The sequence below is a fragment of the Rhodococcus sp. NPDC003322 genome (assembly GCF_053589555.1).
Genome location: NZ_JBSFSC010000008.1, coordinates 115343 through 173013, shown reverse-complemented (window position 1 = coordinate 173013; position 57671 = coordinate 115343). Strand labels below are relative to the sequence as shown.

Annotated in this window: 53 protein-coding genes and 1 pseudogene (2 of these 54 running past the window's edge); 30 read left to right on the top strand and 24 right to left on the bottom strand. The window is 70.1% G+C overall.

Going from position 1 to position 57671, the window contains the following annotated elements; translation table 11 throughout:
* Positions 1–395, top strand: partial view of an acyl-CoA dehydrogenase family protein gene (locus ACWDUM_RS26620; RefSeq protein ID WP_450136316.1) — the 3' end only. 619 nt of this gene lie to the left of the window's left edge; 395 of the gene's 1014 nt are visible here — the last part of the coding sequence; its start codon lies off the left edge, out of view; the stop codon is at positions 393–395.
* Here the strand turns inward: ACWDUM_RS26620 and ACWDUM_RS26615 are convergent.
* Entirely contained in the window at positions 392–1219 is an 828-nt protein-coding gene (locus tag ACWDUM_RS26615; RefSeq protein WP_450136315.1) for an alpha/beta fold hydrolase, read from the bottom strand. The two genes, ACWDUM_RS26620 and ACWDUM_RS26615, sit on opposite strands and share 4 nt — an antisense overlap.
* A gap of 84 nt (positions 1220–1303) precedes the next feature.
* Here ACWDUM_RS26615 and ACWDUM_RS26610 point away from each other — a divergent pair, with 84 nt between their 5' ends.
* Positions 1304–5890: an ATP-dependent helicase gene (locus ACWDUM_RS26610; protein WP_450136314.1), complete on the top strand. Its 4587-nt coding sequence runs from the start codon at positions 1304–1306 to the stop codon at positions 5888–5890.
* A 29-nt stretch (positions 5891–5919) separates the two neighbouring features.
* Positions 5920–6723, top strand: coding sequence for a DNA-formamidopyrimidine glycosylase family protein (locus ACWDUM_RS26605; protein ID WP_450116143.1), 804 nt, complete (start codon positions 5920–5922; stop codon positions 6721–6723).
* 99 nt (positions 6724–6822) lie between these two features.
* Here the strand turns inward: ACWDUM_RS26605 and ACWDUM_RS26600 are convergent, their stop codons facing one another.
* The 3 genes from ACWDUM_RS26600 to ACWDUM_RS26590 form a co-directional block, all read right to left on the bottom strand.
* Positions 6823–7281 (bottom strand): hypothetical protein, encoded by a 459-nt coding sequence (locus tag ACWDUM_RS26600; RefSeq protein ID WP_450136313.1) that lies wholly within the window; start codon positions 7279–7281, stop codon positions 6823–6825.
* 38 nt (positions 7282–7319) lie between these two features.
* On the bottom strand, positions 7320–7907 hold the full coding sequence (locus ACWDUM_RS26595) for a TetR/AcrR family transcriptional regulator (RefSeq protein ID WP_450136312.1): 588 nt from the start codon (positions 7905–7907) through the stop codon (positions 7320–7322).
* Positions 7908–8004: 97 nt separating this feature from the next.
* The gene (locus tag ACWDUM_RS26590; RefSeq protein ID WP_450136311.1) at positions 8005–8772 is read right to left on the bottom strand and encodes an SDR family NAD(P)-dependent oxidoreductase; all 768 of its coding nucleotides are present in this window, start codon (positions 8770–8772) and stop codon (positions 8005–8007) included.
* 70 nt (positions 8773–8842) lie between these two features.
* On the opposite strand from ACWDUM_RS26590, the gene ACWDUM_RS26585 reads away from it, so the two are divergent.
* Positions 8843–9553, top strand: coding sequence for a TetR/AcrR family transcriptional regulator (locus ACWDUM_RS26585; protein ID WP_450136310.1), 711 nt, complete (start codon positions 8843–8845; stop codon positions 9551–9553).
* A gap of 279 nt (positions 9554–9832) precedes the next feature.
* The gene (locus ACWDUM_RS26580) at positions 9833–10330 is read left to right on the top strand and encodes a hypothetical protein (protein ID WP_450116149.1); all 498 of its coding nucleotides are present in this window, start codon (positions 9833–9835) and stop codon (positions 10328–10330) included.
* A gap of 46 nt (positions 10331–10376) precedes the next feature.
* Here the strand turns inward: ACWDUM_RS26580 and ACWDUM_RS26575 are convergent, their stop codons facing one another.
* Positions 10377–12110, bottom strand: a complete 1734-nt coding sequence (locus ACWDUM_RS26575) for a glycerol-3-phosphate dehydrogenase/oxidase (protein ID WP_450136309.1) — start codon at positions 12108–12110, stop codon at positions 10377–10379.
* 207 nt (positions 12111–12317) lie between these two features.
* Between ACWDUM_RS26575 and ACWDUM_RS26570 the strand changes: the two genes are divergently transcribed.
* Positions 12318–14261, top strand: a complete 1944-nt coding sequence (locus tag ACWDUM_RS26570) for a zinc ribbon domain-containing protein (RefSeq protein ID WP_450136326.1) — start codon at positions 12318–12320, stop codon at positions 14259–14261.
* On the top strand, positions 14258–15760 hold the full coding sequence (gene glpK / locus ACWDUM_RS26565; protein WP_450116151.1) for a glycerol kinase GlpK: 1503 nt from the start codon (positions 14258–14260) through the stop codon (positions 15758–15760). Before ACWDUM_RS26570 ends, glpK begins: the two co-directional genes overlap by 4 nt.
* Positions 15761–15826: 66 nt before the next feature.
* Here glpK and ACWDUM_RS26560 read toward each other — a convergent pair whose 3' ends face one another.
* Together ACWDUM_RS26560 and ACWDUM_RS26555 are read right to left on the bottom strand one after the other, a co-directional pair.
* Positions 15827–17002, bottom strand: a complete 1176-nt coding sequence (locus tag ACWDUM_RS26560; protein ID WP_450136308.1) for an aminotransferase-like domain-containing protein — start codon at positions 17000–17002, stop codon at positions 15827–15829.
* Positions 17003–17321: 319 nt separating this feature from the next.
* On the bottom strand, positions 17322–18725 hold the full coding sequence (locus ACWDUM_RS26555) for an NAD(P)H-quinone dehydrogenase (protein WP_450136307.1): 1404 nt from the start codon (positions 18723–18725) through the stop codon (positions 17322–17324).
* Between the two features lie 176 nt (positions 18726–18901).
* On the opposite strand from ACWDUM_RS26555, the gene ACWDUM_RS26550 reads away from it, so the two are divergent.
* Positions 18902–19378 carry a gamma-glutamylcyclotransferase gene (locus tag ACWDUM_RS26550; RefSeq protein ID WP_450116154.1) on the top strand — a complete coding sequence of 159 codons (477 nt, stop codon included), beginning with the start codon at positions 18902–18904 and terminating at the stop codon, positions 19376–19378.
* A 109-nt stretch (positions 19379–19487) separates the two neighbouring features.
* On the opposite strand, the gene ACWDUM_RS26545 is transcribed toward ACWDUM_RS26550, so the two are convergent.
* The 3 genes from ACWDUM_RS26545 to ACWDUM_RS26535 form a co-directional block, all read right to left on the bottom strand.
* Positions 19488–20657 carry a M20 family metallopeptidase gene (locus ACWDUM_RS26545; protein WP_450116155.1) on the bottom strand — a complete coding sequence of 390 codons (1170 nt, stop codon included), beginning with the start codon at positions 20655–20657 and terminating at the stop codon, positions 19488–19490.
* Positions 20654–21862 carry a M20 family metallopeptidase gene (locus ACWDUM_RS26540; RefSeq protein WP_450116156.1) on the bottom strand — a complete coding sequence of 403 codons (1209 nt, stop codon included), beginning with the start codon at positions 21860–21862 and terminating at the stop codon, positions 20654–20656. Before ACWDUM_RS26540 ends, ACWDUM_RS26545 begins: the two co-directional genes overlap by 4 nt.
* A 111-nt stretch (positions 21863–21973) precedes the next feature.
* Positions 21974–22678, bottom strand: coding sequence for an enoyl-CoA hydratase/isomerase family protein (locus ACWDUM_RS26535; RefSeq protein WP_450136306.1), 705 nt, complete (start codon positions 22676–22678; stop codon positions 21974–21976).
* A gap of 53 nt (positions 22679–22731) precedes the next feature.
* Between ACWDUM_RS26535 and ACWDUM_RS26530 the strand changes: the two genes are divergently transcribed.
* On the top strand, positions 22732–23517 hold the full coding sequence (locus tag ACWDUM_RS26530) for a purine-nucleoside phosphorylase (RefSeq protein ID WP_450136305.1): 786 nt from the start codon (positions 22732–22734) through the stop codon (positions 23515–23517).
* On the top strand, positions 23514–25127 hold the full coding sequence (locus ACWDUM_RS26525; RefSeq protein ID WP_450136304.1) for a phospho-sugar mutase: 1614 nt from the start codon (positions 23514–23516) through the stop codon (positions 25125–25127). The genes ACWDUM_RS26530 and ACWDUM_RS26525 overlap by 4 nt, the downstream gene beginning before the upstream one ends.
* Positions 25128–25202: 75 nt before the next feature.
* Here the strand turns inward: ACWDUM_RS26525 and upp are convergent, their stop codons facing one another.
* Positions 25203–25832: a uracil phosphoribosyltransferase gene (upp, locus tag ACWDUM_RS26520; RefSeq protein WP_450116160.1), complete on the bottom strand. Its 630-nt coding sequence runs from the start codon at positions 25830–25832 to the stop codon at positions 25203–25205.
* Between the two features lie 138 nt (positions 25833–25970).
* On the opposite strand from upp, the gene ACWDUM_RS26515 reads away from it, so the two are divergent.
* From ACWDUM_RS26515 to ACWDUM_RS26495, 5 genes are all read left to right on the top strand, one after another.
* Complete coding sequence (locus tag ACWDUM_RS26515; protein ID WP_450116161.1) at positions 25971–26294, top strand: type VII secretion target; 324 nt, start codon at positions 25971–25973, stop codon at positions 26292–26294.
* A 2-nt stretch (positions 26295–26296) separates the two neighbouring features.
* Complete coding sequence (locus tag ACWDUM_RS26510) at positions 26297–27478, top strand: C40 family peptidase (protein WP_450136303.1); 1182 nt, start codon at positions 26297–26299, stop codon at positions 27476–27478.
* A complete protein-coding gene (locus ACWDUM_RS26505; protein ID WP_450136302.1) occupies positions 27475–27930 on the top strand; it encodes a hypothetical protein in 456 nt (151 codons plus the stop codon). The genes ACWDUM_RS26510 and ACWDUM_RS26505 overlap by 4 nt, the downstream gene beginning before the upstream one ends.
* A gap of 76 nt (positions 27931–28006) precedes the next feature.
* Positions 28007–28306: a YbaB/EbfC family DNA-binding protein gene (locus ACWDUM_RS26500; RefSeq protein ID WP_450136301.1), complete on the top strand. Its 300-nt coding sequence runs from the start codon at positions 28007–28009 to the stop codon at positions 28304–28306.
* 10 nt (positions 28307–28316) lie between these two features.
* Complete coding sequence (locus tag ACWDUM_RS26495; protein WP_450136300.1) at positions 28317–29573, top strand: primosomal protein; 1257 nt, start codon at positions 28317–28319, stop codon at positions 29571–29573.
* Between the two features lie 24 nt (positions 29574–29597).
* Here the strand turns inward: ACWDUM_RS26495 and ACWDUM_RS26490 are convergent, their stop codons facing one another.
* From ACWDUM_RS26490 to ACWDUM_RS26480, 3 genes and pseudogenes are all read right to left on the bottom strand, one after another.
* Positions 29598–30731, bottom strand: a complete 1134-nt coding sequence (locus ACWDUM_RS26490) for an adenosine deaminase (RefSeq protein ID WP_450136299.1) — start codon at positions 30729–30731, stop codon at positions 29598–29600.
* Positions 30732–30740: 9 nt separating this feature from the next.
* Positions 30741–32024, bottom strand: a pseudogene (locus tag ACWDUM_RS26485) (thymidine phosphorylase); the annotation flags it as partial.
* A gap of 91 nt (positions 32025–32115) precedes the next feature.
* Entirely contained in the window at positions 32116–32535 is a 420-nt protein-coding gene (locus ACWDUM_RS26480) for a cytidine deaminase (protein WP_450136298.1), read from the bottom strand.
* Positions 32536–32803: 268 nt separating this feature from the next.
* Between ACWDUM_RS26480 and sdhC the strand changes: the two genes are divergently transcribed.
* The 9 genes from sdhC (at position 32804) to ACWDUM_RS26435 (ending at position 41214) form a co-directional block, all read left to right on the top strand.
* A complete protein-coding gene (sdhC, locus tag ACWDUM_RS26475) occupies positions 32804–33208 on the top strand; it encodes a succinate dehydrogenase, cytochrome b556 subunit (protein WP_450116169.1) in 405 nt (134 codons plus the stop codon).
* Position 33209: 1 nt separating this feature from the next.
* Positions 33210–33653, top strand: coding sequence for a succinate dehydrogenase hydrophobic membrane anchor subunit (locus ACWDUM_RS26470; protein WP_450116170.1), 444 nt, complete (start codon positions 33210–33212; stop codon positions 33651–33653).
* A 5-nt stretch (positions 33654–33658) separates the two neighbouring features.
* Positions 33659–35410 (top strand): succinate dehydrogenase flavoprotein subunit, encoded by a 1752-nt coding sequence (gene sdhA, locus ACWDUM_RS26465; protein ID WP_450116171.1) that lies wholly within the window; start codon positions 33659–33661, stop codon positions 35408–35410.
* Positions 35410–36183: a succinate dehydrogenase iron-sulfur subunit gene (locus ACWDUM_RS26460; RefSeq protein ID WP_450136297.1), complete on the top strand. Its 774-nt coding sequence runs from the start codon at positions 35410–35412 to the stop codon at positions 36181–36183. The genes sdhA and ACWDUM_RS26460 overlap by 1 nt, the downstream gene beginning before the upstream one ends.
* A 202-nt stretch (positions 36184–36385) precedes the next feature.
* On the top strand, positions 36386–36805 hold the full coding sequence (locus ACWDUM_RS26455; RefSeq protein WP_450116173.1) for a helix-turn-helix domain-containing protein: 420 nt from the start codon (positions 36386–36388) through the stop codon (positions 36803–36805).
* A gap of 4 nt (positions 36806–36809) precedes the next feature.
* Positions 36810–38378, top strand: a complete 1569-nt coding sequence (locus ACWDUM_RS26450; protein ID WP_450136296.1) for a hypothetical protein — start codon at positions 36810–36812, stop codon at positions 38376–38378.
* Between the two features lie 77 nt (positions 38379–38455).
* The gene (locus ACWDUM_RS26445) at positions 38456–38893 is read left to right on the top strand and encodes an ImmA/IrrE family metallo-endopeptidase (protein ID WP_450116187.1); all 438 of its coding nucleotides are present in this window, start codon (positions 38456–38458) and stop codon (positions 38891–38893) included.
* Positions 38894–38928: 35 nt separating this feature from the next.
* On the top strand, positions 38929–39876 hold the full coding sequence (locus ACWDUM_RS26440) for a hypothetical protein (RefSeq protein ID WP_450136295.1): 948 nt from the start codon (positions 38929–38931) through the stop codon (positions 39874–39876).
* Positions 39877–39909: 33 nt separating this feature from the next.
* Positions 39910–41214 (top strand): serine hydrolase, encoded by a 1305-nt coding sequence (locus ACWDUM_RS26435; protein ID WP_450136294.1) that lies wholly within the window; start codon positions 39910–39912, stop codon positions 41212–41214.
* Positions 41215–41355: 141 nt separating this feature from the next.
* On the opposite strand, the gene yhjD is transcribed toward ACWDUM_RS26435, so the two are convergent.
* The 7 genes from yhjD to ACWDUM_RS26400 form a co-directional block, all read right to left on the bottom strand.
* Positions 41356–42381, bottom strand: a complete 1026-nt coding sequence (gene yhjD, locus ACWDUM_RS26430; protein WP_450136293.1) for an inner membrane protein YhjD — start codon at positions 42379–42381, stop codon at positions 41356–41358.
* A gap of 37 nt (positions 42382–42418) precedes the next feature.
* A complete protein-coding gene (gene trpS / locus ACWDUM_RS26425) occupies positions 42419–43459 on the bottom strand; it encodes a tryptophan--tRNA ligase (protein WP_450136292.1) in 1041 nt (346 codons plus the stop codon).
* Positions 43460–43566: 107 nt separating this feature from the next.
* Positions 43567–44019, bottom strand: a complete 453-nt coding sequence (locus ACWDUM_RS26420; protein ID WP_450136291.1) for a barstar family protein — start codon at positions 44017–44019, stop codon at positions 43567–43569.
* Positions 44019–44606: a ribonuclease domain-containing protein gene (locus ACWDUM_RS26415; RefSeq protein ID WP_450136290.1), complete on the bottom strand. Its 588-nt coding sequence runs from the start codon at positions 44604–44606 to the stop codon at positions 44019–44021. Before ACWDUM_RS26415 ends, ACWDUM_RS26420 begins: the two co-directional genes overlap by 1 nt.
* Complete coding sequence (locus ACWDUM_RS26410) at positions 44603–45406, bottom strand: exodeoxyribonuclease III (protein WP_450136289.1); 804 nt, start codon at positions 45404–45406, stop codon at positions 44603–44605. The genes ACWDUM_RS26415 and ACWDUM_RS26410 overlap by 4 nt, the downstream gene beginning before the upstream one ends.
* A gap of 180 nt (positions 45407–45586) precedes the next feature.
* The gene (locus tag ACWDUM_RS26405) at positions 45587–46729 is read right to left on the bottom strand and encodes an MFS transporter (RefSeq protein WP_450136325.1); all 1143 of its coding nucleotides are present in this window, start codon (positions 46727–46729) and stop codon (positions 45587–45589) included.
* A 209-nt stretch (positions 46730–46938) separates the two neighbouring features.
* Positions 46939–48162: an NADP-dependent isocitrate dehydrogenase gene (locus ACWDUM_RS26400; RefSeq protein ID WP_450116182.1), complete on the bottom strand. Its 1224-nt coding sequence runs from the start codon at positions 48160–48162 to the stop codon at positions 46939–46941.
* A 374-nt stretch (positions 48163–48536) separates the two neighbouring features.
* Here ACWDUM_RS26400 and ACWDUM_RS26395 point away from each other — a divergent pair, with 374 nt between their 5' ends.
* Entirely contained in the window at positions 48537–49367 is an 831-nt protein-coding gene (locus ACWDUM_RS26395; RefSeq protein ID WP_450136288.1) for a shikimate 5-dehydrogenase, read from the top strand.
* A gap of 102 nt (positions 49368–49469) precedes the next feature.
* Positions 49470–49724, top strand: coding sequence for a GlsB/YeaQ/YmgE family stress response membrane protein (locus tag ACWDUM_RS26390; protein ID WP_450136287.1), 255 nt, complete (start codon positions 49470–49472; stop codon positions 49722–49724).
* A 113-nt stretch (positions 49725–49837) separates the two neighbouring features.
* Here ACWDUM_RS26390 and ACWDUM_RS26385 read toward each other — a convergent pair whose 3' ends face one another.
* Positions 49838–51118, bottom strand: coding sequence for a serine hydrolase domain-containing protein (locus ACWDUM_RS26385; protein WP_450136286.1), 1281 nt, complete (start codon positions 51116–51118; stop codon positions 49838–49840).
* A 168-nt stretch (positions 51119–51286) separates the two neighbouring features.
* On the opposite strand from ACWDUM_RS26385, the gene ACWDUM_RS26380 reads away from it, so the two are divergent.
* A complete protein-coding gene (locus ACWDUM_RS26380; protein WP_450136285.1) occupies positions 51287–52507 on the top strand; it encodes a benzoate/H(+) symporter BenE family transporter in 1221 nt (406 codons plus the stop codon).
* Between the two features lie 584 nt (positions 52508–53091).
* Here the strand turns inward: ACWDUM_RS26380 and ACWDUM_RS26375 are convergent.
* Both ACWDUM_RS26375 and ACWDUM_RS26370 read right to left on the bottom strand, forming a co-directional pair.
* Complete coding sequence (locus ACWDUM_RS26375; RefSeq protein ID WP_450136284.1) at positions 53092–54123, bottom strand: phosphotransferase family protein; 1032 nt, start codon at positions 54121–54123, stop codon at positions 53092–53094.
* A 176-nt stretch (positions 54124–54299) separates the two neighbouring features.
* Entirely contained in the window at positions 54300–54707 is a 408-nt protein-coding gene (locus ACWDUM_RS26370) for a hypothetical protein (protein WP_450136283.1), read from the bottom strand.
* Positions 54708–54910: 203 nt separating this feature from the next.
* Between ACWDUM_RS26370 and ACWDUM_RS26365 the strand changes: the two genes are divergently transcribed.
* The 3 genes from ACWDUM_RS26365 to ACWDUM_RS26355 form a co-directional block, all read left to right on the top strand.
* Positions 54911–56296: a cytochrome P450 gene (locus ACWDUM_RS26365; protein WP_450136282.1), complete on the top strand. Its 1386-nt coding sequence runs from the start codon at positions 54911–54913 to the stop codon at positions 56294–56296.
* A gap of 103 nt (positions 56297–56399) precedes the next feature.
* Positions 56400–57485 carry a pyruvate dehydrogenase (acetyl-transferring) E1 component subunit alpha gene (pdhA, locus tag ACWDUM_RS26360; RefSeq protein ID WP_450136281.1) on the top strand — a complete coding sequence of 362 codons (1086 nt, stop codon included), beginning with the start codon at positions 56400–56402 and terminating at the stop codon, positions 57483–57485.
* Positions 57485–57671, top strand: the 5' end (the start) of a protein-coding gene (locus ACWDUM_RS26355; RefSeq protein ID WP_450136280.1) for an alpha-ketoacid dehydrogenase subunit beta. 791 nt of this gene lie beyond the right edge of the window; only the first 187 of its 978 coding nucleotides appear in the window; its start codon is at positions 57485–57487; its stop codon lies beyond the right edge, outside the window. The genes pdhA and ACWDUM_RS26355 overlap by 1 nt, the downstream gene beginning before the upstream one ends.

Genomic DNA, 57671 nt, shown 5'->3' with positions numbered 1-57671 from the left:
GGGTCGCGAATGTCACCTCGCCCGAGGTGTTCGCGGCCGGTCAGGTGTTCGGGTCGTGGTTGAACGGCTGCATGGCAACCGGCGTGGCACGGCGCTGCCGGACCGAGCTCGCGGAGCGGGGAGTCGACGTCGATCCGTTCGAGTCGGCCGCCGACACGGTCCGCGAGCGTCTGGACAAGGCGCTGACCGGGGCCGGCGACTTGTACGACGCCCGCGCCGCCGCATCGGAACTGGCCATCGTGACCGCGGCCGCGCTGGTGACCGCCACGGGAAGTGCGGCGTCGATCGGCGGCAGCACCGCCGAACGGCTGATGCGGGAGGCGACGTTGACCCTGGTCGCCGCGTCGCGGCCGCAGATCCGCTCGGCGCTGTTGGACCGACTCGGCAGCGGCTAACGCGCGATCGGACGTTCGACGGCGGCCGTCACGTGCCCGCGGATCGTCTCGGCGACCAGCGTCGGATTCTCCAGCATCGGGATGTGCCCGACCCCGGGCAGAACCACCCGGCCTGCGGTGGCGGGCAGCTCGTCGAGGAATCGCCGGCCGTACGTCTCGATCGGCAGCAGCGTGTCATGCTCGCACAGCACCAGCAGTGTCGAGACCCGAACCCGGCCGATGCCGCGGATTCCGCCGTCCCGCAAGCCCATCCATTCGGTCGGCAGGAACGCGCCGCAGTGCGTCGCGGCCTTGATGACCAGCCGGAGGTCGTCGGCGGGCACCGCGGCGTCGTCGTGGGAGAGCAGCCACAGCACCAGTCGCCGCACCAGTGGCATCCTCCACGCCTGGTCACCGATCAGGCGCCCGATCCCGATGAACGGCGCCAGCGCCAGGAAGATCGCCCCGAGTCGCAGTTCGGACGGCGAGAGGTCCGACCAGCCGCCGGCCGGGGCGATCGCCGTCAGGGAACGTGCGCGGCCGCGCCGCTCGAGTTCGAAGCCGACCCAGCCGCCGAGGGAGTTGCCGACGATGTGGCAGGTGTCCCAGCCGAGCTCGTCGACGATCCGCTCCACACCGTCGGCGTAGTTGTCGATGCTGACGTCGAAGGGCCGGACGCGTTCCCCGGCCCAGTGTCCAGGCATCGAGACCGCCAGCACGTCGTGGTCGGCGGCCAGCAGGTCGGCGGTTCGTCGCCACACGTGATGAGACAGCGCGAACGGGTGAATCAGCAAGACCGGTTCGCCGGCGCCCACCCGCCGGAACCGAGCTTCCGCAGTGGTCATCCGGGCAGGCTACGACACCTGTCGAGGAACCGCGCCGTTTCGACACCCACTCGTGATGTCGGGGGCGCGAGGCAGGATGGACCCATGGATGCCGTGCAGGATGGGCGCAGCGACGCCGTGCGGGATGGGCGCAGGGACGCCGTGCTCGACAGGTTCTCGGCTCCCACCCGCGAGTGGTTCGCGGGTGCCTTCCCTGCGCCGACGTCCGCACAGCTCGGTGCGTGGGAGGCGATCGCGGACGGTTCTCACGCCCTCGTCGTCGCGCCGACCGGCTCCGGAAAGACCCTCTCGGCGTTCCTGTGGGCCCTCGACCAGCTGGCCACCCGCCCGCACCGGCCCGCCGACACGACGGAGGAGCAGCCCACCGGGACGACGGTCGTCTACGTCTCGCCGCTCAAGGCACTGGCGGTGGACGTCGAACGCAACCTGCGCGCCCCACTCGTCGGGATCACCCAGACCGCGAAGCGACTCGGCCTGACGCCGCCGGAGATCACCGTCGGCGTCCGGTCGGGCGACACCGCCCCGGCCACGCGGCGCGCGATGCTGCGCACGCCGCCGGACATCCTGATCACCACCCCCGAGTCGCTGTTCCTGATGCTCACCTCCGCGGCCCGCGAGACCCTGGCGACGGTGCGGACGGTGATCGTCGACGAGGTGCACGCCGTCGCCGCCACCAAACGCGGCGCGCACCTGGCCCTCTCGCTCGAGCGGCTGGACATGCTGCTTGACCGGCCGGCGCAGCGGATCGGGCTCTCCGCCACCGTCCGCCCGCACGAGGAGGTGGCCCGGTTCCTGGCCGGCTCGGCGCCGGTGCACGTCGTCGCACCGCCCGCACCGAAGACGTTCGACCTGACGGTCCGGGTCCCGGTCGAGGACATGACCGAGCTCGGTGTCACCGACCCGGACCCGACCTCGGAATCACCGGCGCCGCAGCAGGGTTCGATCTGGCCGCACGTCGAGGAACAGATCGTCGACCTGGTGCTCGAGCACTCCTCGTCGATCGTGTTCGCCAATTCGCGCCGCCTCGCCGAACGCCTGACCGCACGACTGAACGAGGTGTACGCGGCGCGACTCGGCGACCCGGTCGCCACCCTGCACGCACCGCCTGCGCAGATCGGCGCGCCGACCGAGGTGAACCACGGCGCCGAGCCGCTGCTGGCGCGCGCCCACCACGGATCGGTCAGCAAGGACCAACGCGCACTGATCGAGGACGACCTCAAGTCCGGCCGGCTGCGGTGCGTGGTCGCCACGTCCAGTCTCGAACTCGGCATCGACATGGGTGCGGTGGACCTGGTGATCCAGGTCGAGGCACCGCCGTCGGTGGCCAGCGGGCTGCAGCGCGTCGGCCGGGCGGGGCACCAGGTCGGGGAGATCTCCCGCGGCGTGCTCTTCCCGAAGCACCGCACCGACCTGATCCACTGTGCCGTCACGGTGGAGCGGATGACCACCGGGAAGATCGAAGCCCTTGCGGTACCGGCGAACCCGCTCGACATCCTGGCGCAGCACACCGTCGCGGTGTGCGCGCTCGACCCGATCGACGCCGGGGCCTGGTTCGACGCGGTCCGGCGCACCGGGAACTTCGCGACCCTGCCCCGGTCCGCCTACGACGCCACCCTGGACCTGCTCGCCGGCCGCTACCCGTCCGACGAGTTCGCCGAACTGCAACCGCGGCTGGTGTGGGACCGCGACGCCGACGTGCTGACCGGCAGGCCCGGATCGCAGCGCCTCGCCGTCACCTCGGGCGGCGCGATCCCCGACCGTGGGCTGTTCACCGTCTACATGGTGGGTGAGCGCAACGCGCGGGTCGGTGAGCTCGACGAGGAGATGGTCTACGAGTCCCGGGTCGGGGACGTGTTCGCGCTCGGCGCGACCAGCTGGCGGATCGAGGAGATCACCCACGACCGGGTGCTGGTCTCCCCCGCCTACGGGATGCCGGGCCGGTTGCCGTTCTGGCACGGCGACGGCCTCGGCCGGCCCGCCGAGCTCGGCGCCGCGCTCGGCGGGTTCCTGCGCGAGACCGCGCTCGGCGACCCGGCGGAGCTGCGGCCGCGGCTGACCGCCCAGGGCCTCGACGAGAACGCGACGAACAACCTGCTGGCGCTGGTCGACGAGCAGCGTGCCGCGACCGGGCAGGTGCCCAGCGACCGCACCCTGGTGCTGGAACGGTTCCGCGACGAACTCGGCGACTGGCGGCTGGTGCTGCACTCCCCGTACGGGCTGCCGGTGCACGCACCGTGGGCTCTGGCGATCGGCGCCCGACTGCAGGAGCGGTACGGGATCGATTCCGCGCCAACCGCATCCGACGACGGCATCATCGTCCGGCTGCCGGACACCGAGGACGCGGCGCCCGGTGCGGAGCTGTTCGTCTTCGACCACGACGAGATCGAGGACGTCGTCACCGAGCAGGTCGGGGCGTCGGCGCTGTTCGCGTCGCGGTTCCGCGAGTGTGCGGCCCGCGCCCTGCTGCTGCCGCGCCGCAACCCGGGTCGCCGCGCCCCGCTGTGGCAGCAGCGGCAGCGGTCCGCGCAACTGCTGGACGTGGCCCGCAAGTACCCGACGTTCCCGATCCTGCTCGAGACGGTCCGCGAGTGCCTGCAGGACGTGTACGACCTGCCGTCCCTGATCCGGCTGCTGACCGACGTGGGCCGCCGCCGGATCCGGATCGTGGAGGTGGAGACGCCATCGCCGTCCCCGTTCGCCACGGCGCTGCTGTTCGACTACGTCGGCGCGTTCATGTACGAGGGCGACAGTCCACTCGCCGAACGCCGCGCCGCCGCACTGTCGTTGGACTCGACGCTGCTCGCCGAGCTGCTCGGCCGGGTGGAGTTGCGGGAACTGCTCGACGAGGCGGTGATCGAGCAGACCGAACGCGAACTGCAGCGGCTCGCCGAGGACCGCCGCGCGAAGGACGCCGAGGGTGTCGCCGACCTGTTGCGGCTGCTCGGACCGCTCACCGAAACGGAGGTGGCCGCCCGCGCCACGGCGGATCCGCGGGAGTGGCTGGCCGGGCTCGAAGCCCACAAGCGTGCGATGCGGGTCGCGTTCGCCGGGCAGCAGTGGTGGGTCGCGATCGAGGACGCCTCGCGAATGCGCGACGCACTCGGGGTACCGCTGCCGATCGGCACCCCGGCCGCGTTCATCGAGCCGGTCGACGACCCGCTCGGTGACCTGATCGGCCGCTACGCCCGCACCCACGGTCCGTTCACGCTCGCCGAGTGTGCCGCCCGGTTCGGGCTCGGCACCTCGGTGGTCCGGGACGTGCTGTTGCGGCTGGCGCAGGACAAGCGGGTCGTCGAGGGCGAGTTCCGTCCCGCGGCAACGGGTTCGGAGTGGTGCGACGCCGAAGTGCTGCACCGGATCCGGCGCAGGTCCCTGGCCGCGGCCCGGCGCGACGTCGAACCGGTCGAACCGGAGGCGCTCGGCCGCTTCCTCCCCGACTGGCAGCACGTCGGCGGCGGACTGCGCGGCGTGGACGGGGTCGCGGCGGTGATCGACCAACTCGCCGGGGTGCCGATCCCGGCGTCCGCCTGGGAGTCGATGGTGCTGCCGTCGCGGGTTCGCGACTACCGGCCGTCGATGCTGGACGAACTGACCACCACCGGAGAGGTGCTGTGGTCCGGAGCCGGGCAGATCTCCGGCAGCGACGGCTGGGTCCGCCTGCACCTGGCGGACACCGCGCCGCTGACGCTGCCGCCACCGCAGGACATCGAACTGTCCGATCTGCACCGCACGATCCTCGACACCCTGGCGCCGGGCGGGGCGTACTTCTTCCGCACCCTGTCGGACCAGGTCGGGTCCACCGACGACCCGGCGCTGGTCGAGGCGCTGTGGCAACTGGTGTGGGCCGGGCACCTGTCGGGCGACACGTTCGCGCCGCTGCGCGCGCTGCTGTCGGGCACCACCCGAGCGACCCCGAGCCACCGGACTCCGCGCCGCCCGCCCCGGACCCGCGCGTACCGGGCGTTGCCGCGGCCGGCACTGCCGTCCCGCACCGGTCCCCCGACGGTGGGCGGCCGGTGGTCGCTGCTGCCCGATCCGGAGCCGGACCCGACGATCCGTGCGCACGCCCGCGCCGACCTGCTGCTCGACCGGTACGGGGTGCTCACCCGAGGCTCGGTGGTCGCGGAGGACGTGCCCGGCGGGTTCGCGCTGATTTACAAGGTGCTGCGCGGGTTCGAGGACGGCGGCCGGTGCCGGCGCGGCTACTTCGTGAACGGTCTCGGTGCGGCCCAGTTCTCGACGTCCGAGGTGGTGGACCGGCTCCGCGGCTTCGCGGAGCCGGGAGCCGAGCCCGCCCGCGCCGCGGTCGCGCTCGCCGCGACCGACCCGGCGAACCCGTACGGCGGCGCGCTGCCGTGGCCCGCCACCGACGGCGGTCATCGCCCGGGGCGCAAGGCCGGAGCGATGGTCGTCCTCGTCGACGGCGAGCTCGCGCTCTACGTCGAGCGGGGCGGCAAGACACTGCTCACGTTCACCGACGACCCGGGGACCCGGCACAGCGCCGCCATCGCCCTGGCCGAACTCGTCGACCGCGGCGGCGTCGACAAGATCGTCATCGAGAAGGTCGACGGCGAGTCGGTGCACACCAGCCCGCTGTCCCCCGCGCTGGTCGAGGCGGGGTTCTCGGCGACGCCCCGCGGGCTGCGCAAACGGACCTCGTATGGGCACTGACCGGATGCGCCCGGCGCGAGGCGGTGCCGATGCCCGAGGGTGACACCGTCTGGCAGGCCGCGAGCAGGCTGCGCCGCGCGCTGATCGGCACGCCGCTGACGGTCTGCGACATCCGGGTGCCTCGGTTCGCGACGGTGGATCTGACGCCCGGACCGGTCGACGAGGTGCTCAGCCGCGGCAAGCACCTGCTGATCCGGGTCGGCGAGGCGACAGTGCACTCCCACCTGAAGATGGAGGGCGAGTGGCACGTGTACCCGGCGGGCGCGCGGTGGCGCCGGCCCGCCTGGCAGGCCCGAATCCTGCTCGGCACCGAGGATTTCCTCGCCGTCGGGTTCCAGCTCGGCATCGTCGAGGTGCTCGCGCGCGCCGAGGAGGAGCGCGCGGTCGGGCACTTGGGGCCGGATCTACTCGGCCCCGACTGGGACACCGGCCGCGCCGCGGCGAACCTCGGCGCCGAGCCGGGCCGCCCGATCGGCGTGGCCCTGCTCGATCAGCGCGTGATGGCCGGGGTGGGCAACGTCTACCGCAGCGAACTGTGCTTCCTGCGCGGCGTGCACCCGGCGACACCCGTCGCGGACGCCGGGGAACCGCGAGCGTGGGCGGATCTCGCGCACCGCCTGCTGACCGCGAACCGCGACCGCACCGTCCGCATCACCACCGGCGACCGCCGTCGCGGTCGCACCACCTGGGTGTACGGCCGCGCGGGCAAGCCGTGCCTGCGCTGCGGCACCCTCGTCGCGGCCGGCATGCTCGGCGACGGCACACCCGATCGTGAGCGGCAGATCTTCTGGTGCCCGAACTGCCAGCCGCAGACCGCTACCGTCACCACATGACGACCCTTCAGGTGCCGATCGCCCTGGTCACGGCGATCGGCCCGCGCGCCGACGCGTACACGGACTTCCGGTAGCGCAACGCACCCGGGACCGGGAGTCTCACGACTCGACCGTCACAGCCACCACGTTGTCGTCGGGATCGAGTCGGACCGCGGGCCAGTAGCCGTCCATGAAGTGATCGCCACACGTGTCCGCCAGGTGCAGCACCACGTCGCCGCCGGGGTGGGTCTCGACGGTGTCGAGCACGAGATCGTCGTGGGCGTCGGCGAGTTCCTCGACGGACGGTGGGTCGTCGCCGAATTGCCGGACCACGGCCTCGACGGCGCTGCGGACCAACCGATCGTGATCGTGCACGACCCGGCGGAGCCTGGGCAGCAGCGAACGGGCCTCGTCGGGGCCGACGGCGGCGGCGAGGAATGCGACGTCCCGCCCGCCGAGTTCGAGTGTCAGGCTGAAATGCCGGTCGTCGAGACGGGTTCCGTCGGTGAGGTCGAGGTGACCACGGACGAAGGTGCCGAGAGCCTCCTCGACGATCTCCCGATCCGATGTTGTGGACATGCTCGCCAATCTAAACATCCCCGGGACGGGTCCCCGCGTCAGAGCCTGCTCGCCCGCTCGAGCAGGCCGAGGCAGTGCCGGATCAGGGCCTCGCGCGGCACGGTGACGGTGCCGTCGAGGTAGCCGATGAACAGGCTCGTCAGGGCACCGACGAGGCCGAGGGCGCGCAGGGCCCGCTCGTCGGGATCGGCGATGTCCTTCAGTTGATCTGCCACCAGGACAACGAAACTCGGGGCGAGCGCGAGGCCGCGACCGCCGAGCGCTGGTTCGCGCAGCGGCGCCAGCAGCAGCACCCGGCCCGCCTCCGGGTGGTCGAGAACGAGTTCGACGAACGCCCGCACCGCGTGTTCGGCGACCTCCGCGGGGCCGTCGGCCTTCGCGACCGCCGCCACCAGCGCGGCACGGGCCCGCTCGCCCACCTCCGCGTACACCTCCCGGATGTAGGTGTCGCGGTCGGCGAAGCTCTCGTAGAAGTACCGCTCGGTGAGGCCGGCCGCGCGGCAGGCGGCGCGCACGTTGACGCCCGGAGCGTCGGCCGTCCCCAGCAGGTCCACGCCGACCTCGAGCAGACGCGTGCGTCGCTGCAGGCGGCGCTGGTCGAGGTCGGGGCGGTCGGTGGCACTCATCGCGCCCGAGTCTAGGAGACAGGCAGCTCCGCTGCTCGTGCGCGGTTTGCGGGTGTGGGGACCCGCAAACCACGCACGAGCGCCGGAGACGCCTGCGTCACATGTGGGTGCCGCCGTCGATGCGAATCTCGGTGCCGGTGACGAACTTTCCGTCATCGGACGCGAGCATCGCGATCACGCCGGCGACGTCCTCCGGCGGCGCGAACCCGTCGCCGATCCACGGGTACAGCTTGCCGATCAGGCTCGGGTCGACGCCCTCCTCCGGGAAGCCGGGGTTGCTGGTCATCCCGGACGCGATGGAGCCGGGCTCGACGGCGACCGCACGCAGGCCCTGCTTGGCGTACTCGAGCGCGATCGCGTGCGTGAAGGACCGGATGCCGCCCTTCGTCGCGGCGTAGGCGGCCATGTACGGGTGCGCGAACGACGCCGAGGTGGAGCTGAAGTTCACCACCACGCCCTTCCCCGATTCGAGCAGGGCGGGCAGTGCCTGACGCGTCACGAGGAACGTGCCGGTGAGGTTGACCCCGATCATCGTGTTCCAGAACTCGAGAGTGGTCTCCGCGGTGTGCGAGGACCGCAGGATGCCGGCCGCGTTGACGAGGACCTGCAGGCCGCCGAGGCCCTCGATGGCCCCTCCGATGGCCTCACGCACCGAGTCCTCGCTGGAGATGTCGACGACGGCGGTGGTGAGGCGGTCCGCGACGCCGGCCTCCTCCGCACGCCTGCGGGTCTCGGCGAGGCCCTGCTCGGACACGTCGGCGGCCGCGACGACGCCGCCCTCGGACAGCAGCCGAGCCACGGTGGCCTGACCGATGCCCGATCCCGCGCCGGTGACGAGCACCTTGCGTCCCTCGAAGCGATTCATGAGCAGCACTCCTTCTGGTCTCCCGCAGCACTCCTGGTCTGCAGACTGCGTACTTGCACGCTACGCCGGAGTGGCACAACGTGCCATGATGGTGACCATGGCCGACCCGATCGCGCAAGCCCCCCGCTCACTGACCGAGCGCCGCAAGGCCCAGACTCAGCTCGAGATCGCCCGCTGCGCGGCCGAGCTGTTCGCCGCCCGCGGCGCGGCCGCCGTCACCGCGGAGGACATCGCCACCGCGGCGGGCATCGGACTGCGCACCTTCTACCGGTACTTCCCCACCAAGGAGGCGGCGGTCACCCCCCTGCTCGCGGGAGGTGTCGCGGACTGGATCGCCGACCTCGCGGCCACCGCGCCGGGGACGCCGCCGGTCGAGGCCCTCACGAGCTCCGCGCACCGGGCCCTGTCCCGGTCCGACCGGTTCGGCAGCGACTCCCTGCGCCTGAGCCGGGGCCTGCTCCGCGCCGTCCCGGGCGATCCGGGCCTGGAATCGGTCTGGTTCCGCGTCGTCCACGACACCGAGGAAGCCCTCGTCACCGTCCTGGCACCCCTGATGGGCCCGGACGCGGACCCCGTCGACGTTCGGCTGATGGCGGTGGCGGGCAACACCGCGATGCGCCTGGCGATCCAGACGTGGGCCGGCACCGGCGATGCGGACGACGGCGACAGCAACGGCAACGGCAACGGCGCCGGGCCGAGCCCCGCCGACATCGCCGTCCGCTGCATCCGCACCCTGACCGCCGGCCTCGCGGCGCCGGGTTCGGATCCGTCCCGGGGCTGACCCGACATCCGACTTCCCGCCAGCACACTCTCAGCAAATCCATACCTCGCTCCGAGGTGCACCACGGCTACGTACCGCAGTCTGGAACCTGTCCGGAAAACATCCGCACGGGAAGGTTCGACCATGGCCACCGCATCCATCGCCGTCCTCGTCCTGATCGTCATGGCGATCTCCGGGCTGGCCGCCCGGTCGGCCCCAAGCACCGTCGTGCGGACACGCTGAGTGCACGTGAGCGGCGCCGAGCCGACTGCGCACACCGCGCATGCCAAGCTGTACCCCATGACGCGCGAGCCCCTGTCCACCGAGGACTACGCCAGCCGGATCAGTGCCTACGTCTACGGCAACATCCTGGTGCTGGCCGCTCTCGTGCCACTGAACAACGCGAGCGTCACGCATGCGGCACTGGTGATCATCGGGACCGGGATCTCCACCTTCATCGCGCACGCCTTCGCCGAATCCCTCGGGCGCAGCACCCGAACCGGCCATGCCCTGACCTGGTCGGAACGACTCGACGAGCTCCGCGACTCGGTGCCGGTCCTGACGTCGGCACTGATCCCGGCGGTGCTGGTGTGGTTGGGCAGCGGACTCGGCTGGATCGAACTGACCACGGCGCTACTGCTCGCCGAGGTCTGGGTGGTCACCCGTATCGCGGGCATCGCCTACGTCATCACCCGGTTGCGCGGTGAACGCCCGACTCGGAACACCCTCGTCTCATCGTTCGTACTCGGGTTCGTCGCGGTGCTGATCGTCGCGATCAAGCTGGTCCTCACCCACTGAGCCCGACGCTGCCCCTGCCGCGGCAGCGCCGGGGCAGCGTCCGCCGTCACCGCGAGATCGGCACCGGCTCCAGGATTTCCGCACGGGCCTCGGGTGCGGCCGCCCGCAGCGCGTCGGCGGACTCGTCGTCGGGCCTGCGCTGCGACTCGACCTCCGCCTCGACCCGCGCCCGATAGGTCTCGACCTCGCGATCGACCGCCGCCGCGTCCCAGCCCAGCACGGGCGCCACCAGGTGCGCGACCTGCTCGGCGCAGTTCACGCCGCGGTGCGGGTACTCGATCGCGATCCGGGTCCGGCGGGCGAGGATGTCCTCGAGGTGCAGTGCCCCCTCCGCCGCCGCCGCGTACACCGCCTCGACCTGCAGGTAGTCCGGGGCGTCGGTGATCGGTTGCAGCAGTTCGGGTGTCGCCGCGCCGAGTTGGAGCACGTCGTCGATCAGCGAACCGTAGCGGTCGAGCAGGTGCTTGACCCGGTACGGGTGCAGCCCGTACAGCTCACCGAGGTGCACCGCTTGGTTCACCAGCGCGAAGTACCCGTCCGCGCCGACCAGCGGCACCTTCTCGGTGATCGACGACGCGATCCGCGCCGGAATGTCCTCGGACGCAATGTCGACGGCATCCTCGGCCATCACCCGGTAGGTGGTGTACTTGCCTCCCGCGATCGCGACCAGGCCGGGCGCCACCCGCGCGACCGCGTGCTCCCGGGAGAGTTTCGAGGTCTCGTCGGACTCCCCCGCGAGCAGCGGGCGCAGTCCGGCGTAGACGCCGTCGATGTCGTCGTGGGTGAGCGGGGTGACGAGCACATTGTTCACGTGCCCGAGGATGTAGTCGATGTCGGCCTTCGTCGCCGCCGGATGCGCGAGGTCGAGATTCCAGTCGGTGTCGGTGGTCCCGATGATCCAGTGCCCGCCCCACGGGATCACGAACAGCACCGACTTCTCCGTGCGCAGGATGATCGCGGCGTCGCTGACGATCCGGTCCCGGGGCACCACGATGTGCACGCCCTTGCTGGCCCGGACCCGGAACCGGCCCCGCTGGTGCGACAGCGCCTGGATCTCGTCGGTCCACACTCCGGTCGCGTTGATCACGACGTGACCGCGCACCTCCGTGGTGCTGCCGTCCTCCGAATCCCGCACGCGCACACCGGAAACCCGATCCGCCTCGCGCATGAACCCGACCACCTGCGTCGAGGTGCGCACCACCGCACCGTAGTGCGCGGCCGTGCGCGCCACCGTCATCGTGTGCCGCGCGTCGTCGACCACCGTGTCGTAGTAGCGGATTCCGCCGACGAGCGCGTTCCGCTTGAGCCCCGGCGCCATCCGCAGCGCACCCGCCCGCGTCAGATGCTTCTGCGCGGGAACGGACTTCGCGCCGCCCATCCGGTCGTAGAGCATGAACCCGGCCGCCATGTACGGGCGTTCCCACACCCGGTGCGTCAGCGGGAAGAGGAACTTCAGCGGTTTCACCAGGTGCGGCGCCAGCGTCGACATCGACAGTTCCCGCTCGTGCAGCGCCTCCGCGACCAGACCGAACTCGAGCTGTTCGAGGTAGCGCAGACCGCCGTGGAACATCTTCGACGACCGGGACGAGGTACCCGAGGCGAAGTCCCGCGCCTCCACCAGCGCCACCTTCAGTCCCCGCGTCGCGGCGTCGAGCGCGGCGCCGGCGCCGACGACCCCGCCGCCCACCACCACCACGTCGAACTGTTCGGTCCCCAACTGCTCCCAGGCCAGCTTCCGCTGATCCGGGCCGAGGAACTGCACACCACGCTGCTTGTCCAACGCTCCTCCCGAGGTTGACGGCAAATCCGACTCCAGGATTCTCGCTGTGAACGAGATACCTCGCACTATATGCGACGGGCCATTTCCACTTCACGTTGTGCTGTGCCCTCCACCGACGGGTCGGGCGGCGTGACGAGGCCGATCCGATGGTTCACCGGCCTCGTGGCTACGCGTTCCTTGTCGGTGGTCGGCGTTACGGTCCAGACCATGCGGAGCCGGGGATGGGTGAGCACTTCGGAGGGGACGTTGGATGCACGAACGCCGATCACGCTTGTCGATCGAGGTTCGAGTGCGACGCGACAGTTTTCATTCACCACCCGCGCCCATCACGCGGTGGAATTCTCGTCCGGCGAGGCGATCGGCCTCGACGACATCGACACCCGTGTTCGCTGGCTGCTGGACCTGATCACAGCGGCGGGTTCGGAACTGCTGACCCGCTTGTGGCATCCGGCCGCCTTCGACGCACTCGAGGCGGGGCGGGACTGCCAGGGACGAAAACTCCCCATGCAGGGACATGTCGCCGCAGCCCGTCTGGGCTGGGTACCGGTGTATCCGGACGGGGTGTACGTACCATCCCGCGTTGCACGGGTGACCACGGCGCAAGTTGTCTCCATGTTGCGGACACTCGCCTTCCGTGACAGCGCGGTGGCAGCGTTGTCCCCGCGCTTCGACCCGCACGCCGGCCGCCTCACCGGCCCCGATCAGCCCGACGACCGTGTACCGCTGTCCGCGGCGTTCATCCGGAATGTTGTACGTCAACTCGCCGCTCACCACCGCCGCACCGGTGGCGGCGACAGGTCGGGGCCGACTGCCGGACAGCGTTTGCGCGTCACCGACATCCAGACGCCGCCACGGCTTCCTGCGTTGGCGCGCCTGTCCGCGTCCGACAAACAATTCGCCCACCTTGCCGTGAGCGGTTGCGAGATGGTGCTGGCGGTCAAACTGCCGACCTGCCCGGCCCCGCAATCGAGGACGCAGTGGCAGTGGGTGCTGCTGACCGCTGCGATCCCCCTGCACCTGCGTGGGCGTGCGATCACCGCCTGGCACCTGCCCACACTCACCATGGACCACCGGGGGCTGTTGTGGCGAGGCGCGGCCACCGAAGCCGTGCCCGTCGACAACCTGAGGGGCGCCACGATCGCGGTCGGAGTCGACTGGTCACCATCCACTCTCGGCGCCATCGCCACAGTCAGCGAAACCCCGGACGGGCTCTCGTCGACATATCGCGGTCACACATACGACGACCGCGGGTTGGGCATCAAACTGGCGCGACTGCAGGTGGAAGGGCAGATACTGCACCGCAAAGCCGTGCGGTTGAGCCGCCTCGCCACCTCCGCTCATCCGGAGGTTCGTTCCAAACTGGAAGCGAAGATCGCCATCCTCGACCGCCATCGAACCGCGATCGGGACAAAGCGAGCGAAGATCAACCGAGAGTTGACGTTTCATTTCGCCCGACAGGTCACCGACCACGCCACCGCGGTAGGGGCGACGGTGATCGGCGTCGAGGACCTCACCACCCTCGAAGCCCGTGGCCACGGACGCGTCAACAACAACCGGACGGCGCAGTCGCCCCGCCGCAAAGCTGTCGCCGCGCTTGCACACACCGCCACCGGAGTCGGGGTAACCGTGACCACCGTTCCTGCCCGTGGTTCCTCGGCCCTGTGCCCAAGCTGCAACGAACCGCTCACCCGCCCCGGCGGATACCACACGGCCTGGTGCGAGCGGTGCACTCTCGGCGGCAACCGTGATCACGTCGCCGCGGTCAACATTGCCAAACGCGCCCTGCTCGGTAGGGCGAAGACCACCCGCCGACGTGGTCAGCCACCCGCAGTGAAGGACGCAGCACACGCACCGGTCCGCAAGTGCCGGGACAAGACCCAAGCGACACCACCACAGCCGCGGCACCGCCGCGTCCGGCACAGTACCCAGGCCCCACCCACACGGGCGGAGGTGAAACCAGGCAACGAAATTCCTGCACCCCGAGCGTCGGTGTGGGACACGGTCAAACCCGTACCACCGCAAAATGATACGAGTAGCCGTGGGACACGTGAACCTCACGCCCCCAGCCCAATCTGTCGAGGGAGGTGCGAGACCGACGTAGACGCTAGTAGCTTCATGCCGAGACCGCCCGAGAGACGAGGACGCCCGTGACCAAGTACATCGCCGCGATCGATCAGGGCACCACGTCGAGCCGCTGCATGATCTTCGATCACGGTGGCCGGGTCGTGACCTCCGCCCAGCAGGAACACCGCCAGATCTTCCCGCAGGCCGGGTGGGTCGAACACGACGCGGCCGAGATCTGGCGCACCACCCGCGAGGTGGCCGCCGCCGCGCTCGCCAAGAAGGACCTCACCCGCGACGACATCGCCGCGGTCGGCATCACCAACCAGCGCGAGACGACCGTCGTCTGGGACCGCGCCACCGGCGAACCGGTGTACAACGCGATCGTCTGGCAGGACACGCGCACCGACCGGCTGTGCGAGGAGATCGCCGACGGGCACGGCCCCGACCGCTACCGGCAGACCACCGGACTGCCGCTGTCGACGTACTTCTCCGGGCCGAAACTGCGGTGGATCCTCGACAACGTCGACGGCGTCCGGGCCCGCGCCGAGGCCGGCGACCTGTGCTTCGGCACCATGGACAGCTGGATCCTGTGGAACCTCACCGGCGGACCGGACGGCGGCGTGCACGCCACCGACGTCACCAACGCGTCCCGGACACTCCTGATGGACCTGACGACCCTGGACTGGGACGAACAGATCTGCGCGGACATGCGGATCCCGACGTCGATGCTGCCGCAGATCCGCAGCTCCTCCGGCCCGTTCGGCACCTGCCGGGAACGAGGCCCGCTGGCCGGCGTCCCGATCGCCGGCATCCTCGGCGACCAGCAGGCCGCCATGTTCGGGCAGGCCTGCCTGTCCCCCGGCGAGGCGAAGAACACCTACGGCACCGGGAACTTCCTGCTGGTCAACACCGGCACCACCCCGGTGCACAGCAAGCACGGACTGCTGACGACGCTGTGCTACCGGATCGGTGAGAGCGCACCGGTGTATGCGCTGGAGGGCTCGGTGGCGGTCACCGGGTCGCTCGTGCAGTGGCTGCGCGACAACCTGGGGATCATCAACTCCGCCAAGGAGGTCGAACTGCTCGCGTCCGCGGTCCCGGACAACGGCGGCACCTACTTCGTGCCCGCGTTCTCCGGACTGTTCGCGCCGCGGTGGCGACCGGACGCCCGCGGAGCGATCGTCGGGCTGACCCGCTTCGTGAACAAGGGCCACCTCGCCCGGGCCGCGCTCGAGGCCACCGCCTTCCAGTCCCGCGAGGTGATCGAGGCCGCCGAGGCCGACTCCGGTGTCGCCCTCACCTCGCTGAAGGTCGACGGCGGGATGGTGCTCAACGAGACCCTCATGCAGTTCCAGGCCGACATCCTCGACGTCCCGGTGATCCGGCCGGTCGTGAACGAGACCACCGCACTCGGTGCGGCCTACGCCGCCGGACTCGCCGTCGGATTCTGGAGCTCCGAGGACGACATCCGCGCGAACTGGGAGATCGGCCACACCTGGACGCCGAACATGCCTGCCGAGCAACGGGATCGGCTGTACCGGGAGTGGAACAAGGCCGTCGAGCGCACCTACGACTGGGTCGACTGACCACCCGTTGGTTCCCTGATGTCACATTGGCTCACTTGCCGACAGCAAATGTCACATTGGGGAACCTCACCGCAGGGACCGGTGGGCCGCGGCGAGGCGGGCGACCCCCTCGGCCAGCCGGTCGGGAGTGTTCGTCGTGAAGCACACCCGGGCGCTGTGCCGGTCACCGTCCGCGACCGCGAAGGCGGAGCCCGGGACGAACGCGACGCCGTGGTCCAACGCGGCCGACAGCAGCGCCTCGGTGTCGGTGCCGTCGCCGAATTCGAGCCAGCCGAACATGCCGCCGGCGATCGGCCCGAGCGTCGCGACCCCGGCGAGCTCCCGGTCGACCGCGGCGCGGAGTGCGCCGGCCCGGCGCCCGTACTCGGCGCGCAGGCCCGCCAGGTGCGCCGTGTACCAGGCGTCGTCGGCGAGCAGGTCGGCAGCGACCTGGTGCGTGAGCCGCGACCCGCACAGGTCCGCGCCCTGCTTGAGCAGTTCGACGGCCGCGCAGATCTCCGGCTCCGCGACCATCCAGCCGACGCGCAGCGCGGGCGCGAGGGTTTTCGAGGCACTGGACAGCCGGATCACCCGGTCCGAGTGCGCGGCAACCGGTTCCGGTGGCGCATCGCGGAAGTACAGCTCGCCGTACGGGTCGTCCTCGACGATCCGGAAGTCGTAACGCTCGGCGAGGGCGGCCAGCGACCGGCGCCGGTCGGCGGACATGGTCACGCCGCGCGGATTGTGGAAGGTACTGACGGTGTGTACGAGGGCCGGCCGCTCCCCCGCCGCGAGGAGTTCGGCGAGCCGGTCCACCCGCATGCCGTCCGCGTCGAGGGGCACGGTGACGATGCGGGCCTCGGCGGTCCGCAGCACCTGCAGCGCCCCGGTGTAGGCGGGCTCCTCGACCACCACGGTGGCGCCGGGATCGAGCAGCGCCTGCGCGAGCAGGCTCAGCGCCTGCTGGGAGCCGTGGGTGATCACCACCCGCGATGCGTCGACCGGCCCGTGCCGTCGCGCCGACTCGCGCGCGGCCACCACCTCACGCAGTCGGGCCAGCCCGGTGGTCTCGGTGTACTGCAGCGCGGCCGGCGACCCCAGCACCCGCTCGGTGGTGTCCCGGATCCGGTCCAGCGGGACCAGGTTCGGATCGGGAAGCCCGCCCGCGAGACCGATGACGTCGGGGCGAGCGGTGACCGCGAGCAGATCGCGGATTGCGGAGGAACGGAGCGCGGACATGCGTCGCGCGAGAACTGGGGACATGACGACTCCCGGTTGAAGTGGACGAGGTTCGAGGCGACCTGGCGCTCGGATCCACGGGCGGGAGGCACAGAAGGGGCGACCGGGGTTCCCGGCCGCCCCTCATTGTTCCAGAGACGTTCGGCATGTGGAACGTCGGGCCCACATGCCGGGATGACCTAGGGCGTGTCTCCTAATCCCTCTCGGATGCCCCTGGCGAAACAATCGTCGTCCGGCAAGGCGGAGGAGAAGCCGATACCGCTGTTGTATCGGCGCCGACGACAACGCAGCAGGGCGGCGATTGGGCGCCAGGGGCGCCGAATCGGGGATTGGGAGACATGCCCTAGTCCAGGTCGTCGTGCCGCATCAGCTGGCGGGCGGCCTCGGTGATCGAACCGGACAGCGACGGGTACACCGAGAACGTCTGCGCGAGATCGTTCACCGACAGGTTGTTCTGCACCGCGATCGCGATCGGCAGGATCAGTTCGGACGCGGTCGGCGCGACTACCACGCCACCGATCACCACGCCGGTCGCCGGGCGGCAGAAGATCTTCACGAAGCCGCGGCGCAGGCTCGACATCTTGGCGCGCGGATTCGTGTTCAGCGGCAGCATGACGGTGCGGGCGGGCACCTCGCCGTTGTCGATCGAGGCCTGGCTCACGCCGACGTTCGCGATCTCCGGGCGGGTGAACACGGCCGACGCGACGGTCTTGAGCTTGATCGGGCTCACACCCTCGCCGAGGGCGTGGTACATCGCGATCCGGCCCTGCATCGCCGCGACCGAGGCGAGAGGGAACAGTCCCGTACAGTCGCCGGCGGCGTAGATCCCGGACACGGCGGTGCGCGAAACCCGGTCGACCCGCAGGTAACCGCCCTGGTCGAGTTCGATGCCGACCTTCTCCAGGCCCAGACCCGACGTGTTCGGGGTGGAGCCGACCGTCATCAGGGCATGACTGCCGGTGACCGTGCGACCGTCGGACAGCCGGACGATGATCCCGTCCTCGGTGCGCTCGACGGCGTCGGCGCGGGCGTGCTTGACGAGGGTGACACCGCGCTCGGACAGCGCTTCCTCGAGCACCATCGCCGCATCGGCGTCCTCGTGCGGCAGCACCCGGTCCCGGCTGGAGACCATCGTGACCTGCACTCCCATCTCTGTGTAGGCGGAGACGAACTCGGCGCCGGTGACACCCGAGCCGACGACGACGAGATGCTCCGGCAGCGAGTCGAGGTCGTAGAGCTGGCGCCAGTTGAGGATGCGGTCGCCGTCCGGCTCCGCGCCCCGCAGGACCCGAGGAGACGCACCGGTCGCGATCAGCACCACGTCGGCCTCGAGCACCCGCTCTCCGCCCTCGGCCAGGATGGCCTTGATCTTGTGGGAGGCCATCCCGATCACCGGGTCGATCAGCTCGCCGGTGCCGGAGAGCAGCTCGACGCCTGCGGTCTGCAGCTTGTCGCGGATGTCGGCGGACTGGGCCTGCGCGAGGCTCTTGACCCGGGAGTGAATCTGCGGCAGCGAGATCGTCGCCTGGGACGGGTCGAGCGCGATGCCGAGGTCGGTGGCCCGGCGCATGTCGGTGCGGACACCGGTCGAGGCGATGAACGTCTTCGAGGGAACGCAGTCCCACAGCACGCACGCGCCGCCCACGCCATCGGAATCGATCAAGGAGACTGCCGCCCCATGCTGCGCCGCGACCAACGCCGCCTCGTAGCCGGCGGGTCCGCCGCCAATGATCACGATCCGGGTCATCCGTCCTCCATGTTTCGGCAGGTGCTGTTTCAGCAGCGTGTGCACACTTCTCGGTGCGTCCACGCTATTCCACCCGCCTGTCCGCGCGCACATCGACAGGGCCGCCGTGCGCCGAGCGGAGCGAATTGTGCTGTGTACGGTTCGATGGCCGTCGGCTCACGGTCTACGCTTTCCGCGTGCCGATTTACGCCGCGTACGGATCCAACATGCACCCGGAGCAGATGCTCCAACGCTGCCCGCACTCGCCGATGGCGGGTACCGGCTGGTTGAACGGTTGGCGGCTGACCTTCAGCGGCGGGGACATCGGCTGGGAGGGCGCGCTCGCGACCGTCGTCGAGGACCCCGACTCCCGGGTGTTCGTGGTGCTCTACGACGTGCCCGACGAGGACGAGGCCAGCCTGGACCGGTGGGAGGGTTCCGAGCTCGGCATCCACCGCAAGATCCGGTTGCGCGTCGACACCGACACCGGCGACTCGGTGCTGGCGTGGCTGTACGTGCTCGACGCCTACGAGGGTGGCCTGCCCTCGGCCCGCTACCTCGGCGTGATGGCCGACGCCGCGGAGATCGCCGGAGCTCCCGCGGAGTACGTCCGCGAGCTGCGCACCCGCAACAGCCGCAACGTCGGCCCCGGCACGCCGGGCTACGGCAGCTAGCCCCGGCACGCCGGGCTACGGCAGCCAGCCCCGGCACGCCGGGCTACGGCAGCCAGCCCCGGCACGCCGGGCTACGGCCGCTGGGACCCGCCCCGGGGCCCCGCCGCCGTCACGGCACCGTGGGCTCGCCGGACACGGCGAGATTCGCCATCACCCGCACACCCACCGAGAGCGCCCGCTCGTCGAGGTCGAAGGTCGGCTGGTGGATGTCGAGCTGCTCCCCGATGCCGGACCACACCCCGAGCCGGGCCATCGCGCCCGGCACCTCCTCGAGGTACCAGGAGAAGTCCTCGCCGCCGCCGGACTGCGGCGTGTCCGACAGGGCGTCGGGGCCAAGTTGTGAGATCGCGTGCTCGAACATCCGGGTGGAGACCTCGTCGTTGACGACGGGCGGGACGCCCCGACGGTAGTTCAGCTCGTACCGAACCCCGGTCGGCGCGAGCAGGCCGTGCACGATCTCCCGGACCAGCGGCTCGAGCAGCGCCCAGGTGTCGTGGTCGCCGGTGCGGACGGTGCCGACCAGCCGCCCCGTCTGCGGGATGGCGTTCGGTGCCTGCCCGGCGCTGACCGCACCCCACACCATCACCGTGCTGGTCCGCGGGTCGATCCTCCGGCTGAGCATGCCGGGCAGCCCGGTGATGACCGTGCCGAGCGCGTACACCAGGTCGGTGGTCAGGTGCGGGCGCGAGGTGTGACCGCCGGGCGAGTCGAGCAGGAGCTCGACGGTGTCGGCGGCCGAGGTGATGGCCCCGAGCCGCACCCCCACGCGACCCGCCGCCAGTCGCGGATCACAGTGCAGCGCAAAGATTCTCGACACATCCTTCATCCCACCGCTCGCGACGACGTCGAGCGCGCCGCCCGGCATCACCTCCTCCGCGGGCTGGAACACCAGCCGCACCCCGTACGGCAGCGGCTCCGGCGACTGCGCGAGCGCGAGACCCGCCCCGAGCAGGATCGTCGTGTGCGCGTCGTGCCCGCACGCGTGGGAGATGCCGGGAACGGTGGACGCGTACGGCGCGCCGGTGTCCTCCTGCAGCGGCAACGCATCCATGTCCGCCCGCAGCGCCACCCGCGGGCCGTCCGGACCGATGTCACAGGTCAGCCCGGTTCCGCCGGGCAGGATCTTCGGCTCGAGGCCGGCCGCGGCCAGCTTGCGCGCCACGAACTCGGTGGTGGCGAACTCCTGGCGGGCGAGTTCGGGGTGGGCGTGGATGTGCCTGCGCCAGGCCGACAACTCGGCGGTGTGCGTCTCGACCCAGTGATCGATCCAGCTGCTCACGACCGGGCCCCCTTCTCCGACGCGGAGCGCCGGCCGGCCAGGCCCGTCCGCTTCTCGACCCCGGCCAGCAACCGGTCCCTCTGCACCGGATCGGCCGCAGCCGCGACGGCGGTACCCGCCAGCGCGCGGGCACCGTCGAGCACCGCGCGGTCGGCGGAGGCCGTCACGCAGGCCGCCGCGAACTCCGGCTGGTGCGTCACCGCGCCGCCGGACTCGATCCCGATCACCGGGTGGATCCCCGGAATCACATGTGTCACGTTTCCCATGTCGGTGCTGCCCAGCGGGCGCGATCCTTCCCGGTCGGGGGGCAGCGGACTGCGTCCCATCGTCTCGATCAGTTCCCGGTACGCCCCGACCAACCAGGGGTCCGGCCGAAGCTCCGCGTAATTCGGTGACACCGTGCGGATGTCGTGAGTGCAGCCGGCGGCGAGCGCCCCGGCCTCGAAGCATGCGAAGGCCCGCTCGGTGAGCTCGGCGAGCGACTGCGACGTGCGGGCGCGCAGGTAGTACAGCATCTCGGTTCGGGCGGGCACGATGTTCGGCGCCGCGCCGCCGTCGCTGACTATCCCGTGCATCTGCTGACCGGGTTCGAGATGCTGACGCAGCAGACCCAGACCGACCTGCGCAACCGTCGCGGCATCGGCGGCGTTGCGACCGTGCTGCGGCGCGGCCGACGCGTGCGCCTCCCGCCCGCTGAAGGTGACCGCGACGTCCGCCATCGCCAGCGAACTCGCACCGGCGATGTCCTCGGGACCCGGATGCACCATCAGCGCCGCCGCGAGGTCGTCGAACGCGCCGCGTTCGAGCATGAGGACCTTGCCGCCACCACTCTCCTCGGCCGGTGTGCCGATCACCCGGACCGTGATGCCGAGGCGGTCCGCGACCGGCGCGAGCGCGATCCCCGCGCCGACGGCGGCAGCGGCGATGATGTTGTGCCCGCACGCATGACCGATCTCGGGCAGCGCGTCGTACTCGGCGAGGATCCCCACCACCAGATCGCCGCTGCCGTACTCGGCGCACAGCGCCGTCGGAAGGTCGGCGTACGGTGTGGTGACCTCGAACCCGTACCGGGACAGCAGTTCCGAGGTCTTCGCGGCACTACGGTGCTCGGCGAAGGCGAGTTCCGGCTCCGCATGGATGGAATGGGACAGCGCGATCAGATCCGCCTGCGCGCCGGCGAGCGCGTCGTCCACTTCCGAGGTCACACCATCCAGTGTCTCACCCCGCCGCGGCGGCGCTCATCCACGCCGCGGCAAGACTCGTCCGACGCGGCACCCGCCCATGGACTTGCGGGTGCCGCGGTGTCGGTCGACGAGTCAGTTCTGACCGAACGGCAGGTTGCCCGCGTCGGTCTTCGTCGCCAGCGCGGCGAGGATCGACGCGTGGATGTCCGCCTTGATCCGACCGAGGTTGGCACCGCGCACGTTCGCGGTCGCGCCGGCGCGGACGACGGCGGCCGCGAGTACCCCGTCGCCCTCGACGATCTCGTTGACGATCCCGGCGGCGAGCGCGTCCGGGCCGGCGTACCGACGGCTGGTGGTCATCGCCTCGACCGCGGTCGGGCGCGGCAGCTGCGTCGTCATGAGCGCGTTCATCCCGATCGTGAACGGCATGTTGAGGTTGGCCTCGGGCAGGCACCAGAACCCGCGGTCGGCGCGCATCACCCGCTGGTCGCAGGAGGCGGCGAGCATCGCACCGGCACCGAACGCGTGGCCGCCGATCGCGGCGACGGTGGTCATCGGGAGGGTCAGCAGTCGGGTGAAGATCGTGTGGACCCGGTCCAGGTAGCCGTGGATCTTGTCGAGGTTGCCGAACAGCCAGTCGGTGTCTAGGCCGTTGGTGAAGAACTTCCCGTCCGCGGTCACGACCAGCGCGGCCGGACCCTCGACCGATTCGACCTGGTCGAGCGCGGCGTGGAACCGGTCGATCCAGTCCGGGTGGAAACGGTTCTCGCTGTCCGTCACACCCTCGTCGCCGAGGTGGAGGATGTGGACGTCGCCGTTGCGCTCGAGATAAGGCATGCCCGGATACTACCTGCGGGTAACTTCCGCTGTCGCCAGTACTGTGTGCCTTCATGGGAACCCTCGAGCAGCAGGCCGCGCAGGTTCTGGCCGAGCGCACCGGCGTCGCGAAGCACGACGTCGCGATCGTCCTCGGCTCCGGCTGGCGGGCCGCCGCCGACGCGTTCGGCACACCCGCGGCGACGGTGCCGATAACCGACCTCCCCGGTTTCGCGGCCCCGTCGGCGTCCGGGCACGCGGGTACCGCACTGTCGGTGTCCGTCGACGACGCCCGGGTCCTGATACTGCTCGGCCGCACCCACGCCTACGAGGGCCACGACCTCGCGCAGGTGGTGCACCCGGTGCGGACCGCCGTCGCCGCCGGCGCCCGCACGGTGGTCCTGACCAACGCCGCAGGCGGCATCCGGGAGGGCATGCGCGTCGGGCAACCCGTCCTGATCAGCGACCACCTCAACCTCACCGCCCGCTCCCCGCTCGTCGGCGCCCAGTTCGTCGACCTGACCGACGCCTACTCCCCACGGCTGCGGGACCTGGCCCGGTCGATCGACCCGGGTCTCGAGGAGGGCGTGTACGCGGGGCTGCCCGGCCCGCACTACGAGACGCCCGCCGAGATCCGGATGCTGCGGACCCTCGGCGCCGATCTGGTGGGCATGTCCACCGTGCACGAGACCATCGCGGCCCGCGCGGCAGGCGCGGAGGTCCTCGGCATCTCCCTGGTCACCAACCTCGCGGCGGGCATCACCGGCGAACCCCTCGACCACGCGGAGGTGCTCGCGGCGGGTGCGGCCGCGGCCGGACACATCGGCGGCCTGCTGCGGAAGCTGGTGTCGTCGCTGTGACCGACGACCTGCGCGGCCGGGTCGAGCGGTGGCTCGCCGGGGACCCCGACCCCGACGCGCGGGCCGAGCTCGCCGCGCTGCCGGAGGGCGAACTGGCGGAACGCTTCTCCGCCCCGCTGACCTTCGGCACCGCCGGGTTGCGCGGGCCGGTGCGGGCCGGACCCAACGGAATGAACGTCGCCGTCGTCACCCGCACCACCGCCGGGATCGCGGCGTGGCTGCAGGCGAAGTGTCTGGGCGGCTCGACGGTCGTGGTCGGGCGCGACGGGCGCCACGGCAGTGCGGTGTTCGCCACCACGGCGGCGGAAGTGCTTGCCGGCGCAGGTTTCTCGGTGGTGTTGCTGCCGGGGCCGACACCGACCCCGGTGGTCGCATACGCGGTGCGGAAGCTGGGCGCGCAGCTCGGCGCGCAGATCACCGCCTCGCACAACCCCGCCGCCGACAACGGCTACAAGGTGTATCTCGACGGCGGCGCGCAGCTGATCTCGCCGTCCGACCGGGAGATCGAGGACGCGATCGCCGCGGTCGGCCCGGCCGTCGCGGTGCCCCGCTCCCCCGTCCGTCCCGCCGAGGACACACGACTGATGCGGGACTACCTCGCCCGCATCACAACACTGACCCGATCCACCGAGCGAGACCTGCGCATCGCTCTGACGCCTCTGCACGGTGTCGGCGGCAAACTCGCCGTCGAGGCGCTGCAGGCGGCGGGATTCGCCGAGATCCACACGGTCGCGAGCCAGTACGCCCCGGACCCGGACTTCCCCACCGTCGCGTTCCCGAACCCGGAGGAGCCGGGGGCGACCGACGCGCTGCTGGAACTGGCCGCGCGGGTCGACGCCGATCTGGCGATCGCGCTCGATCCGGACGCCGACCGCTGCGCGGTGGGCGTCCCATCGGCGGACGGCTGGCGGATGCTCACCGGCGACGAGACCGGCGCGCTGCTCGGCGACCACCTGCTCTCGCGGCAACCAGAGGGCACGGATCCGCTCGTCGCGACCACCATCGTCTCCTCGCAGTTGCTCGGCCGGATCGCCGCGGCACGCGGCGCGCGGTTCACCCGGACGCTGACCGGGTTCAAGTGGCTGGTCCGTGCGGGCAGCGGGCTGGTGTACGCGTACGAGGAGGCGATCGGGCACTGCGTGGACCCGGATGCGGTCCGGGACAAGGACGGGATCTCGGCCGCCGTCGTCGTCGCCGACCTCGCGGCGGGCCTGAAGGCGCGGGGGCGGACCCTCCTCGACGTTCTCGACGACCTGGCGGTCGAGTTCGGGGTGCACGCGACGGCGCAGGTGTCGCTGCGTTTCGAGCACCTCGACCGGATCGCCGACGCGATGGCGGGGCTGCGCGCGGCCGTGCCCACCGAACTGGCCGGCCTGCCCGTCACGGCCGAGGACCTGCTGGACCGGCGCGGGCAGGCTCGCACCGACGCGGTGATCCTCACCGGCGAGCGGGTCCGGGTGGTGGTGCGTCCGTCGGGAACCGAGCCGAAGCTCAAGTGCTACCTGGAGGCGTTCGAGCCGGTCACGAGCCGCGCCGACCTGCCCCGCGCCCGCGCCGCCGCCGACGAGGCGCTTCGCGCGTGTGAGCGGTTTTCGACCGGGCTGGGGTGAAGCTCACTCCCGACGGCGCGGCCGCGCCCAGATGTTGCGGGGCCCAGATGTTGCCGCGCCCAGACGTTGCCGGGCCTAGATGTTGCGGGGCCCGAACTGCCGGTCGCCGGCGTCGCCGAGGCCGGGGACGATGTACGCGTCCTCGTTCAGTCCCTCGTCGATGCTCGCGGTGACCAGTCGCACGGGCAGGCCCGAGTCGGCGAGCGCGGCGACGCCCTGCGGTGCGGCGACCACGCAGACGGCGGTGATGTCGGTGGCGCCGCGCTCGACGAGAAGTTCGAGGGTCCGCACCATCGACCCGCCGGTGGCGAGCATCGGGTCGAGGACGTAGACGGGGATCCCGGCCAGGTCGGCGGGGAGCGATTCCAGGTACGGCACCGGCTGGTGCGTCTGTTCGTCCCGCGCCATCCCGACGAATCCGACCTGGGACTGCGGGATGGTCAGACTGGCCTGCTCGACCATGCCGAGCCCGGCGCGCAGCACCGGCACCAGCAGCGGCGGCGCGGCCAACCGGACGCCGCGCGCGGGCGAGACGGGCGTGGCGATCTCGAATTCCTCGATCTCGGCGTCGCGGATCGCCTCGTAGATCAGCATCTGGGTCAGTTCGCGCAGTGCCGCGCGGAACGCCGGATTGCTGCTGTGTTCGTCGCGCATCGTGGTCAATCGTGCGGCTGCCAACGGGTGATCGACCACGTGCGTATCCATGGGCCTCAGGATATGCAGCGGAGGTCGGGCACGCGAAACCGGCGGGAACCGGATGGTGCACCTCTGCGTCCAATCTCGTGACGGTTCGGCTGAGACCGACCGGGCGCAGGGATCGAACGAAACGGGGGGAATCGGGCTATGACCGAGTTTTCAGCGGTGACCGACGGGATCCGCGCATACGGCGCGACGGCCACGGTGATGGCGGCCGGTGTGCGCCAGGCCGCAGCGGGGGCGGCCACGGTCGGGCCGGGCCTGTTGACGCCGGTGTTCGGGCTGATCGGCGGCGACTTCCTGGCCGCGTTCGCGACGGCACACGGCTCGCACACCGCCGCGCTCGGCGCGCTCGCGGACACCCTCGACAGCATGGGCGCGGCCGCGCACGCGACGGCCACCGCCTACGACGACGCGGACCGGTCGGTGGCGGGCGGGCTCGCCGACACGGGCTCCGGACTGGAGGTGTGAGAATGATCGCCGTCGACCTGCTGACCCGTCCCCTGACCGACCTGCTCGACACGTTCGGCACCGGCGTGCTGCCTCCCGACGGACCGCCGGAGGCGCTGGCGATCGCATCCGCGGCGCTCGACTCCGCCTATGCCGTCGGCAAGCTCGGGCTCGCCGAGCTCGGCGGCGCCTGGTCGGGAGCGGCCGCCGACGCCGCGGCCGCCAAGGGGCAGCAGGCCCAGGTCCAGCAGGTGCAACTCTCGGAGCGGGGAACGGAGATCGGCGCCGTGCTGACGTCGGCGTCCGGCGACGTCGGCGCGGGCATGGCCGAACTCCAGGCGATCGTCGGCTCGTTCGTCTCGACCGCCGTCGCGGCCGGTCCCGCCCTGACCACGCCCGCCGGGCAGATCATGATCGTCGCGTCCGCCATCGATCACCTGTCGCGCGGCCTGGCCGTGGTCGCCCGGGTCCGTGGCCAACTCGACGTGCACACCGCCGCGATAACGGAGCTGACCGCTCCCGCCCCGGCGGTGGCGCAGGCAGACACCGGTGCCGTGCAGGCGGTCGTCCGCCCGTCGGCGGCCGGCCGGGAGGGCCCGCTGTCGGGCCTGCAGCAGCGGGGCGACGCGTTCAGTGGCTTCGCACGCGGCTTCACCGATTCGGCGTCCTTCCCGCCCGCGTCGAACTACTCGGGGTTCTCGGGAGCGATGTCTCCGATCTCACGTTCGGGCGGCGTACCGGCCCCGTCCCCCGGCGGTCCCGCCCCCGCGATCCGCGGTGGGAGCAGTTCGGACCTGTTCGGCTCGAGTGGCGGCGTCGAGGTGTTCCTGCCGGACGGCAGCAGCGCGATGGCACCGAACAAGGAGGCCGCCGACGCGGTGCGCAACGCCCTCAGCCAGCAGGGTGTGCCGTACTCGTGGGGCGGGACGACGCCCGGGCAGGGCCTGGACTGCTCCGGACTGACCCAGTGGGCGTACGGCGAGGCGGGCGTGGACATTCCCCGTCTCGCGCAGGAGCAGAACGTGGGCTGCCAGGTGGATCCGTCCGACCTTCGACCGGGTGATCTCGCCGTCTGGGACGGCCATGTGGCGATGGTGATCGGCAACGGCCAGATGGTCGAAGCAGGCGACCCCGTCCAGGTCAGCGCGGTCCGCACCGACAACATCGGTATGAGCTTCCACGGCTTCTACCGGCCCACCGCGTGAACACACCGTTCGACGCCCCCGACGCCCGGTTCGGCCCCGGCATCCCGGTTGCCGCAGTGCTCGGCGCGACCGCTACCCCGGCCCCGATGGCCACACCGGGCCCCGAACCGGAGCCAGTGCAACTCCCGGAGGACGCCGCAGTCGCCACGACGAGCAACCGTGCGGGCACCGTCACCGTCACCGCGACCGATCGCGGTCAACCACTCGACGTGCGGATCGACCCGCGGGAACTGCGCTACAGCGGAGCCGGGCTGGCGGCGGCGATCCTGGAGATGTGCCGGGCGTCGGCGGCGGAGGCCGGGGCCCGCCGCCGCGAGGACCTGGCTGCCGCGGGCGTCCCGGAGGACGTCCTCGACCAGCTCGGATTGCCCACCCGCGACGATCTCGCCGACGCGCAGGCGCGACGGGAGGCGGACGAGGCCACCCCGGCGACGTGGATGAGGCCGGTGTGAGCGAAGCGAACGGGGTCGTTGCTGTGAGCGGAGCGAACGGGGTCGTTGCCGAGAGCCGAGCGAACGGGTGGTTGCTGTGAGCGAAGCGATGGATGCGGTCGTCGCTCGCGCGGGCGCGGGGCTCCAATCACTCGAGGACGCGTTGGATCAGCTGTCGTCGGCGCGTGCTCGCGTCACCCACGGTTCCGGGTTGGTGAGTGTGGAGGTGGACCAGCACGGCGGCATGTGTGGGCTGTGGCTGCCCGAGTCGCTGGACGGGGTCGACGCCCGTGACCTGGGGCGCGCGATTGTCGAGACGGCCGGTCGGGCCGCCGGACTGGTCGCGCAGCGGCGGGAGGCGATCCTGGCATCGCTTGCACGTGCGCTGACCGATTAGGCTTCGCGCCATGGCTGGAGACATCGTCCCGATCCAACTCGGTCTGACCGACGGCGACCTCGTCACTCTGTGGGCTCCGCGGTGGCGTGAGGGGGACGACGAGTGGGAGGCGTTCCTCGGCCACGGTGACGATCTGTACGGGTTCGCCTCCGCCGCCGAGCTGGCGGCGTTCGTGCGCGCGAACTCCGAGCACGACCTGATCGAGCACCCGTCCTGGCGGATCGTGGCCGCACTGTCGGCGGCGGAGTTCGAACCCGACGAGTCGCATGTCTTCGATCTCGTCGGCGTCCTGGAACTCGTCGCGGGCGACCCCGACGCGGACACGCTCGGCGAACTCGAGGACACCTTCGAGATCACGCGCTCGATCGGCGAGGTCTGCGAACTGGACGCCGTCACCCGCTATTTCAGCGCGCACCCGGTCCTCGGGTCCGTCGGGGCCGGACCGAGCGCCTTCTTCGGGCGGGAGGGGGCGGAACGGTGGGATCAGGTCGGTGCCGCCGTCGCGGCCGGCTGGGATCGGGTGATCGACGCGATCGACGCGATCGTCCAGTCACCGGCGGTCGATGCGGCCGCGGTCGAGGAGGCCGAGGCCGAAATCGTTGCGGCCGAGGAGAACGTCGTCGACGCCGACGATCTCGCCGAGGAGGGTGACGACGAGGGCGACGACATCGAGTACGTGACGCTCAGCGACACCGACGAGACCGATGGCGAGGAGGAGGAGACGTTCTGGACGTCGGTCGGGATCGACCCCGTCAAGATCATCACGTCCTCGGCGACGTATTTCACGTTGCGCTGCTATCTCGACGACGAACCGGTCTTCCTCGGCCGGGGCGGCAAGATCCTGGTCTTCACGTCCGAGCGCGCACTGGCCCGCTACCTGGCCGACCACAACGACCACGCCCTCGCCCACGTCAGCACGTATTCCGACGTGGCGGCGGCCGCGGTGGACGGTTCGCTCGAGATCGAGGTCACCGACGAGAACGTGTACGTCCTGCCGGGTCTGGCCGACGACCTGGCGGAAGGGCCGCGGGCGGTGGACGCCGACCAGCTCGATCTGGCGGTGGAACTGTTCACCGACGCGGCGGCGTTCGCCGACGACGACTCCACCGAGCAGGCGCTGGCGCCGTCCACGCCGCTCGGCTGGTACGTCTCCTACACGCTCAACCCCGACCCGACGCGCCTGGCGCCGAGTGCCCCGTTCACCGCGGAGTCGCAGTCCTGGCGCGAGCTCGAGCAGGAGTTCGAGTCCCGACTGCGGGTGGAATGACGTCCGGCGCCACGGGGCACGAGGTCACTGCCCGCGCAGCCGCGCGTATCCCGGTTTGACCACGTCCTCGATCAGCGCCAGCCGCTCCGGGAACGGGATGAACGCGGACTTGAGCGCGTTGATGGTGAACCGCTCGAGGTCGTTCCAGTCGTAGTCGAAGGTCTCGGCGAGCTTGATCATCTCTCGGCTCATCGTGGTCGCGCTCATCAGCCGGTTGTCGGTGTTGACGGTGACCCGAAAGCGGAGCCGGGCGAGCAGGTCGAAGGGGTGCCGTTCCAGGCTGGGGACGGCGCCTGTCTGCACGTTCGAGCTCGGGCACAGTTCCAGCGGAATCCGCTTGTCCCGCACGTAGTTGGCGAGTCGGCCGAGGCGGGCGTCCCCGTCGTCGTCGACGGCGATGTCGTCGGTGATCCGCACGCCGTGCCCGAGCCGGTCGGCGCCGCAGAAGGCGATCGCCTCGTGGATCGACGGCAGGCCGAACGCCTCGCCTGCGTGAATCGTGAAGTGTGCGTTGTTCGCCCGCATGTGTTCGAAGGCGTCGAGGTGCCGGCTCGGTGGGTGCCCGGCCTCGGCGCCTGCGATGTCGAACCCGACGACTCCGCGCTCCCGGAAGCGGACGGCCAGGTCCGCGATCTCCCGGGAGCGTGCGGCATGCCGCATCGCGGTGAGCAGGCAGCCGACCCGGATCTCGTGTCCGGCGTCCCGCGCCTGCGCCGTCCCGTCCTCGAACCCGAGCAGGGTGTGGTGCACCACCTCGTCGAGGGTCAGGCCCCGCTCGAGGTGCTGTTCGGGCGCGAACCGGACCTCCGCGTACACGACGCCGTCCGCGGCGAGGTCGGCGACGCATTCGCGCGCGACCCGCTGCAGACCCTCGGGGGTCTGCATCACCGCGACGGTATGGGCGAACGTCTCCAGATACTGCTCCAGTGAGCCGCTGCTCGCCGCCGAGGAGAACCAGTCCGCGAGGGTGTCGGCGTCGTCGGCGGGCAACCCGTCGTAGCCGCAGTGGTGGGCGAGTTCGAGCACGGTGGCCGGCCGGAGTCCGCCGTCGAGATGGTCGTGCAGCAGTGCCTTCGGCGCGGTGCGCACCGTGTCGAGGTCGAGAGGCGCCGGGCCGGGGCCGGTCGGGGTGATGTTCCAGCTCGGTGGCGTGCTCATATCCCGAAACTAGACCCGGACCAGGCCGATGCGGTCGATCACGAGCGGCTCGTCGGGTGGCGTGTCGCCGATGTCCCAGGCTCCGTCGAGGGCGGCGCGGGCGTGTTCGAACCGGTGCGGGGTGTCGGTGTGCAAGGTCAGCAGCGGTGCGCCGGCGACGACGGTGTCGCCCGGACGGGCGTGCCACTGCACGCCGGCGCCGGGCTGGACTGACTGTCCCTGTCGTTCACGGCCCGCGCCGAGCCGCCACGCGGCGACGCCGACGGCCATCGCGTCGAGCCGGGTGAGCGCTCCGGAGCTGTTTGCGTACAACACTTCTCGCTCCCTCGCGACGGGCAGCGGTGCCGCCGGGTCCCCGCCCTGCGCACGCACCATCGCCCGCCACCGGTCCATCGCCCGCCCGTCCCGCAGGACATCGGCCGGATCGACGGTGTCCAGCCCGGCCGCCGCGAGCATCTCCCGCGCCAGGGTGACGGTCAGCTCCACCACGTCCGCCGGTCCCCCGCCGGCGAGCACCTCGACCGCCTCCGCGACCTCGAGGGCGTTGCCCGCGGTGTATCCGAGCGGGGTGTCCATCGCCGTCAGCAGCGCGACCGTGTGCACCCCGGCGTCGTGACCGAGTTCGACCATCGCCGTGGCCAATTCGCGCGCCTGCGGAACCGATTTCATGAAGGCACCGGACCCGACCTTCACATCGAGGACGAGCGACTGTGAGCCCTCCGCGATCTTCTTGCTCATGATCGAACTGGCGATCAGCGGGATCGACTCGACGGTGCCGGTGACGTCGCGCAGTGCGTACAGCTTGCGGTCCGCCGGGGCGAGATCCGCACTCGCCGCGCACACCACCGCACCGACCCGTGGGTCCGCGAGCGTCCGCAGGATCTCGTCCGCGTCCAGATCCGCGCGCCATCCGCGGATCGCCTCGAGCTTGTCGAGAGTGCCTCCGGTGTGGCCGAGCCCGCGCCCGGACAGCTGCGGGACCGCGGCTCCACAGGCGGCGACCAGCGGCGCGAGCGGCAGGGTGATCTTGTCCCCCACCCCGCCCGTCGAGTGCTTGTCCACGGTGGGCAGCGGCAGCGACGTCAGGTCCATCCGACGGCCGGACGCGATCATCGCGCGGGTCCAGGCCGCGGTCTCGCGGCGGCCCAGGCCGCGGAAGACGATCGCCATCGCGAGCGCGGACATCTGCTCGTCGGCGACGTCGCCGCGCGTGTAGGCGTCGACGACCCACTCGATCTGTGAGTCGGTGAGCTCGCGCCCGTCCCGCTTGGCGGTGATGACGGAGACTGCGTCGAACCCCCCCGAGGCTGCGCCGAGACTGCGTCAAAACCCCCCGAGGCTGCGCCCGAGACTGCGTCGAATTTCCCCGACGCGTCGTGCGCGCTCATCGGGTCCCGTCCTCGCCGGCGTGCACCCGCGCCAGGTCATCGGGCCCGAAGGGCGCAGGCAGAAGCGTCGACAGTGGCACCGGCCCCACCCCGGTGTCGACCAGCAGTCCCCCGCCGCCGTGCTCGTGTAGCAGCTGCCTGCAGCGCCCGCACGGCGTCAGTACCTGGGAATTCGCATCACGGCAGCTGAACGCGACCAGGCGCCCGCCTCCGGTGGCGTGCAAGTTACCGACGAGTCCACATTCGGCGCACAGACTCAGCCCGTATGAGACATTTTCCACATTGCATCCGACGACAATTCGGCCATCGTCGACCAGCGCGGCCGCACCCACCGGATAGTGCGAATACGGCGCATATGCTCCCTCGCGGACACGATCTGCGTTGTCGCGCAACAGTTTCCAATCGATTTCGACCACAATTCCCCATCCTCGCACGAGCGGGGCGCCACCGCAGCTCGCCGCGCCGACCCACGCTGACCATTGGAAAGGCAAACCTAAGTAGCGTTCCCTGGTCTCGTACGAACCGCCCGTCGAATTAGTTCCCACTTCCGGGGAGGATTACAGTGCAGTGAGTCGGTTCAGGTTCTCGTCGCGCCATAGGCTGAAAACTGCAGGGTGGTCCCCGAAAACAGCCGAAATCCCCGGTGCGACGCGTCCACCAAAGACGTTGGAGGCACAGCACTCGATGAGTAGCACGACTGAAGCCGCTCCGGCACAGGAGCGCACGCGGTCGCTATACCGGGGCGACCCCGGAATGTGGTCTTGGGTTCTACACCGGATCACCGGCGTCGCGACCTTTTTCTTTCTCTTCGTTCACGTTCTCGACACCGCGCTCGTGCGGGTCAACGCGGACACCTACGACCGGGTCATCGAGACCTACAAGAACCCCATCGTGGGGCTCCTGGAGCTCGGACTGGTCGCGATGGTCCTCTACCACGCACTCAACGGTATCCGCGTGATGCTCGTGGACTTCTGGTCGAAGGGCCCCCAGTACCAGCGCGTCATGCTCTGGGTCATCCTCGCGATCTGGTTCGTCGTGATGATTCCGGGCGCCGGACGCATCTTCTACAACATGTTTGCGGGGCACTGACATGAGCGAAGCCAAGACTCTGGGCAAGTCGTACGACCGCCCGGCCAGCCTGGACGCCCCGCGCTCGCCGCGCCGTCAGGCCAAGAACAACTTCGAGCTCTACGCCTGGTTGTTCATGCGCCTGTCCGGCCTCGCACTGGTCATCCTGGTGCTCGGCCACATGTTCATCATGCTGATGATGGATGACGGCGTGCACCGCATCAACTTCGCGTTCGTCGCCGGCCGCTGGTCCAGCCCGTTCTGGCAGATCTGGGACCTCGCGATGCTCTGGCTTGCGATGCTGCACGGCGGCAACGGTCTGCGCACCGTGATCGCGGACTACTCGCGCAAGGATTCCACGCGCTTCTGGCTGAACACGATCCTCGCTGTCGCGGTGATCCTGATCATCCTGACCGGCACGTACGTCATCTTCACCTTCGACCCGACCTTCGTCCCGGGGAGCTAATCTTCATGCTGGAACATCGTTACGACGTGGTCATCGTCGGCGCCGGCGGCGCCGGCATGCGCGCAGCCATCGAATCTGGCCCGCGCACCCGCACCGCGGTCCTGACCAAGCTCTACCCCACCCGCTCCCACACCGGTGCGGCGCAGGGCGGCATGTGCGCCGCGCTGGCGAACGTGGAGGAAGACAACTGGGAGTGGCACACCTTCGACACCGTCAAGGGTGGCGACTACCTCGCCGACCAGGACGCGGTCGAGATCATGGCCAAGGAGGCCATCGACGCGGTGCTCGACCTGGAGAAGATGGGTCTGCCGTTCAACCGCACACCCGAGGGCAAGATCGACCAGCGTCGTTTCGGTGGCCACACCCGCGACCACGGCAAGGCCCCGGTCCGCCGGGCCTGTTACGCCGCGGACCGCACCGGCCACATGATCCTGCAGACGCTGTACCAGAACTGCGTCAAGCACGACGTCGAGTTCTTCAACGAGTTCTACGCCCTCGACATCGCGCTCACCGAGACCGAGGAAGGCCCGGTCGCGACCGGCGTCATCGCCTACGAGCTGGCCACCGGCGAGATCCACGTCTTCCACGCGAAGTCGATCGTCTTCGCGACCGGCGGCTCGGGCCGCATGTACAAGACGACGTCCAACGCGCACACCCTCACCGGTGACGGCATGGGCATCATCTTCCGCAAGGGCCTTCCGCTCGAGGACATGGAATTCCACCAGTTCCATCCGACAGGCCTCGCCGGCCTGGGCATCCTCATCTCGGAGGCCGTCCGAGGCGAGGGCGGCATCCTCCGCAACGCCGACGGCGAGCGCTTCATGGAGCGCTACGCCCCCACCATCAAGGACCTCGCGCCGCGCGACATCGTCGCCCGCTCGATGGTGCTCGAGGTGCTCGAGGGTCGCGGTGCCGGTCCGAACAAGGACTACGTCTACATCGACGTCACGCACCTCGGCGAGGACGTGCTCGAGGAGAAGCTCCCCGACATCACCGAGTTCGCCCGCACCTACCTGGGTGTCGACCCGGTCACCGAGCTGGTGCCGGTCTACCCGACCTGCCACTACGTGATGGGCGGCATCCCCACCAAGATCAACGGTGAGGTGCTGCGCAACAACGAGGACCACGTTCCCGGCCTGTACGCCGCCGGTGAGTGCGCGTGCGTCTCGGTGCACGGTGCGAACCGCCTCGGCACCAACTCGCTGCTCGACATCAACGTGTTCGGCCGTCGCGCCGGCATCGCCGCCGCCGAGCACGCGCTGGCCACCGAGTTCGTGCCGCTGCCGGACGAGCCCGCGAAGATGGTCGAGGAATGGCTCGCGGTCATCCTCTCCGAGCACGGTCACGAGCGTGTCGCGGACATCCGCACCGAGCTGCAGCAGTCCATGGACAACAACGCGTCCGTGTTCCGCACCGAGGACACCCTCACGCAGGCGCTCAAGGACATCAAGGCGCTCAAGGAGCGGTACAACCACATCACCGTGCAGGACAAGGGCAAGCGCTACAACAGCGACCTGCTCGAGGCCGTCGAACTCGGCTTCCTGCTCGAGATGGCGGAGGTCACCGTCGTCGGCGCACTGAACCGCAAGGAGTCGCGTGGCGGCCACGCCCGCGAGGACTACCCGGACCGCAACGACGCCGAGTACATGCAGCACACCATGGCGTACAAGGTCGGCAAGGACCTCATCTCCGACATCCGTCTGGACTACAAGCCGGTTGTCCAGACCCGCTACGAGCCGATGGAGCGTAAGTACTGATGTCTGCACCAGTTCTCGACAAGGACGCGACCGCGCTGCCGTCCGTGCCCGAGGGAGCCGTCATGGTCACCCTCAAGATCGCCCGGTTCAACCCGGAGGACGGCAAGGGTCAGCACTGGGACTCCTTCCAGGTTCCGTGCCTGCCGACCGACCGCCTGCTGAACCTGCTGCTGTACGTGAAGGGTTACCTCGACGGAACGCTGACGTTCCGCCGCTCCTGCGCACACGGCGTCTGCGGCTCGGATGCGATGCGGATCAACGGTGTCAACCGGCTGGCCTGCAAGGTGCTGATGCGCGACATGCTGCCCAAGGACGGCAAGTCGCTCACCATCACGATCGAGCCGATCAAGGGCCTGCCGGTCGAGAAGGACCTGCTCGTCGACATGGAGCCGTTCTTCGACGCGTTCCGTGCCGTCAAGCCGTTCCTGATGACCTCGGGCAACGAGCCGACCCGCGAGCGGATCCAGTCGCAGGCCGACCGCGCCCGGTTCGACGACACCACCAAGTGCATCCTGTGCGCCTGCTGCACCACCTCGTGCCCGGTGTACTGGAGCGACGGCAGCTACTTCGGCCCGGCCGCGATCGTGAACGCGCACCGCTTCATCTTCGACAGCCGTGACGAGGGAGCCGCCGAGCGGCTCGACATCCTCAACGACAAGGAAGGCGTGTGGCGGTGCCGCACGACCTTCAACTGCACCGACGCGTGCCCCCGCGGCATTCAGGTGACAAAGGCGATCCAGGAAGTCAAGCGCGCCCTGCTCTTCTCGCGCTAGATCGCCGAGCACGACATCAGCTAAAGGCGCGGACCCAACAGGGTCCGCGCCTTTAGCTGCCTGTCGCCAGGTCAAACGTTAATTCCATATTTCCAGCCACGAACCCATGTAACGTCCGCTACCAATCCGTTACCATGTGCTCGCAGACTGCGCGAGACCCCAATTCAGGGGTCGACACACGAAGGGATCGGGACCTACGGCAATGGAGTCAGACTTCGCATCTCGGTTGAACAAACTGTTCGACACGGTACATCCACCCGGCCGCAAGCCACACACGAACACCGAGGTTGCCGAGGCCCTCAATTCGGCCGGCCATCGCATCTCCAAGCCGTACATCTCCCAACTGAGGAACGGCCAGCGCACCAACCCGTCGCCGGAAACCGTTGCCGCTCTTGCCCAGTTCTTCAAGGTCAAGTCCGACTACTTCTTCGACGACATCTACGCCGCTCGCATCGACCACGACCTGGAGCTGCTCTCCCAGCTGCGCGGCTACGGCCTTCGTCGACTGTCGGCGCGCGCGTTCGACCTGTCCAGCGAGTCGCAGGAACTGCTCACCGCAATGGCCGAGAAGCTGCGGCGCAGCGAGGGATTGCCGGCTACCCCACCGGACTCCACCGAGTAGCGGGGTGCGCACCACCACCCCACGAGTAAGGCGCTGGCGGGTCCTGACCGCCAGCGCCTTGCTGGGTTCGCTCCTGATCCTGCCGGGTCTCGCCTCTGCGGCGAACGGCGACGGCAGGTCCGACCCCACGCCCGCCGCACAGGAACGTGGCCAGGGCAACGGCAACGGCGGTCAGGGCAACGGCAACGGCAACGGCGGCCAGGGCAACGGCGGCGGCTGGTGCGACCACGACGGAGGCAACGGACCCGGCGGCAACTGCGGCAACGGCAACGGCAACGGCGGCTGGTGCGACCACGACCGGCACGGAAACCATTGCGGTGGGCCCACACCCACCACGACGGCCGCCCATCCGACCACCACCAGGGTCCAGCCCACAACCACTGCTGAACCGACGACGACCGTGGAACCCACGACCACCACCGTCGAACCCACCACCACCACCGTCGAACCCACCACCACCACGGCCGAGCCCACCACCACCGTCGACCCCACGACCACCACGGTCGAGCCCACCACCACGACCGTGGAACCCACCACCACGACGGTCGAACCCACCACGACCACCGTCGAACCCACCACGACCACCGTCGAACCCACCACCACCACGGTCGAACCCACCACGACAACGGTCGACCCCACCACGACCGTGGAACCCACGACCACCACCGTCGAACCCACCACCACCACCGTCGAACCCACCACCACCACGGCCGAGCCCACCACGACAACGGTCGACCCCACCACGACCGTGGAACCCACGACCACAACGGTCGAACCCACCACCACCACGGTCGAACCCACCACGACCACCGTCGAACCCACCACCACCACGGTCGAACCCACCACGACCACCGTCGAACCCACCACCACCACGGTCGAACCCATCACGACCACCGTCGAACCCACCACCACGACGGTCGAGCCCACCACCACCACCGTCGAGCCCACCACGACCACCGTCGAGCCCACCACCACCACCGTGGAACCGACGACCACGATGAGCGCCGCGACCACGACCTCCACCGCTGTTGCGGTCCCCGGTGTCGGTCCTTCGGGTGACGGGGACGGCACGGGTGGCGGTGATGCCGATCAGCGGGTGCCGCCACCGGCCGCGGAGTCGAACGAGCAGCCCGCCTCACTCGCGGATGCACCCGAGGCGGCACCTGCCGCGGACGCACCGTCGAACCCGGGTGCACAGGCTGATCCTGCGGACGGGCCCGCGGCGGACGCTCCTTCGCAGGCAGCGGACGAGCGGGCGCAGGCAGCGGACGAGCGGGCGCAGGCGGCAGCCGTGGCTCCCGGGCACGAAACGTTGATCGCGAACGCGGCGCCGCAGGCACCGCACCGCGATGCGAGCCCGGTGGCCGCGCATCCCGCGGCGGGCTCACCCAACCCGAATGTCGCGCTGGCGTCGGAGTCCCGGCCGGGCGGCGACATCGGTGCCGCCACGGCCGGCGTCACGGCGGTGCTGTTCGCGGCTGGCGCGACCGGGTTCATGAGCTTCCGCAGCGCCCGCGCCGCGCGAACCCGATTGAACCTCGCGCGCGCCGAGTTCCTGGAGCCACTGAGGTGACGGCTCCGAGGGATCCCGGCTCGCGGCCGGTCCGCAATCACCGTCGTGTCCTGGCCGCTGTGGACGCGGTGCTCGACATGGCCGCGCAGACCCACGCGGTCACCATCGAGGACATCGTCCAGTCGCTGGCCGACACCCGCCGGCGTCCGATCGAGATCGCGTTCGAGGACCTCGGGCCGGGGGTGTGGGGGCAACGCCGTGAGTTCCCGGATCATGACCGGATCGTGCTCGCGCGTAGCCTTCCCAGTGTGACCAGGACCCTCGCCCACGAGATCGGGCACATCGTCTTCCGACATCCGGGCGCCGCGATCGCCGAGACGACGCTCGCGGCCGACGACGATCTGATCGCGTACATGCTCAGTCAGCGGTCCGCCGGGTCCGCGGACCTCACGCACGAGGCGTTGCACGAGTGGGAGGCGGAGGCGTTCGCCGTCCGTCTCCTCCAGCGCCTCGGCCAGTTCGAACGTGACGAGAACTGGCGGCCTCTGCTGTGCTTCGACGAGGCCCTCGGGTGATCACCTGGGCTGTCGCCCTACTGTGCTCCACCGCGGTGGGAGCACGGATCGGGCGTCTGACGGTGCGCCCTCCGTCGTTGGCCCGGGTGGCCATCGCGCTGGCAGCGATCTCGCTGACCGTGGCGGCGACCGTGCGTACCAGCACGGTGTCGGAGGTGCTCGACGGATACGGCGACCATGTCGCCGCCACGGTGTTCGAGCTGTGCCTGATCGCGTTCGGGACGACGACAGCGCTGATCGCCGCGGCGTCGACGACGGTTCTCAGCGCCCGTCCGCAGTGGCAGCTGGTCACCGTTTCCGCGGTCGCCACGGCGGTGGTCACCGGCCTCGAACTCTCGGCCGCGGAGCACAGCCCGGTCACGTCGGTGTACCTGGTGGTGACCGCCCTGTTCGCGACCGCCGTCGCGATCCGGTACGCGCGGTGGAACCCGCTGGGACGGGCCATCGGGCTGTACTGCGCGGGTCTGGTCGTGATCGCGGCAGGTTGCGCGGTCGACCTGTTCACCGACGCGCGAAGCCATTTCTCACCCTCGTCCGGCCTGTGGTCGCTGGCGGTGATCCTCGTCAGCGCAGGATGTTCGTCGGTGATGATCGAGGCATGGGGTCGGGCGCAGCTGGACCTGCGTCGCACCCGCGGCCTCTGGACGGCGCTGACCTCGGCGCACCCCGAACTGCTCGACAGCGACTACCGGTCGGTGACCTCGACGCTCACGGCCGGCGACCGGATCTCGCAGATCCTCGACGGACTGTATCTGCACGACGGCGGTGGTCTGCTCGGCCCCGGTTGGACGCCGCCGCCCGCCGATCCGGCGGAGCAGGCCGAGGCGGTCGCGCAGTGGTTGCATCGCACGGCCGTCGAGATCGAGCCGATCGACCCGGGATGGCTCGGCACCCCGGACGGGCTCACCGATCGGCAGTGGATTCTGGCGGTGAGCGCGGCATACGATCGACCCCGGCGGCGGGCAGACGCGACCGTCGCCTGACCGCACCCATCGGTGCGCTACCCTGCCTCCTCGATGAACACGCTCGGTAAGGCCCGGAACTGTGCGATCGCCGTCGCCGCGATCGGCATGATCGGTGTGCCCGCGGCAGCACAACCCCTCCCCGCCGAGCCGGGCTCCACCCCCGGCGCGGTGACCAGCACGCCGTTCACCGCTCCGAACACCGACGGATGCCCGAACCGCGCCGTGCCGCCGCCCGCGATCGACCTGTCCGAGGTACCCGCGCCGGGTGACCCGACGCCCACCCCGCTGCCGGTGCCTGCGCGCCCCGTCGGCGGCGAGAACCTGGGCGCCTGCGGAGTCGTGACGGCCGACGGCTCTCCCCCGCTGCCGGCCGACATCTCGGCCACCGCGTGGGTGCTGTCGGACCTCGACACCGGTGCGGTTCTCGCCGCGAAGGACCCGCACGGCCGATACCGTCCGGCGAGCACGATCAAGATGCTGCTGGCCCTCGTGGCGTTGCACGAGCTGGACCTCGACGAGACGGTGACCGCGACCGCGGAGGACGCGAACGTCGAGGGCAGCGCGGTCGGGTTGGGCAAGGACGGCCGGTACACCAACCGGCAGCTGCTGCAGGGCCTGGTGATGGCGTCGGGCAACGACGCCGCGCACGCGTTGTCCACGCAGCTCGGCGGCGACGCGGAAACCGTGCGGAAGATGAACGAGCTGGCCCGCCACCTCGGCGCGCTCGACACCCGGACGGCGACGCCGTCGGGGCTCGACGGACCCGGAATGTCCAGTTCCGCATACGATCTCGCCCTGATCTACCGGGAGGCGATGCGCAACCCGACCTTCGCCGAACTGATCCACACCGAGCGGGTCGAGTTCCCCGGATTCCCCAAGAACCCCGACGATCCCCTGGACGTCGACCATCCCGGGTTCACCCTCGCCAACGACAACAAGCTGCTCTACAACTACGACGGTGCACTCGGCGGCAAGACCGGCTACACCGACGACGCACGGCAGACGTTCGTCGGGGGCGCTGAACGCGGCGGCAGGCGGCTGGCGGTGACCCTGATGGCCGGGGACGTCCTGCCGATCCGCCCGTGGGAGCAGGCCGCCCGACTGCTCGACCACGGTTTCGCGCTGCCGCGCTCGACCTCGGTGGGTGAGCTCGTCGACCCCGGCGAGACCGATCACGCCGACGCCGCTCCGGTCACCGTGGCCGCGCCGCCGGAGTCGTCCACCGCGGGCGACGTCTCTGCCGTGAGCACCGCCGGTGGCGGCGACGTCCCCCGTAATGCGGTCCTGGCGGTGGGCGGCGCGATCATCGCCGTCCTCATCGCCGGCGCGGCGCGTCTGCAACGCCGGCGACACTGACGCGGCAGCTTCGAAAGCACCGCCGCGCTGCGCCTTCTGGAGCGCTCCCGCGCTGCGACTTCGGGAGCGCTCCCGCGCCACCGGCGTCTGGAACGCTCCCGCACTGCGGCTTCGAGAAACCCTGACGCCGCGCGGCTGCGGTCAGCGGCGGTGGCGCCTGAGCCAGCCACCGAGGCCCAGCGCGGCGGCCGCGCCGGTCGCGACCAGCACGGCGGCCTCGACGAGCGTGGCGCTGCGCGCCGGCGGGGGCGCGGCCACCTCGATGACGGCGGGCTGGGGCGGCGGCACGTGTGCGAGTTCCTCGTTCTCACGAGTGGTGGCCGCCCAGGCGGTGGAGACGAGCAGCAGCCGTGCGGTGAAGTAGATGAACACCAGCAGACCGATGATTGGACCAAAGGTCGACCCGGCCGGCCCCCCGGTCACGGACTGCAGGTAGATCACGCCGACCCGTTTGAACACCTCGAACCCGAGGGCGGCGATCAGCGCGGCGCGGGCCGCGCTCCGCAGCGTCACCGGCTCCCGCGGCAACCGGGCGATCACCCAGGTGAACAGCGCCCACGTGATCACGGCCGCGAGCAGTGACGTGCCGATCTGCACCAATGTCTGCACCCAGCCCAGGTCGTCGATGCCGAGGAACTCGAGGACGGTACCCGTCACTCCCCCCTCGGCCAGGACCGAGAGTCCCACCGACAACACCAGCGCCAGGAACAGGCCGAGCAGCTTCGACAGGTCCCGCAGCTTGGTCGCCACGAATCCCGTCGGCGGATGCCGCTGCGCCCACATCGCGGACAGCGCCTCGCGCACGTTCGCCATCCAGCCCAGTCCGGCGTAGGCGGCGAAGATCAGACCGAACACGCCGACCGTCGCGCGGGCGGCGATCGCCGCGTCGATCAGCTGGTTGATCTGGTCGCCCAGGTCGCCGGGCATCGCCTTGGTGACGGTGTTGTGGATGGAGTCCAGCAGGTTGGGGTTCTGGACCAGGACGAAGCCGAGGATCGCGAACGCGACCATCAGCATGGGGAACAGCGCGAACACGCTGAAGTAGGTGATCCCGGCCGCGAAGTAGTCGCCCTTGTTCTCCTGGTACCGGCCGGCGGCGCGGATGACGTGGTCGAGCCACGGCCAGGCGGCGCGCCGGCGCTCGAGCAGTCCCTTGAAGTCCGGCACCGGCGCTCACCCCTGTCGCTGAATCAGCCCTGCCGGCTCATCCCTTTTGCGGCAGGAATCCCACCTTGTCATAGACGGTGGCCAGAACCTTGGCGGACACTTCGCGTGCCCGCTCCGCGCCCGCGTCGAGAATTCGGTCCAGCTCGGCCTCGTCCGAGAGGAACTCGTCGACCTTCGCACGCAGCGGCGTCACGAACTCCACCAGTGCGTCGGCAGTGCCTACTTTGAGGTCGCCGTATCCCTTTCCGGCGTAACCCTTCTCGAGGTCCTCGACGCTGGTCCCGGACAGTGCGGACTGGATGGTCAGCAGATTGGAGACACCCGGCTTGTTCTCCCGGTCGAACCGGATCTCGCGCTCGTTGTCGGTGACCGCGGACTTGATCTTCTTGGCCGAGATCTTCGGGTCGTCGAGCAGGTTGATCAGACCGGCGTCGGTGGCGGCGGACTTGCTCATCTTCGACGTCGGGTCCTGCAGGTCGTAGATCTTCGAGGTGCCCTTGATCATCTGCGCCTCGGGCACCACGAACGTCTTGCCGAAGCGGGTGTTGAACCGCTGCGCGAGGTCGCGGGCCATCTCCAGGTGCTGACGCTGGTCCTCCCCGACCGGCACCCGCTGCGGGCGATACAGCAGGATGTCGGCGGCCATCAGCACCGGGTAGGTGAACAGGCCGACGGTCGCGGCCTCGGCGCCCTGCTTGGCGGACTTGTCCTTGAACTGCGTCATCCGGCTGGCCTCACCGAAACCGGTGATGCAGTTCAGGACCCACGCGAGCTGCGCGTGCTCGGGCACCTGGCTCTGCACGAACAGCGTCGACCGTTCCGGGTCGATGCCGAGCGCCAGCAGCTGCGCCGCCGCGACCTTGGTCCGCTTGCGCAGCTCCTTCGGGTTCTGCGGGACGGTGATCGCGTGCAGGTCGGGAATGAAGTAGAAGGCGTCGAAGTCGTCCTGCAGCTGCACCCACTGGGCCAGGGCGCCGAGGTAGTTGCCGAGGTGGAAGGAGTCGGCGGTCGGCTGGATACCGGAGAGCACCCGCTGGCGGGGAGCTGAATCGGGGGTGGACGATGCGGAACTCGACATGGTCCCGATCCTTTCATGCCCGCCCCGGTACGCCGGTGTCCACCCTGCGCCGACGGGTCTTCTCAGCGCCGGGGTCTTGTCGGCGCCGGCGGCTTCTCAGCGCCGGCTCAGTCGTCGAGCCGAACGATCGCAACCCCGGCCGTCGTCCACCGCCGCGCCAGGGCGGCGGAATCCAGTGCGGCGACCTGCGCCACCACCCGGATGCCGGCGTCCTGCAGCGCCGACAGCAGCCAGGGCACCTCCCCCGGCTGGTCGCCAAGCAGCGCGCCGGCGTCGCGGACGATCACGATCAGGTCGGGTGCGGCGCCGAGCCAGTCCTGCCAGTCCCGCAGGCACTCGTCGAAGGCGTCCTTGTTCGCGCCGAAGTAGTACGGGAACTGCAGCGCGGCCGCGAACTCGTCGTAGACGGCCGGCACCGTCGGCATCCGGGTGCCGCGGACACGGCGTACGGCATAGCCGCTCTCGGACAGCGCGTAGGCCGCGTTGTCGGCGTCCCGGGGCACCCCGGCGAGCAGCCCGACACGCACGGGGCCGGTTGCGAACTGGTGCAGCGTCGTCATCAGCGCATCCTCGTGAAAGATTCGTAGTGGTCACCGGTGTACCAGGCGCTGGTGTCGCTGCCGGTGACGATGCGCTCCGCGTCGCGCGATTCGCCGCGCCGTTTCGGGTTCACGTCCCATTCGCGGTACGCGATCGACGACCCGGCCGTGTCGGTGCGGGGCAGCGTCCCCTCCCGGTTGCGCCAGGTGTCCCCGCCCTTGGTGCCCGGCGCGTTCGCCGACCCCGGCCAGCGGCCCGCGTCGATCTCGGCGAGGGTCGCCCACGCGACGTCGGGCACGGGCACCGGCACGACACCGCGCGGTCCGGCGGTCTGTGCGGCGGCGGCGGCGGTGGCCGGCGCAGTGGAAGGCAGTGCGACCAGGGTCCCGTCCTCGTCAACGGTCAGCCGTTGCACCTCGTCACGGGTCAGCCCTTGCTGCGTGGCGGTGACGGTGGCGATCGAGGGGTCGCCCGCGTGGCTGCGTACGAGTTCCGCGTCCGGGCCGGTCTGGCCACCGGGACCGGCGAGCAGGAACCCGGCGACCACCGCGAGCACCGCAACAAGGACCCCGAGGACGAGGCGGGCCCGCGGCCCCAGCCGGGTCACCGGTAGCGCACCGTGACCGGCGCGTGGTCGGACCAGCGCTGGTCGTAGGACGCCGCACGTTCGACCACGGCTTCCTTGGCACGCTCGGCGAGACCCGGGGTGGCGACCTGGTAGTCGATCCGCCAGCCGGAGTCGTTGTCGAACGCCTTGCCGCGGTAGGACCACCAGCTGTAGGGCCCGGCGAGGTCGGGGTGCAGTCCGCGCACCACGTCCGCCCAGCCGAACTCGCCGAAGACCGAACCCATCCAGGCCCGCTCGTGCGGCAGGAAGCCGGAGTTCTTGACGTTGCCCTTGTGGTTCTTCAGGTCCAGTTCGGTGTGCGCGATGTTCCAGTCGCCGCACACCACCGCGTCGCGTCCGGCCCCGGTCGCGGCCGCGGCAGTGGCGGTCAGGTACGCGCCGAACGAATCGAGGAACCGTTCCTTCTCGACCTGCCGCTCGGTGCCCACCTCACCGGACGGCAGGTACAGGCTGGCGACGGTCAGGTCGTCGAAGTCGGCTTCCAGGTAGCGGCCCGCCTCGGCGAACTCGTCGTCGCCATGGCCGATCCGCACCGCGTCCGCCGGCCGGCGGGAGAGCACCGCGACCCCGTTGCGGCCCTTGACCGCGGACTGAGCGGTCGCCATGTGCCACCCCGCGTCGAGCGCCGGGGCGAGGGTGGCGTGCAACTGCTTGTCGTCGGCGCGGGTCTCCTGCAGGCAGACCACATCCGCGTCGGTGGCGGCGAGCCACTCGAGCAGACCCTTCTTCGCGGCGGCGCGAACGCCGTTGACATTGACCGTGGAGATGATGTGCGGCACGGGGTGAAACCGTATCGAACCACTCGGACACAGCCAGCCGGCCGGGGTGAACGCCGCGGGCCAGGCGCGTGTCTCACGGCCCCGACCCCGCCTCCCGACAGTGGCTGAAGGTGGCCTTCGTCCGGTTGAAACCGCCTGAACCGAACGAAGGTCACCTTCGTTCGGAGCCGCTGCACCCGGTCAGGCGCGGCTGCCGCGGCGTTCGAGCAGGACCGCGAGGCCGAGCACCACGAGCCCGGCGACGGCGAGGCCCGACGCGACCACGGCGGGGGCCGTGTATCCGAATCCGGCCGCGATCACGACTCCGCCGATCCAGGCACCGAACGCGTTGGCGACATTGAGCGCGGCGTGGTTGAGGGCGGCGGCCAGGGTCTGCGCGTCGGCCGCCACGTCCATCAGCCGTGTCTGCAGTGCGGGAACCATGGCCGCTCCCGCCAGTCCGATCAGGAACACGAACACCAGCGCGGTCACCGGGTTGTGCACGGCGGCGACGAATCCGGCGAGGATCACCGCCAGGGCGGCCATCATCGCGGCGAGGCCAGGGATCAGGGCACGATCTGCGAGATGGCCGCCGACCAGGTTGCCCACCACCATGCCGAGGCCGTACAGCATCAGCGCCAGCGGCACGAGTGATCGCGACAGGCCGGACACGTCGGTCAGGGTGGTGCTGATGTAGGTGTAGACCGCGAACATGCCGCCGAATCCGACCATGCCCATGATCAGGGTCATCCACACCTGCACGCGCGTCAGCGCGCCGAGCTCGGTGATCGGGTTGGTCGTCGGCATCGCGTCCAGTCGTGGGATCCACAGCATCAGGGAGACGACGGTGACCACCCCGATGACCGCGACGAGCGCGAACGCGGCCCGCCATCCCAGGTGCTGCCCGAGCCAGGCGGCGACCGGCACCCCGATCACGTTGGCCACGGACAGACCGAGCATGACGGTCGCGACCGCCTTGGCGCGGCGACCGGGTTCGGCGAGGTGGGCGGCGACGAGCGCGGCCACCCCGAAGTAGGCGCCGTGCGGCAGGCCGGCGACGAACCGGGCCACCATCAGGGTGGCGTAGTCGGGAGCGAACACGGACGCGGCGTTGCCGACGGTGAATGCCACCATCAGCGCGATCAGCAGGGCGCGGCGCGGCACCCGTGCGGTCAGTGCCGCGATGGTCGGGGCACCGACGACGACGCCGAGGGCGTAGGCGGAGATGACGTGCCCGGCGGTCGGTTCGCTGACGCCCAGGCCTCCCGACATCTCCGGCAGCAACCCCATGGCGACGAACTCGGTGGTGCCGATCCCGAAGCCGCCGAGTGCGAGGGCGAGCATCGCGAGCGAGCGGGCGGCGCCGGGCCCCCGGAAACCACGGGACGGACGCTCGATGCGGGACAGTGTCGACGAAACCACTGATCAATTGTGGTCACGGGGGCCGACGGTCCGCCAAGTGAGGGGGCGTGAGTTCGCTCACCCGGCGCCGGGTACGCCGAAGGGGCGCCCGGGTTGTCCGGACGCCCCTTCGGGTGTGCTCGTGCGCGGGATTACTTCGCCGCGAACGCCTTCTGCAGGTTCTCGTCGAGCGCGCCGAGGAACTCCTCGGTGGTCAGGTAGCCCTGATCGCCACCGACCAGAAGCGCGAGATCCTTCGTCATCTGACCGCCCTCGACGGTCTTGATGACGACGTCCTCGAGCTGCTGTGCGAAGTCGATCACCTCGGGGGTGTTGTCGAGCTTGCCGCGGTGCTCGAGGCCCCGGGTCCAGGCGAAGATCGACGCAATCGGGTTGGTCGACGTCGGCTTGCCCTGCTGGTGCTGGCGGTAGTGCCGGGTGACGGTGCCGTGCGCGGCCTCCGCCTCGACGGTCTTGCCGTCCGGGGTCATCAGCACGGAGGTCATCAGACCCAGCGAGCCGTAGCCCTGCGCGACGGTGTCGGACTGGACGTCACCGTCGTAGTTCTTGCAGGCCCAGACGTAGCCACCCTCCCACTTGAGCGAGGAGGCGACCATGTCGTCGATGAGGCGGTGCTCGTAGGTCAGGCCCGCGGCGTCGAACTCGGCCTTGAACTCTTCTTCGAAGATCCGCTGGAACTCGTCCTTGAACATACCGTCGTATGCCTTGAGGATCGTGTTCTTGGTCGACAGGTAGACCGGGTAGTTCTGCTGCAGGCCGTAGGCCAGCGAGGCACGCGCGAAGTCCTGGATGGACTTCTTGTAGTTGTACATCCCCATGACGACGCCGCCGTCCTCGGGAATCTTGCACACTTCGTGCTGGATCGGCTCGGAGCCGTCCTCGGGGGTGTACGTGATGGTGACGGTGCCTGCGCCGGGGACCTTGAAGTCGGTGGCGCGGTACTGGTCACCGAACGCGTGACGTCCGACGATGACCGGCTTGGTCCAGCCCGGAACCAGGCGGGGCACGTTGGAGATCAGGATCGGCGCGCGGAAGATGGTGCCGCCGAGGATGTTGCGGATGGTGCCGTTCGGCGACCGCCACATCTTCTTGAGGCCGAACTCCTCGACCCGGGCCTCGTCCGGCGTGATGGTCGCGCACTTGACGCCGACGCCGTGCTTCTTGATCGCGTTCGCGGCGTCGACGGTGACCTGGTCATCGGTCTTGTCGCGGTATTCGATACCGAGGTCGTAGTACTCGAGATTCACATCGAGGTACGGATGGATCAGCTTGTCCTTGATGAACTGCCAGATGATGCGTGTCATCTCGTCGCCGTCCAGTTCGACGACGGTGCCCTCAACCTTGATTTTGGACATGTGTACTTCGCGTCCTCCTAGGAAGTTTCCCCTGGTCACACGGTTAGCCATCCGCTTCGTGAGCGGTTGGCGAACGACTCAATTCAGTAAACCCAAACGTCGCGGGCACACACCGGGATGCCGCGCCAAACAAGACAAGCGTACTGCTAGCGGCGTGGCGCGCAACGATCACCCCCCGACGGCGACACCCCTACCGCCCGGTAACTTCGCCCAGCTCAGACGCCCACCAGCGAGTCGTTCATCCGCTCCACCGCATATTTCACGTCCGGTAACGACTGTGACACCATCCAGACTCTACGTCCGGATGTGAGGGGAGTCACTACCCCGGTCGTCCACACCCGGTGCTCCGGCGGGGCCGGCGATACCGTGGGTACGTGCGCCGGATCAGCAGGGACTCCATCAGCCGGGACACGACGCTGTGCATGTCGCTGTCCGCCCGCCCGTCGAACATCGGAACCCGGTTCCACAACCACCTCTACGAGGAACTCGGGCTGGACTTCCTCTACAAGGCGTTCACCACCACCGACCTGGCATCCGCGATCGCCGGCATCCGTGCACTCGGGATCCGCGGCTGCGGTGTCTCGATGCCGTTCAAGGAGGCGTGCATCGAGCATGTCGACGTGATGCATCCGTCCGCGGAGGCGATCGCATCGGTGAACACCATCGTCAACGAGGACGGTGTCCTGCACGCGTACAACACCGACTACGAGGCCGTCGTCACCCTTCTCGCCGACCGGGCCGTCGACCCGTCGACACCGGCCGCGGTCGCCGGCAGCGGCGGCATGGCCAAGGCGGTCGTGGCGGCACTGCGCGACGAGGGTTTTCGCTCGGTGACGGTGGTCGCCCGCAACGCCGGGACCGGTCGCGCGCTCGCCGACCGGTACGGCTTCGCGTGGAGCCCTGATCTCGGGGACCTGCGACCGCGACTGCTGGTCAACGCGACCCCGCTCGGCATGTCGGGCGGGCCCGGTGCAGACGCATCGCCGTTCGACGCCGACGCGGTGCAGGCCGCCGAGACCGTCTTCGACGTCGTCGCCATGCCACCCGACACACCGCTGATCCGGGCGGCGCGGGCGGCGGGCAAGACCGTCATCACCGGAGACGAGGTGATCGCGCTGCAGGCGGCGGCCCAGTTCGTGCTGTACACCGGCGTGACACCGACCCGCGACCAGATCCGCCGGGCGTCGGAGTTCTCCCGACGGTGAGCGACCCGGCCGCCGCACGTCCATGAATTTCACCCGGACAGGGGCGAGGATTCACTCACAGAGTGCACGGCGGCACAGCCGGGCAACCTACGAGGAGGACACATGCTGGGACTGGGCTTCATCGGATGGATCGTCATCGGCGGACTCGCCGGCTGGATCGGCAGCAAGATCCTGCACAACACGGGTCAGGGCGTGATCCTCAACATCGTCGTCGGCGTCATCGGCGGCCTGATCGGCGGCTTCCTGCTCAACCTGATCGGGGTCGACGTCGAGGGTGCCGGCCTGATCTTCAGCTTCCTGACATGCCTGCTCGGCGCGGTGATTCTCCTGTGGCTGGTGCAGAAGGTCAAAGCCTGAGCACTCCCCCGGAGAGAACGCTTTCCGACGCTTCGCCCGGACGCGAAGGCCCCGATGCCCACTGCATCGGGGCCTTCCCGCGTCATGGGTCGACACCGCCGACGGTGCCGACCTCAGCGAGTGGGCGAAGCGGTCGGCATCGGTGTCGGCGGTGACGTTCCGCCCGCCGCCGGAGCCGTGTCGGTGAGCCGGTACACGTGGTCCGGGGAGATGATCTCGGTGATCGCCGTGCCCAGCAACGTGCTCGGTTCCTGGCCCTCGTAGCCGGTGTCGGTGTTGATCATGATGACGAGGGTGGTCGCCCGCTCCGGCAGGTACACCGTGACCGTCTGGTACCCGGGCAGGCTGCCGTTGTGGCCGATCCAGCCGGCCGCGTTGAACAGGCCCAGCCCGTACCCGACGTCGGGGGGATACCCGGGCGCGTTGACGGTCTCGAGTCGCTGCTGCTGTGTTTCCGGCGTGAGCAGCGTCCCGGTCGCCAGCGCAGGCCCCCAGATACGCAGGTCGTCGAGCGTGGAGATCATGGCGCCCGCCGCCCAGCCCCACGAGGGGTCCCAGTCGGTGGCCGTCGCCTCCTTGCCGTCGGCGGTCTGGATCGTGTAGCCCTGCGCGTGCGGCTCGGGGAAGGCGTTGTCGGTGGGAAAGCTGGTCTGGTCCATCTTCAGCGGCGCGAGGATCTCGTCGTCGATGTAGTCCGGCAACGACATTCCGCTGACCTTCTCGACAACCAGCCCCAGCAGTGTGGTGTTGGTGTTCGAGTACTGGAAGCCTTCGCCGGGCGGGAACGTCGCGGGCATCGCGAACGCGTAGCCGAGCAGCTGTTCCGGGGTGAACTGCGCTCGGGGATCGGCGAAGAACGTCTTCTGGAACTCCTCGCTCGCCGTGTAGTTGGCGAGCCCGCTCTGCATGCGTGCCAGCTCCCGGATGGTGATCCGATCGCCGTCGGGCACGCCGTCCACGTACTTCGCGATCGGGTCGTCCAGTCCGACCTTTCCGTCGTCGACCAGCTGCAGCACGCCGGTGACGGTGAACGTCTTGGTCAGGCTGCCGATCCGGCTGTAGAAGTCGGTCTCCATCGGTGCGCCGGTGGCCTTGTCGGCGACGCCGAATGCCTTGACGTAGGTGCCGCCCGGCCCCCAGATCCCGACCATCGCGCCGGGCACCGATGCCCGTTTCATCGTGTTCTCGATGGCCGAGTCGAGCCGCTGCGAGAGCGACGGGTCCAGCGCTGCCGTCGATTCGGCGGCGGTCGTGCCGGAAGCGGCTGTCGTGTCGGACGCGGCGGGCTCGGTGGTCGAGTCGTCGGAGCATCCGGCGGCCAGCAGGAGCGTGACCGCCGCGGCCGCGAGCCGCCCGCGGCGTCGGCGCGTCACGGAAACTGTCGATGGAGTCACGGCCTGTGAGGTCATCCGCCCGGTCCCGTCGTAGAAATACGAAGTCGTAGAAATACAAATAGGAGCGACGTGTGCTTGGAGACGGAACCTACTCCTCACGGCTACGACCCGCTCGCCGAAGCGCGCGCACGTCGGAATGCGCGCGGTCGATGCGGGCACCCCGGCAGGATGACCGGCGTGCCAGGAATCACCGAACCCGACCCGACCGCCACCGAGGTGGGACAGAGCCACCCGATCAGCGCCGGAGTGGTCACCGCCCTCGTCGGGTTCACGAGCTCGTTCGCCGTGGTCCTCACCGGCCTGCGCGCGGTCGGAGCGAGCCCGTCGCAGGCGGCGTCCGGCCTGATGGCGCTGTGCGTCACCCAGGCGGTGGGGATGCTGTGGCTGGCCCGGCGGTACCGGATGCCGATCACGCTGGCGTGGTCGACGCCGGGCGCCGCGCTGCTCGCCGGGACGGGCGCGGTCGCGGGCGGCTGGCCCGCCGCCGTCGGGGCGTTCGTCGGCGTCGGCGCCGCGGTGATCCTCACCGGACTGTGGCCGCGGCTGGGCCGGCTGATCGAATCCATCCCCGTTCCGCTCGCCCAGGCGATGCTCGCCGGGGTGCTGCTTCCCCTGTGCCTCGAGCCGGTCACCGCGCTGCGCGCCTCCCCCGCAGCCGTCGCCCCCGTCATTCTGGTGTGGCTTGTGCTGCAACGGTTCTCGACCCGATGGGCGGTCCCCGCGGCGTTCGCGACGGCCGCGGCCGTGATCGTCGTGGACCTGGCCGTCGGTGACGCCACCCTCGACACCTCGGAACTGGTACCTCGATTCGAGGCGACGGTCCCACACTTCTCCTGGCAGGCACTGGTCGGGATCGCGTTGCCCCTGTACATCGTGACGATGGCGTCGCAGAACATCCCGGGCACGGCGGTGATGGGGTCGTTCGGTTACCGGGTGCCGTGGCGGCCGGCGATGACGGTCACGGGCATCGGCACCATCGTCGGCGCGCCGGCCGGTGGGCACGCGATCAACCTCGCCGCGATCAGTGCCGCCCTCGCCGCCGGGCCGACCGCGCACCCCGACCCGCGGCGCCGGTGGATCGCGGCGTTCACGGCCGGGTGGGCGTACCTGGTATTGGCCGTCTGCTCGGCGGCGCTGGCCGCGCTGGTGGCCGCGGCCCCGTCCGGGGTCGTCGAGACGGTCGCGGGTCTGGCGCTGCTCGCCACCCTCGCCGGATCTCTCGTGTCGGCACTGTCCGACGAGTCGGATCGGCCGGCCGCTGTGCTGACGTTTCTGATCGCCGCCTCCGGGATCGCGTTCGCGGGAATCGGGTCGGCGTTCTGGGCGCTGGCGGCGGGCCTGGCCGTCCGGCTGCTCCTACGACCGCGATCGCAGGCGTCGAGGCCGTGACCACCGAACTCCCGCCTGGCTCACCCCCGAAACGCACGTCCGCCCCGCTCTGGGCACGAGCGGGGCGGACGGAATGACGATGCGGTCGGGGCTTGCCCCGAGCGCAAGACCTACTCGGTGGTCTGGGCGGGGGTCTCTATGGGCATCGGCTCGTAAGAACCGAAGCCACCGAGGAGGCCGGTGAGCAGGCCGAGAATCTGATCCATGCTGATTCCTCCCAGTTCGTCTGATGCACCGGTGTTCCGGCGGCGCCGGGGTGCAGTGGTGACGAACTCCCCCGATCGGAAGTGGTCGTCGGAAACGGCCGTCCGCGAACTGTTGCTACGCGGTGGTTTCGGTCGGCGTCTCGGTGGGCGTCTCCCCCGCGTCGGCGGAGAAGCTGCTGAGGAGGCCGGTGAGCAGGGCGACGATCTGATCCATGACGATCTCCATTCTGTCCTGATGTTCCCGATAGCCGGATTCGGCTGCGAACGAGTGTGCACCGCACTTCCGTACCGTACGTCCGGTTTCGAGAATCAATTTTGCAAGACCGAAAAGAACACGATTCCGCAACTATCCGGGCGTCGCGTCTGCTAGCGGCTCATTCAGTGCAGCCCGGCCGAACGCGCCGTGTCCACCGCGCGGGCGACGATGTCGTCGATGATCTTGATCGACGGCGCCCCGACCTCGGCGGTGTTGCGCGGATCCTCGATCGTGCGACGCAGCACGCCCTCGGCGATGATCGCCAGCTTCCACAGGGCCAGCGTGTGCCAGAACCCGAGCGCAGAGCGATCTCGCCCGGTCTCCCGGAAGTACACGTCCGCGAGCTCGGCACGCGTCGGGAAACCCTCCATCGTCGACGCGACGAACGGTCCCGGCAGCTCGTCATCGGCCTGCGACCAGTAGGCGAGCAGGGCGCCGACGTCGGCCATCGGGTCGCCGAGCGTGCACAGCTCCCAGTCGAGGACCGCGACCACCCGACCGTCGTCACGTGCGGTGATGACGTTGCTCAGGTGAAAGTCCCCGTGCACCAGTGTCACTTCACTCTGCTCCGGAATCGAACGTGACAGCAGTGCCGTCAACTCCTCCACTGCCGGCACCTCACGAGTCTTCGACTTCGCCCACTGCCCGGACCACCGCCGAATCTGCCGCTCCGCGAACGGCGAACGACTCGACAGGTCGTCGAGCCCGGCGAGTTCGAGGTCGACGCGGTGAATGCTGGCCAGTGCCTTCGGCATCGACAGGCCGGTGGCACGTCGCCGTTCCGGTGTCAATTCCTTGGCCACACCGATGCTGTCGACGACGACACCGTCGACGTAGCTCATCAGCATCAGCGGCGCGTCGGTCACCGCCGGATCCTCGGTCAAGGCAAGCGCTTTCGGAACCGGAACGCCCGTGCCCTGCAGGGCGGAGATGATCCGGTACTCACGGGCGACGTCGTGCGCGGACGCGAGCAGATGACCGAGCGGGGGCCGACGCAGCACCCAGGCGGAACCGCCCGAGTCGGTCACGACGTACGTCAGGTTGGACTGGCCGTTGCCGATCCGCTTGAAATTCAGCGGCGCGAGGGCACCGACCCCCAGATCCGCGATCCACGCGGAGACCGCACGCTCGTCCAGACCCACGGCGTTGCTCATCGGCTGCTCCCTTCGCTGCTGCTCCAGCGGACCCGTCCGCGCGGACGAGGCCCGACGGTGACGTACCACTGGCTCCGACCCGTCGATGCTAGTGGTTACCCCGCCTGCCTGGGCCGATACGACGTCACCGCAACAGGATCGGTAGGGTTCGCACCCTCCGATCCGGGCGGACCGCGTTACGAGGAACTCCCACCCGCCAGCGGGGAGGGGACCGCATCGAACCGAAGCGTCGCCTCGGCGTGATCACCGCCTGGCGGGTCGAAGGTGAATGTGGCCACGTATCGGCCGGGCTCGTGGACCGGCGTCGCCGCGGTCGCCACCCCCAATGTCAGCGGCATCGTGACGGTCCGCTCGTCGCCGTCGGGTTCGGTCACCGTCAGCACGACCGGGGTGGTGGCGTCCGCTCCGGTCGGGACCGGACCGACCGAGACACCGAGAGTCACCAGGTTGTTCGCGTAGACCGTGCCGATCGGCGGCACGGTGGCGATCTGGTAGACGGTCGCGGCGGACGCCGTCGGCGCCACGGCGAGGGTCACGGCCCCCGCAAGCACTCCCGCGGTCACAAGTCCCTTGCTGCGCAACATGGACAATCCCTCCGGGTCGACTGATCACATTCCGAGTCGGGCTCCCGCCAGACTAGGACGGACCGACTCGAAACCTGCGGTACCGAATCGCCCTCGGTGCATCACGAATCGGGAGCAGACTTCCACCGACGACCGCGGGACAATTGCAGCGGGACAACCGCAGACGCACGCGCCACCACGATCCCGAATCGAAGTGAATCGCGATGACCACAACACTCCCGCACCCGCCGCACCGACTCCCGCTTCTCGGCGATCTGCTCACCGCCGACCCGAGCAGACCCTCCCAGCATCTGGCCGAACAGGCGCGGGCCCTGGGCCCGATCTTCGACACCCAGGTGTTCCGGCAGCACCTCACCGTGGTGTCCGGCACCGACCTGTACGCGGACCTCTGCGACGACAAGCGGTTCGGCAAACGCATCGGGTTCAGCACGGCGTACACCCGCGAGATGCTCGGCGACGCCCTGTTCTCGGCGTACACGACGGAGCCGAACTGGTCGCGGGCGCACAACATCCTTCAGCCGGCCTTCTCGCTGTCCGCGATGAGGAACTATCACGACACGATGGTCGAGACGACACGTGAACTGATCGCGTACTGGGACGAGAACTCCCGGTCGGGGCCGGTGGACGTGCACACCGACACCAGCAAGATGACGCTGCAGACGATCGGGCGGATCGGCTTCGGCCACGACTTCCACTCGTTCGAGTCCACCGAACCGGATCCGTATGCGGCCGCAGTGATGCGGGTGTTCGCGTACATGGGACGGTCCGGGTACCGGATCCCGGTGCACTGGCTCGACCACCTGGTACATCGTCAGGCGATCGCCCGCGTGGACGCCGACCTCGCGTATGCGCGCGGCGTCGTCGACGACGTCATCCGGACCCGGCGCGCACACCCGGACGACGCTCCCGACGACGACCTGCTGGCGCTGATGCTGACCACCTCCGACCCGGCGACCGGGCGATATCTCAGTGACGAGAACATCCGCAACCAGGTCCTCACCTTCTTCGCAGCCGGACACGAAACGACCTCGGGCACACTGTCGTTCGCACTGCACGTCCTCTCCACCCACCCCGAGGTCGCGACCCGCGCCCGGGCGGAGATCGAGTCGATGTGGCCGGCCGGGACCGATCCGGATCCGGCGTTCTCCGACGTCCACAAGCTCAAGTACCTGCGGCGGGTCGTCGACGAGACGCTGCGCCTGTGGCCGATCGGGCCGGGTTTCCTCCGGGAACCGCTGCAGGACACCCTGCTCGGCGGTCGCTACCTGGTTCGAGCCGGGCAACCGGTGCTCGCGCTCACCTTCGCCGTGCACCGCGACCCGGTGTGGGGGCCGAACCCACTGGCCTTCGACCCCGACCGCTTCCTGCCGGAGCGTTCCCGCACCCGCCCGCCGGGGATCTACAAGCCGTTCGGCACCGGACTGCGGCAGTGCATCGGACGACAACTGGCCCTGCACGAGTCGGTGCTCGCACTGGCGCTGATCCTGCACCGTTACGACCTCGAACCCGACCCCGGCTACACCCTCGAGGTCGCAGAGGAGTTCACCCTCAAACCCGCGAACCTCCGCCTCGGACTGCGCCGCCGCTGACCCTTGCGCCGCCGCGCCAAAAGGGGATGCTGGTGGGTGAGGGCACAGCGCGTCGGGGCCTGTCTCACGAGGACCTCCCCGGCGACAGCACTAGGAGGTCCCGGTGGCCGACAAGAAGGTCTACCCGGTCCAGCTCGTCCAACCGGACGGCAGACGGGTGCACGGTGCACGGTATGCGGAGGTCGTCGCCGACGTCGGCGCACAGCAACTCCGCGCAATGTACGAGGACATGGTGGTGGTCCGGCGCGTCGACGCCGAAGCCACCGCGCTGCAACGGCAGGGCCAGCTCGGGATCTGGGTACCGAGCCTCGGCCAGGAAGCCGCCCAGGTCGGTTCGGCGCACGCGCTCGATCCCGACGACTACGTCTTCACCAGCTACCGCGAGCACGGTCTGGCGTACTGCCGCGGCGTCGATCCGGCGCAGTGGCCACGCCTGTGGCGCGGTGTCGCGCTGTCGTGCTGGGATCCGAACGCGCTCGCGCTGACGAATCCGGCAATCGTCGTCGGCGCGCAGGGCCTGCACGCCACCGGCTACGCGATCGGCGCGCACTTCGACGGCGCCGAGATCGCCACCGCCGCGTACTTCGGCGACGGCGCGACCAGTCAGGGCGACCTGTCGGAGGCACTGGGATTCGCCACGAGCTTCAACGCCGGGGTGGTGTTCTTCTGCCAGAACAACCACTGGGCGATCAGCGAACCCGTTCGGCTGCAGAGCCCGAACCCGCTGGCACAGAGGGCAGCCGGCTACGGCATGCCGTCCGTGCAGGTGGACGGGAACGACGTGCTCGCGGTCCTCGCCGTCACCCGGACCGCGGCCCGGCGGGCCAGGGAGGGCAGCGGTCCGAGCTTCGTCGAGGCGCTCACCTACCGGATGGGCCCGCACACCACGTCCGACGACCCGACCCGCTACCGGACCGGCGCCGACCTCGAGCCGTGGCGGGCGCGCGACCCGATCGATCGGATCCGTCGACTCCTCGAACGCGAGGACGCGTGGGACGGCGAGTTCGACGGCCGGGTCCGGGAGAAGGCCGAAGGCGCGGCCGCCGCTTTCCGGGCCGGCACCCTCGCCCTGCCCGACCCGGAACCGCTGCGCCTGTTCGACCACGTCTATGCACACGGGCACACCGTCCTCGACGAGGAACGCGACAGCTACGCCACCTACCTGCACGACCTGGAGGGGGCGCGCTGATGACCACCATGACCCTGGCCGGTGCGATCAACGCCGGACTGCGGCGCGCACTCGACCACGATCCGAAGGCCGTGCTGATGGGCGAGGACATCGGCGCCCTCGGCGGCGTCTTCCGGGTCACCGACACCCTGCAGAAGGACTTCGGTGACGCCCGCGTCATCGACACCCCCCTCGCCGAATCCGGAA

Bases quoted from the DNA above. Each gene is read 5' to 3' on its own strand.
- ACWDUM_RS26455 (WP_450116173.1), top strand. From the start codon at position 36,386: ATGGAGTCAGACTTCGCATCTCGGTTGAACAAACTGTTCGACACGGTA.
- ACWDUM_RS26380 (WP_450136285.1), top strand. From the start codon at position 51,287: ATGACCGGCGTGCCAGGAATCACCGAACCCGACCCGACCGCCACCGAG.
- ACWDUM_RS26615 (WP_450136315.1), bottom strand. From the start codon at position 1,219: ATGACCACTGCGGAAGCTCGGTTCCGGCGGGTGGGCGCCGGCGAACCG.
- ACWDUM_RS26590 (WP_450136311.1), bottom strand. From the start codon at position 8,772: ATGAATCGCTTCGAGGGACGCAAGGTGCTCGTCACCGGCGCGGGATCG.
- ACWDUM_RS26470 (WP_450116170.1), top strand. From the start codon at position 33,210: ATGAGCGAAGCCAAGACTCTGGGCAAGTCGTACGACCGCCCGGCCAGC.
- ACWDUM_RS26535 (WP_450136306.1), bottom strand. From the start codon at position 22,678: ATGCCTTATCTCGAGCGCAACGGCGACGTCCACATCCTCCACCTCGGC.
- ACWDUM_RS26580 (WP_450116149.1), top strand. From the start codon at position 9,833: ATGACGCGCGAGCCCCTGTCCACCGAGGACTACGCCAGCCGGATCAGT.
- ACWDUM_RS26570 (WP_450136326.1), top strand. From the start codon at position 12,318: ATGCGGAGCCGGGGATGGGTGAGCACTTCGGAGGGGACGTTGGATGCA.
- upp (WP_450116160.1), bottom strand. From the start codon at position 25,832: ATGGATACGCACGTGGTCGATCACCCGTTGGCAGCCGCACGATTGACC.
- ACWDUM_RS26435 (WP_450136294.1), top strand. From the start codon at position 39,910: ATGAACACGCTCGGTAAGGCCCGGAACTGTGCGATCGCCGTCGCCGCG.
- ACWDUM_RS26405 (WP_450136325.1), bottom strand. From the start codon at position 46,729: ATGCTCGCCCTCGCACTCGGCGGCTTCGGGATCGGCACCACCGAGTTC.
- ACWDUM_RS26375 (WP_450136284.1), bottom strand. From the start codon at position 54,123: ATGAGCAACGCCGTGGGTCTGGACGAGCGTGCGGTCTCCGCGTGGATC.
- ACWDUM_RS26495 (WP_450136300.1), top strand. From the start codon at position 28,317: ATGGCTGGAGACATCGTCCCGATCCAACTCGGTCTGACCGACGGCGAC.
- sdhC (WP_450116169.1), top strand. From the start codon at position 32,804: ATGAGTAGCACGACTGAAGCCGCTCCGGCACAGGAGCGCACGCGGTCG.
- ACWDUM_RS26600 (WP_450136313.1), bottom strand. From the start codon at position 7,281: ATGTCCACAACATCGGATCGGGAGATCGTCGAGGAGGCTCTCGGCACC.
- ACWDUM_RS26560 (WP_450136308.1), bottom strand. From the start codon at position 17,002: ATGTCCCCAGTTCTCGCGCGACGCATGTCCGCGCTCCGTTCCTCCGCA.
- ACWDUM_RS26595 (WP_450136312.1), bottom strand. From the start codon at position 7,907: ATGAGTGCCACCGACCGCCCCGACCTCGACCAGCGCCGCCTGCAGCGA.
- ACWDUM_RS26400 (WP_450116182.1), bottom strand. From the start codon at position 48,162: ATGTCCAAAATCAAGGTTGAGGGCACCGTCGTCGAACTGGACGGCGAC.
- ACWDUM_RS26365 (WP_450136282.1), top strand. From the start codon at position 54,911: ATGACCACAACACTCCCGCACCCGCCGCACCGACTCCCGCTTCTCGGC.
- ACWDUM_RS26420 (WP_450136291.1), bottom strand. From the start codon at position 44,019: ATGACGACGCTGCACCAGTTCGCAACCGGCCCCGTGCGTGTCGGGCTG.
- ACWDUM_RS26460 (WP_450136297.1), top strand. From the start codon at position 35,410: ATGTCTGCACCAGTTCTCGACAAGGACGCGACCGCGCTGCCGTCCGTG.
- ACWDUM_RS26445 (WP_450116187.1), top strand. From the start codon at position 38,456: ATGGCCGCGCAGACCCACGCGGTCACCATCGAGGACATCGTCCAGTCG.
- ACWDUM_RS26390 (WP_450136287.1), top strand. From the start codon at position 49,470: ATGCTGGGACTGGGCTTCATCGGATGGATCGTCATCGGCGGACTCGCC.
- trpS (WP_450136292.1), bottom strand. From the start codon at position 43,459: ATGTCGAGTTCCGCATCGTCCACCCCCGATTCAGCTCCCCGCCAGCGG.
- ACWDUM_RS26370 (WP_450136283.1), bottom strand. From the start codon at position 54,707: ATGTTGCGCAGCAAGGGACTTGTGACCGCGGGAGTGCTTGCGGGGGCC.
- sdhA (WP_450116171.1), top strand. From the start codon at position 33,659: ATGCTGGAACATCGTTACGACGTGGTCATCGTCGGCGCCGGCGGCGCC.
- ACWDUM_RS26515 (WP_450116161.1), top strand. From the start codon at position 25,971: ATGACCGAGTTTTCAGCGGTGACCGACGGGATCCGCGCATACGGCGCG.
- ACWDUM_RS26510 (WP_450136303.1), top strand. From the start codon at position 26,297: ATGATCGCCGTCGACCTGCTGACCCGTCCCCTGACCGACCTGCTCGAC.
- ACWDUM_RS26610 (WP_450136314.1), top strand. From the start codon at position 1,304: ATGGATGCCGTGCAGGATGGGCGCAGCGACGCCGTGCGGGATGGGCGC.
- ACWDUM_RS26530 (WP_450136305.1), top strand. From the start codon at position 22,732: ATGGGAACCCTCGAGCAGCAGGCCGCGCAGGTTCTGGCCGAGCGCACC.
- ACWDUM_RS26555 (WP_450136307.1), bottom strand. From the start codon at position 18,725: ATGACCCGGATCGTGATCATTGGCGGCGGACCCGCCGGCTACGAGGCG.
- ACWDUM_RS26490 (WP_450136299.1), bottom strand. From the start codon at position 30,731: ATGAGCACGCCACCGAGCTGGAACATCACCCCGACCGGCCCCGGCCCG.
- ACWDUM_RS26605 (WP_450116143.1), top strand. From the start codon at position 5,920: ATGCCCGAGGGTGACACCGTCTGGCAGGCCGCGAGCAGGCTGCGCCGC.